This is a genomic window from Pseudoxanthomonas daejeonensis, from assembly GCF_022637495.1.
GTDB lineage: Bacteria > Pseudomonadota > Gammaproteobacteria > Xanthomonadales > Xanthomonadaceae > Pseudoxanthomonas > Pseudoxanthomonas daejeonensis.
The window spans coordinates 2,834,274-2,891,944 of record NZ_CP093331.1; the positions used below are offsets into that span (position 1 = coordinate 2,834,274).

The 57,671-nt window shown below is 68.6% G+C and carries 49 protein-coding genes and 1 tRNA gene (2 of these 50 cut by a window edge); 35 read left to right on the forward strand and 15 right to left on the reverse strand.

Features of this window, described 5'->3' with window-relative positions:
* From nuoF to pnp, 17 genes are all read left to right on the forward strand, one after another.
* A protein-coding gene (gene nuoF / locus MNQ95_RS12735; protein WP_162408632.1) for an NADH-quinone oxidoreductase subunit NuoF crosses the window boundary here: on the forward strand, positions 1-636 show its final stretch. Its footprint begins 735 nt before the window's first position; only the last 636 of its 1,371 coding nucleotides appear in the window; its start codon lies off the left edge, out of view; the stop codon is at positions 634-636.
* Positions 633-2,882 (forward strand): NADH-quinone oxidoreductase subunit NuoG, encoded by a 2,250-nt coding sequence (nuoG, locus tag MNQ95_RS12740; RefSeq protein ID WP_241953100.1) that lies wholly within the window; start codon positions 633-635, stop codon positions 2,880-2,882. The genes nuoF and nuoG overlap by 4 nt, the downstream gene beginning before the upstream one ends.
* Positions 2,879-3,970 (forward strand): NADH-quinone oxidoreductase subunit NuoH, encoded by a 1,092-nt coding sequence (gene nuoH / locus MNQ95_RS12745; protein WP_241953101.1) that lies wholly within the window; start codon positions 2,879-2,881, stop codon positions 3,968-3,970. Before nuoG ends, nuoH begins: the two co-directional genes overlap by 4 nt.
* A 3-nt stretch (positions 3,971-3,973) precedes the next feature.
* The gene (gene nuoI, locus MNQ95_RS12750) at positions 3,974-4,462 is read left to right on the forward strand and encodes an NADH-quinone oxidoreductase subunit NuoI (RefSeq protein WP_162408635.1); all 489 of its coding nucleotides are present in this window, start codon (positions 3,974-3,976) and stop codon (positions 4,460-4,462) included.
* A gap of 7 nt (positions 4,463-4,469) precedes the next feature.
* Entirely contained in the window at positions 4,470-5,114 is a 645-nt protein-coding gene (locus MNQ95_RS12755; protein WP_241953102.1) for an NADH-quinone oxidoreductase subunit J, read from the forward strand.
* A 2-nt stretch (positions 5,115-5,116) separates the two neighbouring features.
* Positions 5,117-5,428 carry an NADH-quinone oxidoreductase subunit NuoK gene (nuoK, locus tag MNQ95_RS12760; RefSeq protein ID WP_162408637.1) on the forward strand — a complete coding sequence of 104 codons (312 nt, stop codon included), beginning with the start codon at positions 5,117-5,119 and terminating at the stop codon, positions 5,426-5,428.
* Positions 5,429-5,676: 248 nt separating this feature from the next.
* Complete coding sequence (gene nuoL / locus MNQ95_RS12765; protein WP_241953103.1) at positions 5,677-7,812, forward strand: NADH-quinone oxidoreductase subunit L; 2,136 nt, start codon at positions 5,677-5,679, stop codon at positions 7,810-7,812.
* Between the two features lie 19 nt (positions 7,813-7,831).
* Positions 7,832-9,343: an NADH-quinone oxidoreductase subunit M gene (locus MNQ95_RS12770; RefSeq protein ID WP_241953104.1), complete on the forward strand. Its 1,512-nt coding sequence runs from the start codon at positions 7,832-7,834 to the stop codon at positions 9,341-9,343.
* 12 nt (positions 9,344-9,355) lie between these two features.
* Entirely contained in the window at positions 9,356-10,804 is a 1,449-nt protein-coding gene (gene nuoN, locus MNQ95_RS12775) for an NADH-quinone oxidoreductase subunit NuoN (RefSeq protein WP_241953105.1), read from the forward strand.
* A 163-nt stretch (positions 10,805-10,967) separates the two neighbouring features.
* Positions 10,968-11,044 (forward strand) — tRNA-Met (locus MNQ95_RS12780).
* A 220-nt stretch (positions 11,045-11,264) separates the two neighbouring features.
* On the forward strand, positions 11,265-11,873 hold the full coding sequence (gene rimP / locus MNQ95_RS12785) for a ribosome maturation factor RimP (protein ID WP_241953106.1): 609 nt from the start codon (positions 11,265-11,267) through the stop codon (positions 11,871-11,873).
* Positions 11,874-11,880: 7 nt separating this feature from the next.
* Positions 11,881-13,392 carry a transcription termination factor NusA gene (nusA, locus tag MNQ95_RS12790; protein WP_162408642.1) on the forward strand — a complete coding sequence of 504 codons (1,512 nt, stop codon included), beginning with the start codon at positions 11,881-11,883 and terminating at the stop codon, positions 13,390-13,392.
* Positions 13,393-13,554: 162 nt separating this feature from the next.
* On the forward strand, positions 13,555-16,188 hold the full coding sequence (gene infB / locus MNQ95_RS12795) for a translation initiation factor IF-2 (protein ID WP_241953107.1): 2,634 nt from the start codon (positions 13,555-13,557) through the stop codon (positions 16,186-16,188).
* A 154-nt stretch (positions 16,189-16,342) separates the two neighbouring features.
* Positions 16,343-16,708: a 30S ribosome-binding factor RbfA gene (rbfA, locus tag MNQ95_RS12800; RefSeq protein WP_162408644.1), complete on the forward strand. Its 366-nt coding sequence runs from the start codon at positions 16,343-16,345 to the stop codon at positions 16,706-16,708.
* Between the two features lie 100 nt (positions 16,709-16,808).
* Complete coding sequence (gene truB, locus MNQ95_RS12805) at positions 16,809-17,735, forward strand: tRNA pseudouridine(55) synthase TruB (protein ID WP_241953108.1); 927 nt, start codon at positions 16,809-16,811, stop codon at positions 17,733-17,735.
* Between the two features lie 174 nt (positions 17,736-17,909).
* Complete coding sequence (gene rpsO, locus MNQ95_RS12810) at positions 17,910-18,170, forward strand: 30S ribosomal protein S15 (protein ID WP_162408646.1); 261 nt, start codon at positions 17,910-17,912, stop codon at positions 18,168-18,170.
* Positions 18,171-18,372: 202 nt separating this feature from the next.
* Positions 18,373-20,478 (forward strand): polyribonucleotide nucleotidyltransferase, encoded by a 2,106-nt coding sequence (gene pnp / locus MNQ95_RS12815; protein WP_162408647.1) that lies wholly within the window; start codon positions 18,373-18,375, stop codon positions 20,476-20,478.
* Positions 20,479-20,744: 266 nt separating this feature from the next.
* On the opposite strand, the gene MNQ95_RS12820 is transcribed toward pnp, so the two are convergent.
* Positions 20,745-21,488, reverse strand: coding sequence for a Crp/Fnr family transcriptional regulator (locus MNQ95_RS12820; RefSeq protein ID WP_241953109.1), 744 nt, complete (start codon positions 21,486-21,488; stop codon positions 20,745-20,747).
* 119 nt (positions 21,489-21,607) lie between these two features.
* On the opposite strand from MNQ95_RS12820, the gene hisS reads away from it, so the two are divergent.
* A complete protein-coding gene (gene hisS / locus MNQ95_RS12825; RefSeq protein ID WP_241953110.1) occupies positions 21,608-23,038 on the forward strand; it encodes a histidine--tRNA ligase in 1,431 nt (476 codons plus the stop codon).
* Between the two features lie 31 nt (positions 23,039-23,069).
* Complete coding sequence (locus MNQ95_RS12830) at positions 23,070-24,965, forward strand: HAL/PAL/TAL family ammonia-lyase (protein WP_241953111.1); 1,896 nt, start codon at positions 23,070-23,072, stop codon at positions 24,963-24,965.
* Here the strand turns inward: MNQ95_RS12830 and MNQ95_RS12835 are convergent, their stop codons facing one another.
* Positions 24,966-26,768: a sensor domain-containing diguanylate cyclase gene (locus tag MNQ95_RS12835; RefSeq protein ID WP_241953112.1), complete on the reverse strand. Its 1,803-nt coding sequence runs from the start codon at positions 26,766-26,768 to the stop codon at positions 24,966-24,968.
* A 159-nt stretch (positions 26,769-26,927) separates the two neighbouring features.
* On the opposite strand from MNQ95_RS12835, the gene MNQ95_RS12840 reads away from it, so the two are divergent.
* From MNQ95_RS12840 to MNQ95_RS12885, 10 genes are all read left to right on the forward strand, one after another.
* The gene (locus MNQ95_RS12840) at positions 26,928-27,257 is read left to right on the forward strand and encodes a YerC/YecD family TrpR-related protein (RefSeq protein ID WP_241953113.1); all 330 of its coding nucleotides are present in this window, start codon (positions 26,928-26,930) and stop codon (positions 27,255-27,257) included.
* Positions 27,254-28,165 (forward strand): ATP phosphoribosyltransferase, encoded by a 912-nt coding sequence (hisG, locus tag MNQ95_RS12845; protein ID WP_241953114.1) that lies wholly within the window; start codon positions 27,254-27,256, stop codon positions 28,163-28,165. Before MNQ95_RS12840 ends, hisG begins: the two co-directional genes overlap by 4 nt.
* Positions 28,162-29,511, forward strand: coding sequence for a histidinol dehydrogenase (gene hisD, locus MNQ95_RS12850; protein ID WP_241953115.1), 1,350 nt, complete (start codon positions 28,162-28,164; stop codon positions 29,509-29,511). Before hisG ends, hisD begins: the two co-directional genes overlap by 4 nt.
* A complete protein-coding gene (gene hisC, locus MNQ95_RS12855) occupies positions 29,508-30,602 on the forward strand; it encodes a histidinol-phosphate transaminase (protein WP_162408655.1) in 1,095 nt (364 codons plus the stop codon). The genes hisD and hisC overlap by 4 nt, the downstream gene beginning before the upstream one ends.
* On the forward strand, positions 30,599-31,672 hold the full coding sequence (hisB, locus tag MNQ95_RS12860; protein WP_241953116.1) for a bifunctional histidinol-phosphatase/imidazoleglycerol-phosphate dehydratase HisB: 1,074 nt from the start codon (positions 30,599-30,601) through the stop codon (positions 31,670-31,672). The genes hisC and hisB overlap by 4 nt, the downstream gene beginning before the upstream one ends.
* Positions 31,669-32,268, forward strand: a complete 600-nt coding sequence (hisH, locus tag MNQ95_RS12865; RefSeq protein WP_162408657.1) for an imidazole glycerol phosphate synthase subunit HisH — start codon at positions 31,669-31,671, stop codon at positions 32,266-32,268. The genes hisB and hisH overlap by 4 nt, the downstream gene beginning before the upstream one ends.
* Positions 32,268-33,023 (forward strand): 1-(5-phosphoribosyl)-5-[(5-phosphoribosylamino)methylideneamino]imidazole-4-carboxamide isomerase, encoded by a 756-nt coding sequence (hisA, locus tag MNQ95_RS12870; protein WP_162408658.1) that lies wholly within the window; start codon positions 32,268-32,270, stop codon positions 33,021-33,023. The genes hisH and hisA overlap by 1 nt, the downstream gene beginning before the upstream one ends.
* Positions 33,017-33,790 (forward strand): imidazole glycerol phosphate synthase subunit HisF, encoded by a 774-nt coding sequence (hisF, locus tag MNQ95_RS12875; RefSeq protein WP_241953117.1) that lies wholly within the window; start codon positions 33,017-33,019, stop codon positions 33,788-33,790. The genes hisA and hisF overlap by 7 nt, the downstream gene beginning before the upstream one ends.
* Positions 33,791-33,845: 55 nt before the next feature.
* The gene (gene hisIE, locus MNQ95_RS12880; RefSeq protein ID WP_241954425.1) at positions 33,846-34,469 is read left to right on the forward strand and encodes a bifunctional phosphoribosyl-AMP cyclohydrolase/phosphoribosyl-ATP diphosphatase HisIE; all 624 of its coding nucleotides are present in this window, start codon (positions 33,846-33,848) and stop codon (positions 34,467-34,469) included.
* Positions 34,470-34,559: 90 nt separating this feature from the next.
* A complete protein-coding gene (locus MNQ95_RS12885; protein WP_425605671.1) occupies positions 34,560-36,158 on the forward strand; it encodes a calcineurin-like phosphoesterase C-terminal domain-containing protein in 1,599 nt (532 codons plus the stop codon).
* Between the two features lie 148 nt (positions 36,159-36,306).
* Here MNQ95_RS12885 and yddG read toward each other — a convergent pair whose 3' ends face one another.
* The 6 genes from yddG to MNQ95_RS12915 all read right to left on the reverse strand — a co-directional run bounded on the left by yddG (position 36,307) and on the right by MNQ95_RS12915 (position 42,155).
* Complete coding sequence (gene yddG, locus MNQ95_RS12890) at positions 36,307-37,176, reverse strand: aromatic amino acid exporter YddG (protein WP_241953118.1); 870 nt, start codon at positions 37,174-37,176, stop codon at positions 36,307-36,309.
* 3 nt (positions 37,177-37,179) lie between these two features.
* On the reverse strand, positions 37,180-37,878 hold the full coding sequence (gene mtnC / locus MNQ95_RS12895) for an acireductone synthase (protein WP_241953119.1): 699 nt from the start codon (positions 37,876-37,878) through the stop codon (positions 37,180-37,182).
* Between the two features lie 67 nt (positions 37,879-37,945).
* Complete coding sequence (locus tag MNQ95_RS12900; protein ID WP_241953120.1) at positions 37,946-38,500, reverse strand: 1,2-dihydroxy-3-keto-5-methylthiopentene dioxygenase; 555 nt, start codon at positions 38,498-38,500, stop codon at positions 37,946-37,948.
* 127 nt (positions 38,501-38,627) lie between these two features.
* Positions 38,628-39,275, reverse strand: a complete 648-nt coding sequence (locus MNQ95_RS12905; protein ID WP_241953121.1) for a methylthioribulose 1-phosphate dehydratase — start codon at positions 39,273-39,275, stop codon at positions 38,628-38,630.
* 9 nt (positions 39,276-39,284) lie between these two features.
* Entirely contained in the window at positions 39,285-40,586 is a 1,302-nt protein-coding gene (locus MNQ95_RS12910; RefSeq protein WP_162408665.1) for an amino acid permease, read from the reverse strand.
* A 99-nt stretch (positions 40,587-40,685) separates the two neighbouring features.
* Entirely contained in the window at positions 40,686-42,155 is a 1,470-nt protein-coding gene (locus MNQ95_RS12915) for an amino acid permease (RefSeq protein WP_162408666.1), read from the reverse strand.
* A 176-nt stretch (positions 42,156-42,331) separates the two neighbouring features.
* On the opposite strand from MNQ95_RS12915, the gene MNQ95_RS12920 reads away from it, so the two are divergent.
* A complete protein-coding gene (locus MNQ95_RS12920) occupies positions 42,332-42,874 on the forward strand; it encodes an NUDIX hydrolase (protein WP_241953122.1) in 543 nt (180 codons plus the stop codon).
* Positions 42,875-42,957: 83 nt separating this feature from the next.
* On the opposite strand, the gene serA is transcribed toward MNQ95_RS12920, so the two are convergent.
* Positions 42,958-44,199 carry a phosphoglycerate dehydrogenase gene (gene serA / locus MNQ95_RS12925; RefSeq protein WP_162408668.1) on the reverse strand — a complete coding sequence of 414 codons (1,242 nt, stop codon included), beginning with the start codon at positions 44,197-44,199 and terminating at the stop codon, positions 42,958-42,960.
* A gap of 257 nt (positions 44,200-44,456) precedes the next feature.
* Here serA and MNQ95_RS12930 point away from each other — a divergent pair, with 257 nt between their 5' ends.
* The 3 genes from MNQ95_RS12930 (at position 44,457) to MNQ95_RS12940 (ending at position 48,118) form a co-directional block, all read left to right on the forward strand.
* Positions 44,457-45,845 (forward strand): FAD-binding oxidoreductase, encoded by a 1,389-nt coding sequence (locus tag MNQ95_RS12930; protein ID WP_241953123.1) that lies wholly within the window; start codon positions 44,457-44,459, stop codon positions 45,843-45,845.
* Positions 45,846-45,930: 85 nt separating this feature from the next.
* Complete coding sequence (locus MNQ95_RS12935) at positions 45,931-46,257, forward strand: DUF2388 domain-containing protein (RefSeq protein ID WP_162408670.1); 327 nt, start codon at positions 45,931-45,933, stop codon at positions 46,255-46,257.
* Positions 46,258-46,297: 40 nt separating this feature from the next.
* Positions 46,298-48,118 carry a DUF7844 domain-containing protein gene (locus MNQ95_RS12940; protein ID WP_162408671.1) on the forward strand — a complete coding sequence of 607 codons (1,821 nt, stop codon included), beginning with the start codon at positions 46,298-46,300 and terminating at the stop codon, positions 48,116-48,118.
* 69 nt (positions 48,119-48,187) lie between these two features.
* Here MNQ95_RS12940 and yeiP read toward each other — a convergent pair whose 3' ends face one another.
* The 6 genes from yeiP to MNQ95_RS12970 form a co-directional block, all read right to left on the reverse strand.
* Positions 48,188-48,754 carry an elongation factor P-like protein YeiP gene (gene yeiP, locus MNQ95_RS12945; protein ID WP_162408672.1) on the reverse strand — a complete coding sequence of 189 codons (567 nt, stop codon included), beginning with the start codon at positions 48,752-48,754 and terminating at the stop codon, positions 48,188-48,190.
* 72 nt (positions 48,755-48,826) lie between these two features.
* Positions 48,827-49,597 carry an SDR family oxidoreductase gene (locus MNQ95_RS12950; protein WP_162408673.1) on the reverse strand — a complete coding sequence of 257 codons (771 nt, stop codon included), beginning with the start codon at positions 49,595-49,597 and terminating at the stop codon, positions 48,827-48,829.
* A gap of 85 nt (positions 49,598-49,682) precedes the next feature.
* Positions 49,683-50,582: an NAD-dependent epimerase/dehydratase family protein gene (locus tag MNQ95_RS12955; RefSeq protein WP_162408674.1), complete on the reverse strand. Its 900-nt coding sequence runs from the start codon at positions 50,580-50,582 to the stop codon at positions 49,683-49,685.
* A 60-nt stretch (positions 50,583-50,642) separates the two neighbouring features.
* Positions 50,643-53,327 (reverse strand): methionine synthase, encoded by a 2,685-nt coding sequence (metH, locus tag MNQ95_RS12960; RefSeq protein ID WP_241953124.1) that lies wholly within the window; start codon positions 53,325-53,327, stop codon positions 50,643-50,645.
* 41 nt (positions 53,328-53,368) lie between these two features.
* Positions 53,369-54,466: a homocysteine S-methyltransferase family protein gene (locus tag MNQ95_RS12965; RefSeq protein ID WP_241953125.1), complete on the reverse strand. Its 1,098-nt coding sequence runs from the start codon at positions 54,464-54,466 to the stop codon at positions 53,369-53,371.
* Positions 54,467-54,473: 7 nt separating this feature from the next.
* Positions 54,474-55,403: an ArsR/SmtB family transcription factor gene (locus MNQ95_RS12970; protein ID WP_162408677.1), complete on the reverse strand. Its 930-nt coding sequence runs from the start codon at positions 55,401-55,403 to the stop codon at positions 54,474-54,476.
* Between the two features lie 134 nt (positions 55,404-55,537).
* Here MNQ95_RS12970 and MNQ95_RS12975 point away from each other — a divergent pair, with 134 nt between their 5' ends.
* Together MNQ95_RS12975 and pbpC are read left to right on the forward strand one after the other, a co-directional pair.
* A complete protein-coding gene (locus MNQ95_RS12975) occupies positions 55,538-56,686 on the forward strand; it encodes an acyl-CoA dehydrogenase family protein (protein ID WP_241953126.1) in 1,149 nt (382 codons plus the stop codon).
* Between the two features lie 696 nt (positions 56,687-57,382).
* Positions 57,383-57,671, forward strand: partial view of a penicillin-binding protein 1C gene (gene pbpC / locus MNQ95_RS12980; RefSeq protein WP_241953127.1) — the start only. It continues 2,102 nt past the right edge of the window; only the first 289 of its 2,391 coding nucleotides appear in the window; the start codon lies at positions 57,383-57,385; its stop codon lies beyond the right edge, outside the window.

Consider the following 57,671-nt stretch of genomic DNA (forward strand, 5'->3'; position numbering starts at 1 on the left):
TTCATGAACCTGGGCAAGCCCAACAACGGCGGCTGCAAGATCTTCTCGGTCTCCGGCCATGTCGCCAAGCCGGGCAACCACGAGATCCGCCTGGGCACGCCGTTCGCCGAACTGCTGGAGCTGTGCGGTGGCATGCGGCCGGGCCGCAAGATCAAGGCGGTGATTCCGGGCGGTTCCTCGATGCCGGTGCTGCCGGGCGAGACCATGATGGCCCTGACCATGGACTACGACGCGATCCAGAAGGCCGGTTCGGGCCTGGGCTCGGGCGCGGTCGTGGTGATGGACGACACCGCCTGCATGGTCCGCGCCTGCCAGCGCATCGCGCGCTTCTACTTCAAGGAAAGCTGCGGCCAGTGCACGCCGTGCCGGGAAGGCACCGGCTGGATGTACCGCATGCTGACCCGCGTGGTCGAGCACAAGGCGACCCTCGAGGACCTGCAGACGCTGCGCGCGGCAGCCGGCCAGATCGAGGGCCACACCATCTGCGCGTTCGGCGAAGCCGCCGCGTGGCCGGTGCAGGGTTTCCTGCGCCATTTCTGGCACGAATTCGAATACGCGATCGTGAACAAGCGTTTCCTCGTCGACGACGAGCGCGACGGCAAGGTGGTCCGTTCCAACCTGGAGGTGGCCGCGTGAGTGCGCAGCCCGTCAACCCGAACCTGCCGCCGGACCACGTCACCGTCTTCATCGACGGCGTCGAGATGGCCGCGCCCAAGGGCTCGATGATCATCCAGGCCGCGGACAAGGCCGGCATTCCGATCCCGCGCTTCTGCTACCACGACAAGCTGGCAGTGGCCGCGAACTGCCGCATGTGCCTGGTCGATACCGAAGTGGGCGGCCGCTCGGCGCCGAAGCCGTCGCCGGCCTGCGCAACCCCGGTAATGGACGGCCTGAAGGTCTTCACGCGCAACGAGAAGGCGCTCAAGGCCCAGCGCAATGTCATGGAATTCCTGCTGATCAACCACCCGCTGGACTGCCCGGTCTGCGACCAGGGCGGCGAGTGCGAGTTGCAGGACGTGTCGCTGGGTTACGGACGCTCGGTCAGCCGTTACGTGGAGCGCAAGCGCGCGGTGCCCGACGAGGACATCGGCCCGCTGGTCGCCACCGAGATGACCCGCTGCATCCATTGCACCCGCTGCGTGCGGTTCACCGGCGAGATCGCCGGCACCTACGAGCTGGGCGGCATGTACCGTGGCGAGAACCTGCAGATCGGCACCTACGACGGCAAGCCGCTGACGACCGAGCTGTCCGGCAATGTCGTCGACGTGTGCCCGGTCGGCGCGCTGACCAACAAGGTGTTCCAGTTCCGCGCGCGTCCATGGGAGCTGGTGGCGAAGGAATCGCTCGGCTACCACGACGCGATGGGTTCGAACCTGTACCTGCACGTGCGCCGGGGCGAAGTGCTGCGCACGGTGCCGCGCGACAACGAAGCGGTCAACGAGTGCTGGCTGTCCGACCGCGACCGCTATTCGCACCAGGGCCTGTACGCGGCCGACCGTGCCACCGTGCCGATGCGCAAGGTGGACGGGCAATGGCGCGAAGTTTCCTGGGCCGAAGGCCTGGCCGCGGCGAGCGACATCCTGCGCGCCCACGCCGGTGATGCATTGGGCGTGCTCGCCCATCCGGCGACGTCGAACGAGGAAGGCGGCCTGCTGGCGCTGCTGGCCGGCGAGCTGGGCAGCGGCAACCTCGACCACCGCATCGGCAACCGTGACTTCTCCGATGGTGCCCTGGCCGAGCCGTTCGCCGTGCCGCTGGCCGAAGTCGGCCAGGCCGACGTGGTCGTGCTGGTCGGCAGCAACCTCCGTCACGAACTGCCGCTGCTGCATGCACGCCTGCGCCAGTCGCAGGTCAAGCGCAACGCCCGCATCCACGCGATCAATCCGGTCGACTTCGATTTCACCTTCGCCCTGGCCGGCAAGCACCTGGTGCCGCCGTCGCGCTTCGCCGACGTGCTGGGCGACACCGCTCTGCGCGACGCCGCCAAGGCCGCGACCCGTGCGGTGGTGATCGTCGGTTCGATCGCCGAGAACCATCCGCAGGCCGCCGCGATCCGCGCTGCCGCGCGCGATTTCGCCGCTGCCACCGGCGCCTCGCTGTGCCGCATCCCGCAGGGCGCCAACGCCGTGGGCCTGGCACGCGCCGGCGTACTGCCGACTGCGCGCGACGTCGACGGCATGTTCGCCGAACCGCGCGGTGCCTACGTTTTGTACGGCATCGAACCGGGCCTGGACTTCGCCGATACCGCTGCTGCCTTGAAGGCCTTGAACGCCGCGCAGGTCGTGGCTTTCAGTCACTTCGCCTGCGAGTCCACCCGCGCGGTCGCGGACGTGATCCTGCCGGTGGGCGCACTGCCCGAAGTGGAGGCGACCCTGACCAACCTCGACGGCATCGAACAGCCGGCGCACGCCGGTGGCAAGCTGCCCGGCCAGGCCCGCGCGGGCTGGCGCGTGTTGCGTGCGCTGGGCGGTGAACTGGGACTTTCGGGCTTCGGATTCACCGACCTGGCGGGCGCACGCGCGCTGCTCGAGGGCGGTCGAAAAGTGGAAGTCCGGGCCGGTCGCGCCGGCGCCGTCGGCAACGCCGGCCTGGAGCTGGCGCTGGTCCCGGCGATCTATCGCACCGATGCGGTCGTGCGTCGTGCGCCGGCACTGCAGGCGCACCCGCTCAGCCTGGAGCCACGCATCGTGCTCAACCCGGACGATGCGGTCGCCGCCGGCCTGGCCGACGGAACCGTCGCCAAGGTCAGGGGCAGCGACGGCACCGCGACCCTTCCGGTGGTTGTGGATCCGGGCGTCGCCGCGGGCGTGGCATGGATCGAAGGCGGCCACGGCGCCACCGCGCCGCTGGGCGCGGGCCGGGTCGAGGTGGTGAAGGCATGAACGAACTGCTGATCAACGCGGTCGGTCCACTGCGCGAATGGTTCTTCGGGCTCGGCGAACTCGGCCCGGCGCTGTGGATCGTGCTCAAGATCCTGGTCATCGCCATGCCGGTGATCATCTCGGTCGCGTTCTACGTGGTGTGGGAGCGCAAGCTGATCGGCTGGATGCATGCGCGCCACGGGCCGATGTACGTGGGCATGGGCATCTTCCAGGCCTTCGCTGACGTGTTCAAGCTGCTGTTCAAGGAAGTCATCCAGCCCAGCAGCGCGCACCGGGTGATGTTCCTGATCGCCCCGCTGATCGTGCTGGGGCCGGCGTTCGCGGCATGGGCGGTGGTGCCTTTCGACTACCAGCTGGTGCTGTCCAACGCCAATGCCGGCCTGCTGTACCTGCTGGCGATGACGTCGTTGGGTGTGTACGGCGTGATCATCGCGGGCTGGGCCTCGAACTCGAAGTACGCGTTCCTCGGCGCGATGCGTTCGGCCGCCCAGGTCGTCAGCTACGAGATCGCGATGGGCTTTGCCCTGGTCGGCGTACTCATCGCCGCCGGCAGCCTCAACCTCACCGACATCGTGATGGCGCAGGCCGGCGACGCGGGCTTCTTCGAGTGGTTCTGGTTGCCGCTGATGCCGCTGTTCGTCGTCTATTGGGTATCGGGCGTGGCCGAGACCAACCGCGCGCCGTTCGACGTGGTCGAGGGCGAGTCGGAGATCGTGGCCGGCCACATGGTGGAGTATTCGGGTTCGGCGTTCGCGCTGTTCTTCCTCGCCGAATACGCCAACATGATCCTGGTCAGCTTCCTGATCGCGTTGTTCTTCCTCGGCGGCTGGCTGAGCCCGCTGCAGGGCTGGGTGACCGGTGACGTGTCGCCCTGGGTCGACTGGATCTGGAAGGGTGGCTGGCCGTGGCTGCTGGCCAAGGCGTTCTTCTTCGCCAGCGCCTACATCTGGTTCCGTGCGAGCTTCCCGCGCTACCGCTACGACCAGATCATGCGCCTGGGCTGGAAGGTATTCATTCCGATCACCATCGCCTGGATCGCGGTCACCGCGCTGCTGGTGTTCTACGGCGTGTTCGAGAAGGGCGCCTGACCGATGAGCAAAGTCGTCCATTATTTCAAGAGCCTGATGCTGCTGGAGCTGCTCCGGGGCCTGGGCCTGACCCTGCGCTACCTGTTCCGTCCCAAGTACACGCTGATGTACCCGATGGAGAAGTTCCCGCAGTCGCCGCGCTTCCGTGGCCTGCACGCGTTGCGCCGTTACCCGAACGGCGAGGAACGCTGCATCGCCTGCAAGCTGTGCGAGGCGGTCTGCCCGGCGCTGGCCATCACAATCGATTCGACCAGGCGCGAGGACGGCACCCGCCGCACCACGCGCTACGACATCGACCTGTTCAAGTGCATCTACTGCGGCTTCTGCGAGGAAAGCTGCCCGGTGGATTCGATCGTGGAGACGCACGTGCTGGAGTACCACTTCGAGAAGCGCGGCGAGAACATCGTCACCAAGCCGCAGCTGCTGGCCATTGGCGACCGCCTTGAGGCGGAGATCGCCGAACGCCGCGCGGCCGACGCCGCCTACCGCTGAGGCCACGATGGACTGGATCAAGATCGCCTTCTACGCCTTCGCCGCCACCGCGGTCGTTTCCGCCGGTGCCGTGATCAGCGTGCGCAACCCGGTCAACGCGGTGCTGTGCCTCATCCTCACCTTCTTCTCCGTCGCCTGCGTCTGGCTGCTGGTCGGTGCCGAGTTCCTCGGCGTGGCGCTGATCCTGGTCTACGTGGGCGCGGTGATGGTCCTGTTCCTGTTCGTGGTGATGATGCTGGACATCGACGTGGCCGCGCTGCGCGAGGGCTGGGTGAAGTTCCTGCCGGTGGGCGTGGTGGTCGCGGTGGTCATGCTGGTGCAGGTGCTCACCCTGATCGGCGTGCGTGCCCGTGCCGCGGCGCCGTTCCCGGAGAACGCAGCGTCGATCGCCGCCGATGCCTCGAACACCAAGTGGCTGGCCGGCTACCTGTTCACCGATTTCATCCTGCCCTTCGAGTTCGCCGCGGTGATCCTGACCGTGGCCGTGGTCGCGGCGGTGATGATCACCCTGCGCAAGCGCACCGGCATCAAGACCCAGAACCCGGCCGAACAGTCGCGGGTCAAGGCGTCCGACCGCCTGCGCATGGTTTCGATGCCGGCCGAGAAGCCGGTGCCGCCCGCCTCGGCGGCCGAAGGGGAGGGGCAGGCATGATCATGGCCGGCATTACCCTCGGACACCTGCTGGCATTGGGCGCGGTGCTGTTCTGCATCAGCATGGCCGGCATCTTCCTCAACCGTAAGAACGTCATCGTCCTGCTGATGTCGATCGAGCTGATGCTGCTGTCGGTCAACATCAACTTCATCGCCTTCTCGCGCGAGCTGGGCGATGCGGCGGGGCAGATCTTCGTCTTCTTCATCCTGACGGTGGCCGCTGCCGAGGCGGCCATCGGCCTGGCCATCCTCGTCGCGCTGTTCCGCACCCGCGGCACGATCAACGTCGGCGAGGTGGATACGCTCAAGGGCTGAGTCCCCGCGGGCCACCGGCTCGCGTGACCCAGCGCCCGGCCATGGATGGGCGGGCAGGGTTCCCCGGAACCCGCGTGGGGCCGCCATGGATGGCGGGGAATCAGTGATTGCGTGGCGCTCCGGCTTCCGGAGCGATGCATCCGGCAAGGCAACGCGCCGGCGAGAATTTGGAAGTTGCGGCATGCGCAGGCGAAGGACCCCGGTCCCGCGTCGCACCGACAGGCACGTACTGGATTAGACGGCACACCATGATGATCTCCAAAACCCACCTGCTGCTGATCGTGCTGGCCCCGTTGCTGGGCAGCATCGTGGCTGGCCTGTTCGGCCGCCAGGTCGGCCGCAAGGGCGCCCAGTACGTCACCATCCTCGGCGTGGCCGCCAGCTGCGCGCTGTCGATCTACGTCCTGTACCAGTTGGTGGCCGGCGGCGCGTCGCCGTTCAACCAGAACGTCTACACGTTCTTCGAAGTCGGCAGCTATTCGGCCCATGTCGGCTTCATGGTCGACCGCCTGACCGCGATGATGATGGTGGTGGTCACCTTCGTCTCGCTGCTGGTCCACATCTACACCATCGGCTACATGGCCGAGGACCCGGGCTACCAGCGCTTCTTCAGCTACATCTCGCTGTTCACCTTCAGCATGCTGATGCTGGTGATGAGCAACAACTTCCTGCAGCTGTTCTTCGGCTGGGAAGCGGTGGGCCTGGTGTCGTACCTGCTGATCGGCTTCTGGTTCAAGCGGCCGAGCGCGGTGTTCGCCAACATGAAGGCGTTCCTGGTCAACCGGGTGGGCGACTTCGGCTTCCTGCTCGGCATCGCTGGGGTGATGCTGTGGTTCGGCACGCTGGACTACGCGACCGTGTTCGCCAACGCGCCGATGATCGCGGGCCAGCACGTCCAGATCTTCAGCGGGCACCCGTGGAGCATCGCGACCATCATCTGCATCTGCCTGTTCATCGGTGCGATGGGCAAGTCGGCGCAGGTGCCGCTGCACGTGTGGCTTCCGGACTCGATGGAAGGCCCGACCCCGATCTCGGCGCTGATCCACGCCGCGACGATGGTGACCGCAGGCATCTTCATGGTGGCGCGCATGTCACCGCTGTTCGAACTGTCCGACACCGCGCTGCTTTTCATCCTGTTCATCGGCGCCACGACCGCGTTCTTCATGGGCCTGATCGGCATCGTCCAGAACGACATCAAGCGCGTGGTCGCGTATTCGACCCTGTCGCAGCTCGGCTACATGACCGTGGCGCTGGGCGTGTCGGCGTACTCGGGTGCGGTGTACCACCTGATGACCCACGCCTTCTTCAAGGCGCTGCTGTTCCTGGCGGCCGGTTCGGTGATCATCGGCATGCACCACGAGCAGGACATGCGCAGGATGGGCGGGCTGCGCAAGTACATGCCGATCACTTACTGGACCAGTGTGATCGGCACCCTGGCCCTCGTCGGCACGCCGTTCTTCTCCGGCTTCTATTCGAAGGACACGATCATCGAGGCGGCCGCGCTGCACGCGCACGAGACCCACCACTGGATCGCGACGTACGCGTACTGGGCGGTACTGGGTGGCGTGATCGTGACCAGCTTCTACAGCTTCCGCCTGCTGTTCATGGCCTTCCATGGCGAGGAACGGTTCCGCGACGCGCATGCCGGCCACGGCCACGACGAGCATGCCCACGCCGAGCATGCGCATGGCGAGCATGCCGATGGCGACGTCGCCCACGCGGATGACGGCCATGGCCACCACGGCGCGCACGAGCCGCACGAGTCGCCCTGGGTGGTCACGGTGCCGTTGATCCTGCTGGCGATCCCGTCGGTGCTGATCGGCTTCTTCACTGCCGGTCCGATGCTGTTCGGCACCACCTGGGGCGGAGACCACCATGCAGCAGCCATTCCCGGCCAGCTGGTGACCTTCTTCACGGGTGCCATCGATTTCACCGACCCCGCGCGCGACACCATAGCCCGCGTCGGCGAAGAGTTCTGGCACGGCCCGGTCAAGTACGCGACCCACGGCATGATGATGCCCGCCTTCTGGCTGACGGTCGCCGGCTTCCTGCTGGCCGCGCTGTTCTACCTGTGGAAGCCGGACCTGGCCGGTCGCGCGCGTCGCACCTTCGCGCCGGTGGTGCGGATCCTCGAAGAGAAGTACGGCTTCGACCACCTCTGGATCAAGGGCTTCGCCGGCGGCGGCGTCAAGCTGGGTCGCGTTTCGCGCTGGATCGACAGCACCCTGATCGACGGGGTCATCGTCAACGGCAGCGCGCGCGTGGTCGACCTCGCCGCGTCGCTGTTGCGCCGCACCCAATCCGGTTACCTCTACCACTACGCCTTCGCGATGATCATCGGCCTGATTGCACTCCTGGCCGTCCTCATGCGGTTCTGGCGCTGACTGTACGGAAGAACGAGACGTGGCGAACACGCACCTGCTTAGTGTCCTGATCTGGCTGCCGGTCCTCGGCGGCGCGCTGATCCTCGCCCTGGGCAACGCCCGGGCGTCGGCTGCGCGCTGGTCGTCGCTGGCGGTGGCCCTGGTCACCTTCCTGCTGAGCCTGGGATTGCTGACCGGCTTCGACTACGCAAATCCGGGCATGCAGTTCGTCGAACAGCACGCCTGGATCCCGTCCTACGGCATCCACTACAACCTGGGCGTGGACGGCATCGCGATCGCGCTGATCCTGCTGACGACCCTGGTCGGCGTGCTGGCGCTGATCGGCGCCTGGGGCGTGGTCAACAAGCGCGTGAACCAGTACGTAGCCTCGTTCCTGGTCCTGCAGGGCGTGACCGTGGGCATCTTCGCGGCGACCGACGCGATCCTGTTCTACGTGTTCTTCGAGGCCATGCTGATCCCGATGTTCCTGATCATCGGCGTCTGGGGCGGGCCGCGGCGCATCTATGCGGCGATGAAGTTCTTCCTCTACACCTTCCTCGGCTCGGTGCTGATGCTGGTGGCGCTGGTCTACCTGTACCTGAAGGGTGGCAGCTTCCAGCTCGCCGACCTGTATGCGCTGCCGCTCACCGCCAAGGAGCAGACCTGGATCTTCTTCGCGTTCATGATCGCCTTCGCGGTCAAGGTGCCGATGTTCCCGGTCCACACCTGGCTGCCGGATGCGCACGTCGAGGCCCCGACCGCCGGTTCGGTGATCCTGGCCGCGATCGCGCTGAAGATCGGCGGCTACGGTTTCCTGCGCTTCAACCTGCCGATCACCCCCGACGCGGGCCACGAATGGGCCTGGCTGGTGATCACGCTGTCGCTGATCGCGGTGGTCTACGTGGGCCTGGTCGCGCTGGTCCAGGACGACATGAAGAAGCTGGTTGCGTACTCGTCCGTGGCGCACATGGGCTTCGTCACCCTGGGCACCTTCATCGCCTTCACCCTGGTCCGCGACTTCGGCTCGCTCGATGCCGCGCGGCTGGGCCTGCAGGGCGCCATGGTCCAGATGGTCTCGCACGGCTTCGTCTCCGGCGCGATGTTCACCTGCATAGGCGTGCTCTACGACCGCATGCACACCCGCCGGATCGCCGACTACGGCGGCGTGGCCAACGTGATGCCCTGGTTCGCCGCGTTCTCGATGCTGTTCTTCATGGCCAATGCCGGCCTGCCGGGCACGAGCGGTTTCGTCGGCGAGTTCATGGTGATCCTGGCCAGCTTCCAGAAGCACCCGATGATCGCGTTCCTGGCCGCCACCACCCTGGTGATCACCGCCGCGTACACGCTGTGGCTCTACAAGCGGGTGTTCTTCGGCGAAGTGGGGAACGCGCACGTGGCCGAAATGAAGGACATCAATGGCCGCGAGATCCTGGTCCTGGGCGTGTTCGCCGCCGGTACTTTGCTGCTGGGCGTGTGGCCCAAGCCGCTCACCGACCTGATGGAACCGTCGATCGCGCAACTGGCGATGCAGATCGCCAACAGCAAGCTGTAAGGATTCCAGAAGATGACCACGACTCCCGCGATGCCGTCCGCCGCCGAGCTCCTGCCACTGCTGCCGGAGCTGGTGATGGTCGGCGGCGCCTTTGCCCTGCTGATCATCGACCTGTTCATCGATGCCAGGCACAAGGTCTGGACGCATTTCCTATCGGTGCTGGTGCTGGTGGTGGTGCTGGCGATGCTGGCCACCGGCACGGGCGGGCAGGGCGTGGCGTTCAACGGCATGTTCGTGCGCGACACCGCCGCCGACGTGATGAAGCTGGCGATCGTGCTGATGAGCGGCCTGACCCTGGTCTACGGCTGGAGCTACCTGCGCGAACGCAAGCTGTACCAGGGCGAGATCCCGGTGCTGGTGCTGTTCGCCACCGCGGGCATGATGATGCTGGTCTCGGCCGGCAGCCTGGTGATGGTCTACCTGGGCCTGGAGCTGCTGGCGCTGTGCTCTTACGCCCTGGTCGCCGCCGACCGCGACAACGGCAAGGCTACCGAGGCGGCGATGAAGTACATCGTGCTCGGTTCGCTGGCCTCGGGCCTGCTGCTGTACGGCATGTCCCTGGTCTACGGCGCGACCGGCAGCCTGCATCTGGATGCGATCAACGCCGCCATCGGCGGTTCCGACGAGCGCACCCTGCTGCTCACCGGCACGGTGTTCATGGTCGCCGGCGTGGCCTTCAAGCTCGGCGCGGCGCCGTTCCACATGTGGCTGCCCGACGTGTACCAGGGCGCCACCGCACCGGTCGCGCTGTTCGTGAGCTCGGCGCCGAAGCTGGCCGCGTTCGGCATGGCCTACCGCCTGCTGGAAGTGGGCGTGGGTCCGCTGGCCGACGAATGGAAGTGGCTGCTGGCCGGCCTGGCCGCCGCTTCGCTGGTGATCGGCAACCTGATGGCCATCGCCCAGACCAACCTCAAGCGCATGCTGGCGTACTCCACCGTCTCGCACATCGGCTTCCTGCTGATGGGCCTGGCCGGCGGCGACGAGCGCGGCTACGCGGCGGCGCTGTTCTACGCGATCGCCTACGCGCTGATGTCCACCGCGGCCTTCGGCGCGATCATCGCGCTGTCGCGGCAGGGTTTCGAAGCCGAGAACATCGACGACTTCAAGGGCCTCAACGCCCGCAGCCCGTGGATGGCGGGGCTGGTGCTCTGCATCATGGCCTCGCTGGCAGGCGTGCCGCCGTTCCTGGGCTTCTGGACCAAGCTGGCCGTGCTCGGCGCGGCGGTGCAGGGCGGGATGCTGTGGCTGGCCCTGCTGGGCGTGCTGTGTGCGGTCATCGGCGCGTTCTACTACCTGCGCGTGATCAAGGTCATGTACTTCGACGAGCCCGTAGGCGCGCCGCTGCCGGCGCACAACGACCGCGTGCTGGGCGTGGTGCTGGGGGTCAACTCGCTCGGCCTGCTGGCGCTGGGCCTGGCCTGGAACCCGATCATGGTGTGGTGCCAGCGGGCGTTCGTGTAAGTCCGCTGCGGATGGCCCTTCGGGGCGGTGGCGCCTGCAAGGGTTTCTGTGCGAAATCCGGCGACTGTGCCGGGGTGTTAGTCCAGGGCAATACGATTATTTGCATCGGGTGAGTGACAGGGCTTGCAATAGTCCGCGTTAATCACCATAATTCCGCTTCTGCTGCGGGGTGGAGCAGTCTGGCAGCTCGTCGGGCTCATAACCCGAAGGTCGCAGGTTCAAATCCTGCCCCCGCTACCATGTTTCGCGGTTCCGTTTTCCGGTTCACTGTATGGATACGGACCCGCAAGCCTGGGCTTGCAACGACGCATGTTCCCGTCGTTGCGCCGATTCCAGCATCATCGGATGGGAAGCCCAGATAGGGCTCCTGTCGGACACGGGGCCCGGTCGGGCCCTTTGTCGTTTCCGGGGCCCGGAAAAGTCGTCGCCGTTCCGTTTCCGCGTTCGAGAAACCGCCGCAATGAGCGAGAAGCACAGCGAAATCACCGAGCTGCTGGGCCCGACCATCGAGTCGCTGGGCCTGGAGCTGCTGGGCATCGAATACCTGCCGGCCCCTGGCGGCGCGACGTTGCGCCTGTACATCGATGTTCCGGCAGGCGAGGGCGGCGAGCCCGAGCGGACGGTGACCATCGAAGACTGCGAGTCGGTCAGTCGCGAGGTTTCGGCGCAGTTGGACGTGGCCGATCCGATCTCCAGCAACTACACGCTGGAAGTGTCCTCGCCGGGCCTGGACCGGCCGCTGTTCACCGCCACGCAGTTCGCCCGCTTCGTTGGCGAAGAAGCCAAGGTCGGCCTGAAGCTGCCGCAGGATGGCCGTCGCCGCCTGCAGGGCCGGATCCTGCGGGTCGAGGCCGGCAACGTGGTGTTCGGCCTTGACGACGTCGAGTTCGTCGTCGCGGCCGACAACATCGACAAGGCGCGCCTGGTGCCCGACTGGGCGGCCATGGGCCTGGCGCCGAACAAGAATTCGCCCTCGAAGGGCAAGCCCGCCAAGGGGCAGGGCAGCAGCACGAACACTGGCAAGCAACCCTCCACCAAGCCGGCGGCCGGCAAGCCGCACGCGGAGTAAAGACAAGATGAGCAAGGAACTTCTTCTGGTAGTGGATGCGGTCGCCAACGAGAAGGGCGTGCCGCGCGACGTGATCTTCGACGCGCTGGAGGCCGCGCTGGCTTCCGCCGCCAAGAAGCGCTACCTGGACCAGGACGTGGTCGCCCGCGTGGCGATCGACCGCAAGGACGGCAGCTACGAGACCTTCCGCCGCTGGGAAGTGGTGGCCGACGACGTGGTCATGGAATCCCCCGACCGGCAGATCCGCCTGATGGACGCGATCGACGAGGCCGACGGCGTCGAGGTCGGCGACTGGATCGAGGAGCCGATCGAGAACCCCGAGTTCGGGCGCATCTCGGCGCAGGCCGCCAAGCAGGTGATCGTGCAGCGCGTGCGCGAGGCCGAGCGCCAGCAGGTCGTCGATGCATGGAAGGATCGCGTCGGCGAACTGGTCACCGGCGTGGTCAAGCGCGCCGAGCGCGGCAACATCTTCGTGGACCTGGGCGGCAACGCCGAAGCCTTCATCCCGAAGGACAAGGGCATCCCGCGTGACGTCCTGCGCACCGGCGACCGCGTGCGCGGCTACCTGTTCGAGGTCCGCAGCGAACCCCGCGGTCCGCAGCTGTTCATCAGCCGCGGCGCGCCGGAATTCATGATCGAGCTGTTCAAGCTCGAAGTGCCGGAAGTGGGCCAGGGCCTGGTCGAGATCAAGGCCTGCGCCCGCGACCCGGGCGATCGCGCCAAGATCGCCGTCGTCGCCCACGACAACCGCACCGATCCGATCGGCGCGTGCATCGGCATGCGCGGTTCGCGCGTCCAGGCCGTATCCAACGAGCTCAACGGCGAGCGCGTGGACATCGTGCTGTGGAACGAGAACCCGGCCAACTTCGTCATCAATGCGATGGCGCCGGCCGAGGTCCAGTCGATCATCGTCGACGAAGAGAAGCATTCGATGGACCTGGCCGTCGCCGAGGACCGCCTGGCCCAGGCGATCGGCAAGGGCGGCCAGAACGTGCGCCTGGCCAGCCGCCTGACCGGCTGGCAGCTCAACGTCATGACCCAGGACCAGGTGGCGGCCAAGTCGGAGGCCGAACAGGCCATCGCCCGCCAGCTGTTCATGGACAAGCTGGAAGTGGACGAGGAGATCGCCGGCATCCTGGTGTCGGAAGGCTTCGGTACGGTCGAGGAGATCGCCTACGTCCCGGTCGGCGAGCTGCTGGCGGTGGAGGGCTTCGACGAGGACATCGTCGAGGAACTGCGCTCCCGCGCCCGCGACGCCCTGCTCAACGAGGCGCTGGCGGTGGAGGAGGAGCTGGACGAGCACCAGCCCGCCGACGACCTGCTGGCCCTGGAAGGCATGGACGAGGAAACCGCCTTCGCCCTGGCCGCCCACGGCGTGCGCACCAGCGAGGACCTGTCCGACCTGGCCGCCGACGAAGTGGTCGAGTTCGGCATCGAGGGCCTGGACGAAGTCCGCGCCGCGGCGCTGATCCTGGCCGCCCGCGCCGAGGAAATCGCCCGCCTGGAGCGGGGCGCGTGAGCGCCCAGGCCCGCCTGGAGCGTGGCGCGTGAGCGCCACAGGGGTCCGTACGGGGTACCGGCGATGAGCCGGCGATGAACACCGCCCTGCACCCGCCAGGGCTTAGAATCCGCGCTTCCCTTGCTCTTGGCGAGGGGGCGCCAAACAGAGCATAGGATCCGAATGTCGCAGCAAACCACCATTCGCAAGCTCGCCGAGCTGGTCAGCACCCCGGTCGAGAAGCTGCTCGAGCAGCTGGCCGAGGCTGGCATGCCCTTCAGCGACCCCGACCAGGTCGTGACCAGCGCCGAGAAACTCAAGCTGCTCGGCTTCCTCAAGCGCGCGCACGGCAAGAACGATGCGCCGGCCGAAGAAGTCGCCGCGCCGAAGAAGATCACCCTGGCACGACGCAAGGTGCAGGAGCTGACCGTCGGCGGTGGCCGCAGCAAGACCACCGTCAATGTCGAGGTCCGGCAGAAGCGCACTTACGTCAAGGGCGCCGAGAATCCGACCGATGGCGAACGCGCGCCGATCGTTCCGTTGAACGACGAGCATGCCGAGGTCCTGCGCAAGCTCGAGGAATCGCGCCAGCGCAACCTCGCCGAGCAGCAGCACCTGGCCGAAGTGGACCGGGTGCGCGCCGAGGAGCTTGATCGCAAGCGGCAGGTCGAGGATGCGCAGCGGCTCGCAGAGGAAACGCAGCGCAAGGCCGACGAGGAGCGGGAGAAGCCCGCCGCGACGCGTACCCCGATCGACGAGAGCGCGCCGCGCCCTCCGCGCGCCGCCACCCCGGCGCACCGCCCGGCGACGCCCGATCGCGGCGCCGACGACGGTCGCGGCCACAAGCACAAGACCCGCGGCTCGCACGTCATGGTCGCCGGCATCGAGGACGATTCGGCCGCCAGCCGCTTCGCCGGCCAGTTGCACCTGTCGGCCGCCGACCGCGCGCGCCGGACCAGCACGCGCCCGGGCAGCAAGCCCAAGCCGCGTCGCCAGGAAATGCGGGGCGGTTCGTCCTCCGGCGGTGCCGGTGGCTTCGAGCGCCCGACCGCACCGGTCGTGCGCGAAGTGGCGATCGGTGACGCGATCACCGTGGCCGACCTGGCGCAGAAGCTCGCGCTCAAGGGCGGCGACGTGGTCAAGGCGATGTTCAAGATGGGCGTGATGGCCACCATCACCCAGACCATCGACCACGACACCGCGGCGCTGATCGTCGAAGAGCTCGGCCACAAGGTGGTCCGTGCCGACAGCGACGATGCCGAGAGCGAACTGCTGGCCCACGTCGAGGAGACCCAGGGCGACCGGGCCTCGCGTCCGCCGGTGGTCACCATCATGGGCCACGTCGACCACGGCAAGACCTCGCTGCTGGACTACATCCGTCGCACCAAGGTCGCCACTGGCGAAGCGGGCGGCATCACCCAGCACATCGGCGCGTACCACGTCGAAACGCCCAAGGGTGTCATCAGCTTCCTCGATACCCCCGGCCATGCGGCCTTCACCTCGATGCGCGCGCGTGGCGCCAAGCTGACCGACATCGTGGTGCTGGTGGTAGCGGCCGACGACGGCGTCATGCCGCAGACCAAGGAAGCGATCCAGCACGCGAAGGCGGCCGGCGTGCCGCTGATCGTGGCGATCAACAAGATCGACAAGTCCGACGCCGACCCGATGCGGGTCAAGAACGAACTGCTCGCCGAGGAGATCGTGGCCGAGGACTTCGGTGGCGACACCCAGATGGTCGAGCTGTCGGCCAAGACTGGCGACGGCGTGGACGACCTGCTCGACGCGATTTCCCTGCAGGCCGAAGTGCTCGAACTGAAGGCCGTCCCCGATGGCCGCGCCAGCGGCGTGGTAATCGAGTCGGCGCTGGACAAGGGCCGCGGCCCGATCGCCACCGTGCTGGTCCAGCAGGGCCAGTTGCGCAAGGGCGACTACCTGGTCTGCGGCGTGCAGTACGGCCGCGTGCGCGCGCTGTTCGACGAGACCGGCGGCCAGCCGGAGTCGGCCGGCCCGTCGATCCCGGTGCAGGTGCTGGGGCTGTCGGGTGTGCCCGACGCGGGCGACGACTTCGTCGTGGTCAAGGACGAGCGCCTGGCCAAGGACGTGGCGCAGCAGCGCGACGCCAAGCGCCGCGAGTCGCGCCTGGTCCAGGCCGCGGGCAACCGCATGGAAGACATCCTGGCCCAGATGGGCAAGGGCGAGGGCCAGCAGGTCCTCAACCTGGTGGTGAAGGCCGACGTGCAGGGTTCGGTGGAAGCGCTGAAGCAGGCGCTGACCGCGCTGTCCAACGACCAGATCCGGATTAACGTGATCAGCTCGGGCGTGGGCGGCATCACCGAGTCCGATGCCAGCGTCGCCATGACCGCCAAGGCCACGATGATCGGCTTCAACGTCCGCGCCGATGCGTCGGCGCGCCGGGTCATCGAGTCCAACGGTGTCGACCTGCGCTACTTCTCGATCATCTACGACGTGATCGACCAGGTGAAGCAGGTCGCTTCGGGCCTGCTGGGCGTGGAGATCCGCGAGGAGATCATCGGTATCGCCCAGGTCCGCGACGTGTTCCGCAGTTCCAAGTTCGGCGCCGTCGCCGGCTGCATGGTCATCGAGGGCGTGGTCCGGCGGAACAAGCCGATCCGCGTGCTTCGCGACAGCGTGGTCGTCTTCGAGGGCGAGCTGGAATCGCTGCGCCGCTTCAAGGAAAACGTGGACGAAGTGCGCAACGGCACCGAGTGCGGCATCGGCGTGAAGGAGTACAACGACGTCAAGCCGGGCGACCAGATCGAGTGCTTCGAGCGCATCGAGGTCCAGCGCACGCTGTAACCGCGCACGCGCCGGGCGATGCGTCCGGCACAGGCGCGACGACGGGACGGCCCATGCGGCCGTCCCGCTGTTTCCGGCCCGCGTTCCGCCGGTCCGCATCGCGCGGCGGCGCGCTGCCGTTCCATCGGGCCCGGGGCCCGGCAAGGAGTCGAACATGCCCACCAAATCCTTCCACCGCACCGACCGCGTTTCCGCGCAGCTCCGCCGCGAGGTGGGGACCCTGGTCCACGAGGCCGTGCGCGAGTACGGCCTGCCGTCGGTCAGCGTTTCCGACGTCGAAGTCAGCCGCGACCTGGCCCACGCCAAGGTGTTCGTCACCGCGCTGCAGGCCGAACGCTCGGTCGAAGCGGTCAAGGCGCTGAAGGAGCTGTCGCGCGAGCTGCGGACCGAACTGGCGCGGCGGGTCAAGATGCGCCACGTCCCCGAACTGCATTTCCACTACGACGATTCGGTCGACAAGGGCGAGCGGATCGAGATCCTGCTCAGGGACAATCCGCCCGCCGGTTCGGATCCCGAATAAGCCGGCCGGCTGCTATCGGGGCCCTGCCGCGCATGCCGGCGCCGCTTTTCGCCGGCCTTGCGCGCGGCTCCTGCCCGACACACGCCCTCCGCATCCCTTGATGACCTCTCCACGACGTTTCCGTCCGCTCGACGGCATCCTCCTGCTCGACAAGCCGGCGGGCATGAGCTCCAACGCCGCGCTGCAGGGGGGCCGCCGCCTGTTCCGCGCCGAGAAGGGCGGGCATACCGGCAGCCTGGATCCGCTCGCCACCGGCCTGCTGCCGCTGTGCTTCGGCGAGGCGACCAAGCTGGCCGGGCTGCTGCTGGGCTCGGACAAGGCCTACGAGGCCGGCATCGTGCTGGGCGCCACCACCGATACCGATGACGCCGACGGCCAGGTGCTGCTCCAGCGTCCGGTTCCGCCGCTGGACCGCGCGAAGCTGGAAGCGGCCCTGGCGCCACTGACCGGCATCCTCCAGCAGCGCGCTCCGGTCTACTCGGCGCTCAAGCAGGGTGGCGAACCGCTGTACGCACGCGCCCGCCGCGGCGAGTCGATCGAGGCGCCGGTGCGCCAGGTGACCGTGCACGCCATCGAGTTGCTGGAGGCCGGCAGCGACCATCTGCGCCTTCACGTGACCTGCGGCAGCGGCACCTACATCCGCAGCCTGGCCCGCGACCTGGGCGAGGCGCTGGGCTGCGGCGCGCATATCGCCAGCCTGCGCCGGCTGTGGGTCGATCCGTTCAGGCAGCCGCACATGTACACCCTGGATGAACTGGCAGCGCTGGCTGGGACGGGAGGCGAGGCCGCGCTGGAGGCCTGCCTGCTGCCGCTGGCGGCCGGCCTGGCCGGCTTCCCGCGGGTCGAACTGGCGTCGGCCGAGGCCGCGCGCTTCGGCCAGGGCCAGAGGCTGCGCGGTCCTTGGGGCCCGGCCGATCCGGCGGGTGTCTTCACGCAGGACGGGGTTCCGCTCGGGCTGGCGCGGGTCGAGCCCGACGGTCGCCTGTCGCCCCAGCGCCTGTTCCGCAATCCGCCCGTGCCGGGCTGATCCAGGGGCCGCCTTGTCCGCAAAGGCTGCCGCAGGTACAATTTGCGCGCCTTTTTACGGCAAATATTTCCGTCCCGTTCCTGCCCACCTGGCGGGAGGGCGGCCATCCGCAAGCGGCGGGTCAGGCGGTGCGCTCACGCGTTCCTGCAGGCCTCGCATCTCAAGAGAAAACACATGTCCATCGACACCCAGAAAGTCATCGCCGACAACGCGCGCGGCACCAACGACACCGGTTCGCCGGAAGTCCAGGTCGCCCTGCTGACCGCCCGCATCGAGCAGCTGACCGAGCACTTCAAGACCCACAAGAAGGACCACCACAGCCGCCGTGGCCTGCTGCAGCTGGTCAACCGCCGCCGCAGCCTGCTGGACTACCTGAAGCGCAAGGACAACGCGCGCTACAAGGGCCTGATCGAGAAGCTCGGCCTGCGTCGCTAAGCAAGACCCCGCCGCGGCGCAGAGATGCGCCGCGGTTTGCGTTTGGGGCCTCGCCGTCGGACGCGACTGATCCACTCCGAAATCCACGCCCGGGCCCGCAGCCCGGAGCAGCACCATCGCCAGAGGCCGGGATCTCCGGCCACCCGCATGCGGCAGGGGTCGCATACGGTCTATCCGAAGCAGCATCCTCCAAGGAATCAACGTGGCAAAAATCACCAAAACCTTCCAGTACGGCAAGCACCAGGTCACCCTGGAAACCGGCGAGATCGCCCGCCAGGCCGGCGGTGCCGTCATCGTCAAGTTCGATGACACCGTGCTGCTGGTTTCCGCCGTTGCAGCGAAGTCGGCCCGCGAAGGGCAGGACTTCTTCCCGCTGACGGTCGACTACCAGGAGAAGTTCTACGCCGGCGGCCGCATCCCGGGTGGCTTCTTCAAGCGCGAAGGTCGCGCGACCGAGAAGGAGACGCTGATCTCGCGCCTGATCGATCGCCCGCTGCGTCCGCTGTTCCCGGAAGAGTTCCGCAATGAAGTGCAGGTCATCGCCACGGTGATGTCGCTGAACCCGGAAATCGACGGTGACATCCCGGCGCTGATCGGTGCTTCCGCCGCCGTCGCCCTGACCGGCGCGCCGTTCAACGGCCCGATCGGTGCCGCCAAGGTCGGTTACATCAACGGCGAGTACGTGCTGAACCCGACCGTCAGCGAGCTGAAGACCTCCAAGCTCGAGCTCGTCGTCGCCGGCACCTCCAATGCCGTGCTGATGGTCGAGTCCGAAGCGGCCGAGCTGTCGGAAGAAGTGATGCTGGGCGCGGTCATGTTCGGCCATCGCGAGATGCAGAAGGTCATCGCCGTCATCAACGAGCTGGTTGCCGAAGCCGGCAAGCCGAAGTGGGACTGGCAGCCGCCGGCCAAGAACGAAGGCCTGATCGCCGCGCTTCGCCATGCCGTGGGCGACAGCCTGGCCGGCGCGTTCCAGGTGCGCGACAAGCTCGAGCGCCGCGACACGATCTCCAGCCTGAAGAAGGCCATCCTGGGCACGCTGGCGCCGCAGGCCGAGACCCATTCGTGGTCCGCCGGCGACCTGTCCAAGGAGTTCAGCGAGCAGGAATACCAGACCATGCGCAACTCGGTCCTCAAGACCAAGGTCCGCATCGACGGTCGCGCGCTGGACCAGGTCCGTCCGATCAATTCGCAGGTCAGCGTCCTGCCGCGCGTGCACGGCTCCTCGCTGTTCACCCGTGGCGAGACCCAGGCCATCGTCGCGGTCACCCTGGGCACCGCGCGTGATGGCCAGGTCATCGACGCAGTGTCGGGCGAGTACAAGGACCACTTCCTGTTCCATTACAACTTCCCCCCGTACTCGGTGGGCGAAGCCGGCCGCATGATGGGCCCGAAGCGTCGCGAAATCGGCCACGGCCGCCTCGCCAAGCGCGGCGTGCTCGCCGTGATGCCGACCATGGAAGCGTTCCCCTACACCATCCGCGTGGTCTCGGAGATAACCGAGTCCAACGGCTCCTCCTCGATGGCATCGGTCTGCGGCAGCTCGCTGGCGCTGATGGATGCCGGCGTGCCGATCAAGGCGCCGGTGGCGGGCATCGCGATGGGTCTGGTCAAGGAAGGCGACGACTTCGTCGTGCTGTCGGACATCCTCGGTGACGAAGACCACCTGGGCGACATGGACTTCAAGGTGGCCGGTACCGAGAACGGCGTGTCCGCGCTGCAGATGGACATCAAGATCGAAGGCATCACCGAAGAGATCATGAAGCAGGCGCTGTCGCAGGCGAAGGCCGGCCGCTTGCACATCCTGGGTGAAATGGCCCGCGCGATGACCTCGCCGCGCCAGGAGCTCAGCGAGTTCGCGCCGCGCCTGATCACCATCAAGATCCACCCCGACAAGATCCGCGAAGTGATCGGCAAGGGCGGTTCGGTGATCCAGGCGATCACCAAGGAAACCGGCACGCAGATCGACATCCAGGACGACGGCACGATCACCATCGCTTCGGTGAATGGCGCTGCCGGCCAGGCCGCCAAGGCCCGCATCGAGCAGATCACCTCGGACGTCGAGCCGGGCCGGATCTACGAGGGCAAGGTCGCCAAGATCATGGACTTCGGCGCGTTCGTCACCATCCTGCCGGGCAAGGACGGCCTGGTCCACGTGTCGCAGATCTCCAACGATCGCGTGGAGAAGGTCGGCGATGCGTTGAAGGAAGGCGACCTGGTCAAGGTCAAGGTGCTGGAAGTCGACAAGCAGGGCCGCATCCGCCTGTCGATCAAGGCCGTCGAGGAAGGCGAGGGCGTGACGGAGTAATTCCGCCAGCCTTGCGAAACGAAAAGAGCGGGCTTCGGCCCGCTCTTTTTTTGTCCAGCCGAAGCGTCAGCGGCCGTCGATTCCGTGGGCGACACCCTGTCGCCAGACCGACAGGTTCACCGGCGCCCGTGATGGCCGCCGGGCTGCGACGTGACGGATCGCGGGAGCGCGCGGCAACGGATGCGCGCCGCGGGCCATTGCGGCCACCCGGTCTTTTCAGGACGTACCGTATGTGTCCCACCATGCGGTGGACGCTTGCGCCAGGCTCAGGCGGCCTTGAGCGTTTCCAGCCCGCGCCGATCGAGGATGTCGACCCGGTAGGTGCCCGGCAGTGCGATCAGCCCGCGCGTGCGCAGTGCGGTCAGGCAGCGGCTGACCGTTTCCACGGTAAGGCCGAGATGGTCGGCGATGTCGGCGCGCGGCATCGGCAGTACCAGGGACGGCCCGGGCATGCCGGCGCGCGCCTGGCGGGCGGCAAGGGTCAGCAGGAAGTCGGCCATGCGCTCGGTAGGGTTCATCCGGGCCAGCGACATCATCCGTTCGTGCGCCGAATCCAGCTCGTCGCAGGCGCGCTCCAGCAGCTTCCCCCGCAGGTGCGGGAACTGCTCGCCCAGTCGCTGCATGGCGTCCAGGCCGAAACGGCACAATTCGGTCTCGCCCAGCGCCTCGATATCGTTCTGGTGCGCCGTCGCCCCGCTGAGGCCGACGAAGTCGCCCGGGAGGGCGAAGCCGGCGACCTGGCGCCGGCCATCCGCGGACAGCCGCACCAGCCGCAGCGCGCCACGGGTGACGGTGAAGACATGCCGGCGCGGTTCGCCCTGGCGCGCGAGCACCGCCCCGGGAGCCAGGACCTGCAGGCTCGCCGCCGTATCCAGGGCATTTATCTCTTCGTGCGACAGCACGGCGCATACCGACAGGTGGCGGACCTGGCAGTGCAGGCACGGGCCGAGCGGGGCCGTGGCTTCCGGCGGGGGGGTCAGGCAGAGATTGTCGAACGGAGGCCAGGACATGCGTCACGCCGCGGGGTCGTTGCGACAATGATACCGGTGTGACGGTCCATGCGCCGTCCAGTGCGATACCCCGCCAAGGTAGAATTGCGCTCCCAGCGCGTTCCGCAGGAGTTTTCAGCTTGATCAGGCCTCGCACACCGCCCGGCGTCATGGAACTGCTGCCGCGCGAGCAGATCGCGTTCCAGCGCATGCTCGACGTGATCCGCCGCAACTACGAGCGGTTCGGCTTCCTGCCGGTGGAAACACCGGTGTTCGAACTGTCCGACGTGCTGCTGACCAAGTCGGGCGGCGAGACCGAGCGCCAGGTGTATTTCGTCCAGTCCACCGGCGCGCTGGCCAATGCGGCGGCGGACGGTGAGAAGGGCGACGGCGGGTCGACCGCCACGCTGCCCGAACTGGCCCTGCGCTTCGACCTGACCGTGCCGCTGGCCCGTTACGTGGCAGAGCACGAACACGAACTGAGCTTTCCGTTCCGGCGCTACCAGATGCAGCGCGTGTACCGCGGCGAGCGCGCCCAGCGTGGCCGCTTCCGCGAGTTCTACCAGTGCGACATCGACGTGATCGGCAAGGATGCGCTGAATATCCGCTACGACGCCGAGGTGATGGCGGTGATCCACGCGGTGTTCTCCGAACTGGGGATCGGCGCGTTCAAGGTGCAGTTGAACAACCGCAAGCTGATGCGCGGTTTCTTCGAGGCGCAGGGCGTCACCGATCCGCAGCAGCAGGCGCTGGTCCTGCGCGAGGTCGACAAGATCGACAAGCGCGGCGCCGACTACGTGCGCGAGACGCTGGCGGGCCCGGACTTCGGCCTGCCCGTCGCTGCGGTCGAGCGGATCCTGGCGTTCGTCGAGGTACGCTCGGCTTCGCACGAGGACGCGCTGGACCAGATCGGACAGGTGCTGGCGCAGGCCGGCGACCAGGCCAGCGAAACGCTGCGCGCCGGTGCCGGCGAGCTGCGCGAGGTACTGGAACTGGTGAAGGCGCTGGGCGTCCCCGAGTCGGCCTATTGCCTGAACTTCTCGATCGCGCGCGGCCTGGACTATTACACCGGCACGGTCTACGAGACCCAACTGGTCGACCATCCGGGCATCGGCTCGATCTGCTCGGGCGGTCGCTACGAAGACCTGGCCAGCCACTACACCAAGTCGAAGCTGCCGGGCGTGGGCATCTCCATCGGCCTGACCCGGCTGTTCTGGCAGCTGCGCGAGGCCGGACTGGTCGAGGGCATCGCCGAGAGCAGCGTGCAGGCGATGGTCGCCCTGATGGACGAGGCGCAGCTGCCCGAAGCGCTGGACATCGCCCGCCACCTGCGCGCCGGCGGCATCAATACCGAAGTGCAGATGGAAGCACGCAAGGTCGGCAAGCAGTTCCAGTACGCCTCGCGCGCGGGCATCCGCTTCGTCGTGCTGGCCGGCGACGACGAGCTGGCCCGCGGCGTGGTCGCGGTCAAGGACCTGGTCCGCGAGCAGCAGTTCGAAGTGGCGCGCTCCGAGCTGGCCGGCACGCTGCGGGTGGAACTCGAACAGACCCGCGCACTCGCCGGCCGCTGAGCCGCACGCAACGCATTACGGAACACGCACGATGCAGACGATCCGCCTCGACGGACAATCCCTGACCCGCGACCGTCTGGTCGCGGTGGCCCATGGCGCGCCAGTCGAACTGGCGTCTGGCGCGCTGGTCGCGGTGCAGCGCGCCGCCGATTTCCTCGCCGAACAGGTCCGGCGCGAGGAACCGATCTACGGCGTCTCCACCGGCTTCGGCAGCAACGCCGACAAGCTGCTCGGCGCGCATCCGCTGCGCGACGCGCTGCCAGGCGCCGCGCCGTCCGGTCGTTCGCTGCACGAGGAACTGCAACGCAACCTGATCGTGACCCATGCGGTGTGCGTGGGTGAACCCATGTCCGCCGACGTGGTGCGGGCGATGCTGTGCATCCGCATCAACACCCTGCTCAAGGGGCACTCCGGTATCCGCGTGCAGACGCTGCAGGCGCTCGCCGCGCTGCTCAACGCCGGGATCGTGCCGGTGGTGCCGCAGCTGGGTTCGGTCGGCGCCTCCGGCGACCTGGCGCCGCTGTCGCACCTGGCGATCGTGCTGCTGGGCGGTGGCGAAGCCTTCTTCGAAGGGCAGCGGATGCCGGGTGGCGAAGCATTGCAGCGGGCAGGCCTGGAGCCGGTGTCGCTTTCCTACAAGGAAGGCCTGGCGCTGAACAACGGCACTGCGCAGATGCTCGCGATGGGTGTGCTCGCACTGCACCGGCTGGAAATGATGCTGGACACGGCCGACCTCGCCGCGGCGATGACCCTGGACGCGTTTGCCGGCCGCCTGGGTGCGTTCGCGCCGGAAGTGCACGCGCTGCGCCCGCACCCGGGCCAGGTGCAGGTGGCTGGAAACCTGCGCCGGTTGCTGTCCGGTTCGACCCTGGCCGACATCGCCTACCACTTGGTGCCGAAGTTCCGCCCGTGGCTGCCGGCCAGCTGGGATACGCCCGAATCGCAGGCTTTACGCTTCGACATCGGCTGGGACTGGGTGCCGGCCGACCAGCGTCATGGACGCGAGAAGTTCTACCTGCGCTTCCTGCCGTTCCGTGGTGGCAAGAAGCACCAACCGCAGGACAGCTATTCGCTGCGCTGCATCCCGCAGGTGCACGGCGCGGTGCGCGACGCCGCCGCGCAGGCCGCGCGCGTGCTCGACATCGAGCTCAACGCGGTCACCGACAATCCGCTGGTGTTCCCGGAAAAGACGGACTCGACCCACGTCGAGGAACAGGTGATCTCCGCCGGCCACTTCCACGGCATGCCGCTGGCACTGGTGCTGAGCTACCTGAAGGCCGCGATCCCGACCCTGGCCTCGATCTCCGAGCGCCGCCTCAACAAGCTGGTCGATCCCGCCACCAATGATGGACTGCCCGCGTTCCTGATCGGCAACGAGGACGGCACCGAGTCGGGCCACATGATCGTGCAGTACACCGCCGCGGCGATCGTCAACGACCTGGCCAGCCGCGCGCATCCGGCCAGCGTGTTCTCGGTGCCGACCAGCGCCAATGCCGAGGATCACGTGTCGATGGGCGCCAACGAGGCGCGCCACGTGCTGTCGATGGTCGAGGACCTGGGCAAGGTGCTCGCGCTGGAGCTGTACACGGCCGCACAGGCGCTGGACCTGCGCCGCGACATGATCAACGCGGCACGCGAGCTGGCCCGTCGTGCCGATGCGGTCGCGCTGGCAGGCAAGGTGCAGGGCGGACCGGCGTCGGACGCGCCGGGGCGCGAAGGCTTCCTCGCCGAAGTCGAATCGCTGCGCGCGCAGCTGGCGCAGGCCGATGCGTTCCATCCGGGCACGGCCGTCGCCGCGGCGCATGCGCGCATCCGCGCGACGGTGCCGTTCCTCGCGCGTGATCGCGCGCTGGACGGTGAAGTCGCCGCGATGGTGGGCCTGGTCGCTTCCGGCGCTCTGCTTCCGGCCGCGGTCGCCGCCGGCTAGCTAGGATCCGGCGACCCGGACCTGGTCGCGACCGCCGGACTTGGCCGCATACAGGGCGTTGTCGACCACCTGCAGCGCCATGTCGGTCGCCGCGTCTTCGTGTTCGACGCCGGTATCGACCGCGTGCACGCCGATGCTGGCGGTCACCGTCACAGTCGGGCCGCGGGTGCGGATCGGTTCCTCGCGCAGGCGCGTGCACACTTCCTCGGCCAGCTCGCGCGCATGGAAGATGTCGATGCCGGGCAGGGCGGCGATGAATTCCTCGCCGCCGTAGCGCGCCACCAGCGCGCCGTGCGGCCGCAGGATGCTCTCGACGACGCGGGCGCAACGGCGCAGGCAATCGTCACCGACCAGGTGGCCGTGGCGGTCGTTGATCGCCTTGAAGTGGTCCAGGTCGACCATCAGCAGCGACAGCGGCTGGCCCTGGGTGCGCGCGGCCTCGAGCAGCGACTCGAAGCGTTCGCGGAACCAGCCGCGGTTGTACAGGCCGGTCAGCGCGTCGTGGCGGCTGGCCTCGCGCAGGCGAGAGTGCGCCGTCTCCAGTTGTTCCAGTGCGGTGCGCAGTTCGCTGGTGCGCTCCAGCACCTGCGATTCCAGCTGCAGCTTGGCCCGGCGAACGATCCGTTCGTTCTCGTTGCGCAGCGCTGCGTAGCGGTAGCTCAGCGCGATGGAAAGCAGCAGCATTTCCAGCGCCGAGCCGATCTGCACGCCGTACACGGTCAGGAACGACTTGGGCAGCAGGCCGAAAGCCAGCGCGGTGAACATGCCGGTACCGAGCAGGAACATGCTCCAGGCCGCCAGGAACAGCCGCGCCGAACGGTCGCCCCGACGCACCGACACGAAGGTCACGGTCAGGATCCAGGCGATGCTGAGGAATACCGATGCGGCGGCCACGGGCGTGGCGATGCGGTATGGCAGCCAGAACGAGGCCACGCCCAGCACGACGTAGAAGGCGATGCACGCCAGCGAGACGATGTTGCCCACCGGCCACATCGTGGGCAGGCGCAGGAATACGCGGGCGAACTGCTGCATGCCGATCTGCGCCAGGCAGATCGACAACGGCACCGACAGGTCGGCCAGCCACGGTGAATCGGGCCACAGGTATTCGAAGCCCAGGCCGTTGAGCGTCATCAGCACCAGGCCGAACGCGCTCAGGTGGAACAGGTACCAGAAGTAGCTCGAATCACGCAGTGCCAGCCACAGCACCAGGTTGTAGAAGAACAGCGCGATCAGGATGCCGTAATACAGGCCGATGCCGAACTGCGCGTCGCGGGAGATCTCGATGAAAGCCGCGGGGGTATGCAGGGTCAGCGGCACCTGCATCGAGCTCTGGCTCTGCACCCGCAGCAGCACGTCCACGCGATCGCCGGGCGGCAGGTCGAGCATGAAGTTCGGGTAGCGGTAGCTGACGCTGCGCACATCGAACGGCAGGTGGTCGCCGCCGGCGTGATGGACCACCCGCCCATCCGCGTAGCGCAGGTAGAGGTCCAGGCGGTCGCTGAGCGGATAGTCCTGCACCAGCAGCCACTGTGGCTGCGTCGCGTCGCGGTTCTCCAGCCCCACATGGAACCAGTAGGCGCCCTGCTGGAAGCCGAAGGCAGCGCCGCTGCCGGGGAGGGCGGCGAAGCCCCCGTTTTCCACGCTTGCCCATGCCTGGGCGGAGTCCATCTCGCCCGATTCGTCGTGCAGGTAGCGGGTGTGCGCTCCGAGGTCCAACTGCGGCTGGCTGGCGTCCAGGCGCAACGGCGCCTGCGCGTATGCCGGCAGGCCCTGGGCAAAGCATAGGGCGAGGCCCAGGAGCACCCGACCCCAGCATCTGGCGAATGTCCGCAACTCCATGCGTCCCCCGGGAAGGCCCGCCCCAGCCGCCGGTCTGGCGGTGAGGCAGTGTAACGGCGGCGGGCTTGACCGGGCACGGGGCAGGCTGGTCTAATGTATTAACGCATTAATACATTGATTCCCATGAAGCGGCGAACACAGGAGCACGGCGACGACACCGAGGGAAGGCTCGGGACCTTGGCGCGGGCGCTGGCCGGGCTGGACGACGCGGAGGCGGTCAGTGCTTTCCTGCAGGACCTGTGCACGCCGGCCGAGCTCGAAGCGATGACCGATCGCTGGCGGGTGGTGCCCCTCCTGCAGCAGGGCATGCCGTACCGCGAAATCCACGACCTGACCCAGGTCAGCGTCACCACCATCGGCCGGGTCGCGCGCACGCTGGAGCGCGGCGCCGGCGGCTATTCCCTGGCTTCGATGCCCCAAGCCCGCGCCGCCAGCGCGAAGGACACGCCATGACTCCCCCCCTGGCCACCGCTTCACGCGACCGGCTGCGCATCGCGATCCAGAAGAGCGGCCGCCTGGCCGAGCCGGCGCGTTCGCTGTTGGCAGCCTGCGGTCTTAGCTGGCGCGAGAGCCGCGACAAGCTGTTCTGCTACGGCGAGTCGCTGCCGGTGGACCTGCTCTTGGTGCGCGACGACGATATCCCCGGCCTGATCGCCGACGGCGTCTGCGACCTGGGCGTGGTCGGGCGCAACGAACTGGAGGAGCAGGCGGGCGAACGTGCCCGCAACGGCCTCGCGCCGGCCTACCGCGCATTGCGCGGGCTGGGTTTCGGCCAGTGCCGGTTGATGCTGGCGGTGCCGGAGGAATGGGAATGGACCGGTCCGGCCCAGCTGCAGGGCCTGCGCATCGCCACCAGCTATCCGGCGATCCTTGCCGGCTGGCTGGAACGGCAGGGGATCGACGCCCAGGTGGTGGAGCTGTCCGGTTCGGTCGAGATCGCGCCGCGGCTGGGAACGGCCGACCTGATCTGCGACCTGGTGTCCAGCGGCGGCACGCTCGCCGCCAACCACCTGAAGCCGGTCGAGAACCTGCTCGACAGCGAGGCGGTGCTGGCCAGTCCGGCCTCGGGTTTCGACGATGCCCGCGTCGGCCTGGCGCAGATGCTGCTGCGCCGTGTCGACGGGGTGCTCCAGCTCAAGGACCGCAAGCTGCTGATGTTCAGCGCCGAACGCGATTCGCTGCCGGCGCTGGAGCGCCTGCTGCAGGACGCGGGGCCCCTGGTACAGCTGCCCGGCGGCAACGGCGTGCTGTCGTTGCAGACGATGTGCGAAGGCGCGGTCAGCTGGCAGCAGATGGAAGAACTCGAGCGCGCAGGCGCGCGTGGCTTGATGGTGCTGGCGGTGGAGAGGTCGCTGGCATGAGCGCCACCGCTTCCCCGGATTCCATCGGCACGGGCAGCGCTCCCGCCTGGAATCGGCTGCAGTGGTCGACGCTGGACGCGGCGCAGCGCGATCGCGCGCTGACCCGCCCGGCGCAAGTCGTGGCCGAGGCCACGCGCGGCGCCGTATCCGAAGTGCTCGACGCCGTGCGCCAGCGTGGCGACGAGGCGCTGCGCGAACTCACCGCGCGCTTCGACAGGGTCGAACTGGATCGCTTCGAGGTTTCGGCCGGGGAGTTCGCTGCCGCCGAAGCGGTGGTGCCGGTGGAGCTGCGCCAGGCCATGCTCGACGCCAAGTCGCGGATCGAGGCTTTCCACCGCGCCGGCATGGCCTCGGCTTATGCGATCGAAACCGCGCCCGGCGTGCTCTGCGAACGCATGATCAGGCCGGTGCCACGGGTCGGCCTGTACGTGCCCGCCGGCAGCGCACCCTTGCCCTCGACGGCGCTGATGCTGTGCGTACCGGCCGCATTGGCGGGTTGCCGGCAGGTGGTGCTGTGCACGCCGCCGCGGACGGACGGGACGGCCGATCCGGCGGTGCTGGTGGCGGCGAAACTGTGCGGCGTCGGTTCCGTGTTCAAGCTCGGCGGCGCCCAGGCGATCGCCGCGCTGGCCTTCGGTACCGAAAGCGTGCCAAGGGTCGACAAGATCTTCGGACCTGGCAACAGTTACGTGGACGAAGCCAAGCGCCAGGTCGCGCAGTCCGGCGCGGCGGCGATCGACATGCCGGCCGGTCCATCGGAAGTGCTGGTGATCGCCGATGCGGGCGCCGATGCGGGTTTCGTTGCCGCGGACCTGCTGTCGCAGGCCGAGCACGGGCCCGATTCGCAGGTGCTGCTGCTGTCCGACAGTGCCGCTTTCATCGACCAGGTGGAGGCCAGGCTGGTGGAGCAGCTGGCGGCGTTGCCGCGTGCGGCGATCGCGGCCAGGGCGTTGTCGGCTTCGCGCCTGGTGCTGGTGGATTCGCTGGAGGAAGCTTTCTCGATCAGCAACACCTACGCGCCCGAGCACCTGATCCTGGCCCTGCGCGAACCGCGCGCGTGGCTGGAGCGGGTCGAGGCCGCCGGTTCGGTGTTCCTGGGCGACTGGACCCCCGAGGCGCTGGGCGACTACTGCAGCGGTACCAACCACGTGCTGCCGACGAGCGGCGCGGCGCGTGCATGGAGCGGGGTCAGCGTGGCCAGCTTCCAGAATTTCGTCAGCGTGCAGGCGGCCACGCCCGAAGGAATCGCCGGGATCGGCAATTGCGCGGTCACGATGGCGCGCGCCGAGCAGCTCGATGCGCACGCCAATGCGGTCGTCCTGCGCCTGAAAGCGGTGGCCGCATGAGCGCCGATGACAACAGCTTGTTGCAGCTGGTCCGCGAGGACCTGCGTGGCTTCGGCGGCTACGCTTCGGCGCGCACGCACGACCTGCGCGGCGAGGTCTGGCTCAACGCCAACGAAAGCCCTTGGGCCAATCCCGCCGACGCGGGCGGCGGCAGCCGGCGCTATCCCGATCCGCAACCGCCGGCGCTGCGTGATGCGCTGGCTCGCCTTTACGCCTGCGATCCGTCACGGCTGCTGATCGGCCGTGGCAGCGACGAAGCGATCGACCTGCTCGTGCGCGTGCTGTGCGTGCCGGGTCGTGATGCGGTCGTGGTGACGCCGCCGGTGTTCGGCATGTATGCGGTGAGCGCACGCCTGCAGGGCGCGCCGCTGCTGGAAGTGCCGCTGGTCGAGGGCGAATCCGGCTTCGGCGTGGATCTGGAGGCGGTCGCGCGCGCGGCGGAGCAGGGCGCGGCAAAGCTGGTGTTCCTGTGCTCGCCTTCCAACCCGACCGGCGCCAGCGTGCCGCTCGACGGCATCGCCGCACTGGCTCGGCGCCTGCATGGCCGTGCGCTGGTGGTGGTGGACGAGGCCTACGGCGAGTTCTCCGACCAGCCTTCTGCGACGACGCTGATGGCCACGCATCCGAACGTGGCGGTGCTGCGCACCCTGTCCAAGGCGCACGCGCTGGCGGCCGCACGGATCGGCGTGCTGATCGCCCACCCAGCACTGGTCCGCGTCCTGCGCGCCTGCCAGGCGCCGTATCCGGTGCCGGCGCCGTGCGCCGAGCTCGCCGCAGCCGCCCTGTCGGAAGAAGCGCTGGCGCGCACCGCCGCGCGCGTGGATCAGGTCCGCAGCGAGCGCGTGCGCCTGCAACGCGCGCTGGCCACCCTGGCCGGCGTGGTCCGCGTGCATCCCTCTGACGGCAACTACCTGCTGGTCCGCTTCGCCGATGCCGATGCGGCCTTCGCCCGCCTGCTGGCGGCCGGCGTGGTCGTGCGCGACCAGCGCGCCGCGCCGCAACTGCCCGATGCGCTGCGCATCACCATCGGTACCCCCGAACAGAACGACCGCGTGCTGGCCGCGCTGGATGCCAAGGAAGCCGCTGCATGACCCCGATCCTGTTCATCGACCGTGACGGCACCCTGATCGAGGAACCGGCGGATTTCCAGATCGATGCCTACGAGAAGCTGCGCTTCGTCCGGGGAGTGATCCCCGCGCTGCTGAAGCTGCGCGACGCCGGCTGGCAGTTCGTGATGGTGTCCAACCAGGACGGCCTGGGCAGCGAGGGCTATCCGCAGTCCAGCTTCGACGGTCCGCACAACCTGATGATGCAGGTGTTCGAAAGCCAGGGCATCGTGTTCCGCGACGTGCTGATCGACGCCAGCTGGCCGCACGAGAACAAGCCCACCCGCAAGCCGGGCATCGGCCTGGTCCTGCCATACATCCAGGATCGCGGCATCGACTGGAAGCGCTCGGCCATGGTCGGCGACCGCCCCACCGACAACCAGTTCGCGGAAAACCTCGGCATCCGTGCCTTCCAGCTGCGGACCACGCAGTTCGGCGGCGAGTGGGCCTGGGCCGGGATCGCGCACGAGCTGGCCGACGCGCCGCGCCGCGCGGTCGTGCAGCGGAACACGAAGGAGACCCGGATCCGGGTCGAGGTCGACCTGGACCGCGTCGCCGAACCGGAAGTCCACACCGGGCTGCCGTTCTACGACCACATGCTCGAACAGATCGGCAAGCACGGCGGCTTCGAGCTGAAGATCCGGGCCGAAGGCGACCTGCACATCGACGAGCACCACACCATCGAGGACACCGCCCTGGCCCTGGGCCAGGCGCTGCGCGAGGCGCTGGGCGACAAGCGCGGCATCGGCCGCTATGGCTTCACCCTGCCGATGGACGAGACCCACGCCAGTGCGGCACTGGATTTCAGCGGGCGGCCGTACCTGGTTTACGAAGGCCGGTTCAAGCGCGAGCGTGTCGGCGACATGCCGACCGAGCTGGTGCCGCATTTCTTCCGCTCGCTGTGCGATGCCTCGGGCATGAACCTGCACATCGCCGTGACCGGCGACAACGACCACCACAAGGTCGAAGCCAGCTTCAAGGCGCTGGCGCGCGCGCTGCGACAGGCCATCCGCCGCGAAGGCGCCGAGCTGCCCTCGACCAAGGGAGCGCTGTGATGCGCGTGGCCCTGGTCGATGCCGGCGGTGCGAACCTGGGCTCGGTCCGTTATGCGTTGAACCGGCTGGGAATCGAACCCGAGGTCACCGTCGATGCCGAGGCGATCCGCGCTGCCGACCGGGTGGTGCTGCCCGGCGTGAGCACCGCGGCGCAGGTGATGGGGCGGTTGCATGCGCTGGACCTGGTGCAGGTGCTGCGTGGCCTGGAGGCACCGCTGCTGGGCGTATGCGTGGGCATGCAGCTGCTGTACGAGCGTTCGGAGGAAGGCGGGGTCGAGTGCCTGGGCCTGCTGCCGGGCGTGGTCCGCAAGCTGCCGCTGGCGCCGGGTATCCGGGTGCCGCACATGGGCTGGAACGGGCTGCGCACGATGCGCGGGTCGGCGCTGCTGGACGGCGTCGCCGAAGGCGCCAGCGCCTATTTCGTCCACAGTTATGCGGCACCGATCACAGCCGACACCGTGGCGGCCACCGATCATGGGAGCCTGTTCTCGTCAGTGGTCCAGCGCGGCCGCCTGTGCGGCGCGCAGTTCCACCCTGAACGCTCGGCCGCGACCGGCGCGCGCATCCTCCGCAACTTCGTCGAGATGGATTTCTGATGGGCGGATTCACGGTTTACCCCGCGCTGGACCTGCGCGGCGGCCGCGTGGTGCGGCTGGCGCAGGGCGACTACGCGCGCGAAACCACCTACGGCGACGACCCGCTGCCGCGCGCATCGGCATTCGTGTCCGCCGGCGCGCGCTGGATGCACCTGGTGGACCTGGATGCCGCCAAGGCCGGCGGCTACACGCTGCTGCCGCTGCTCGACGCGATCGCCCGCGAGACCGGCCTGCAGGTGCAGACCGGAGGCGGCGTGCGTTCGCGCGAAGACGTGGCGAAGATCCTCGACGCCGGCGCTGCGCGCGTCGTCGTGGGCTCACTGGCCGTGCGCGAGCCCGATACGGTCGCCGCGTGGCTGGCCGAGTTCGGAGGCGAGCGCATCACCGTCGCCCTGGATACCCGGCAGGATGCCGACGGAACCTGGACGTTGCCGGTGCATGGCTGGACCGAGACCGCCGGCGCCACGCTCGATGGACTGCTGCCGCATTACCTGCGTGCCGGCCTGCGCCACCTGCTGTGCACCGACATCGCCCGCGACGGCATGCTGTCCGGACCCAACCTGGACCTGTACCTGCACCTGCGCGCGCTGGCGCCCGGCGTGGCGGTGCAGGCCTCTGGGGGCGTGCGCGACGCGGCCGACGTGCGCAATGCGCGCCTGGCCGGCTGCGCGGGCGCCGTGCTCGGCCGGGCCCTGCTCGAGGGGCGGCTGGAACTGGGTGATGCCCTGGCCGAGGAGGCGGCGCCGTCATGCTGAGCCGTCGGATCATTCCCTGCCTGGACGTGCGCGACGGCCGCGTGGTCAAGGGCGTGCGCTTCCGCGACCACGTCGACATGGGCGACATCGTGGAACTGGCCCTGCGCTACCGCGACGAGGGCGCCGATGAACTGGTGTTCTACGACATCGGCGCCAGCCCGGAAGGGCGCTCGGTCGACCATGCCTGGGTCGAGCGGGTGGCACGGCTGATCGACATTCCGTTCTGTGTCGCCGGCGGCATCCGTGATGTCGAGACCGCACGGCGGGTGTTGCACGCGGGTGCCGACAAGGTCTCGATCAACTCGCCGGCATTGGAGCGCCCGGCGCTGATTGCCGAACTGGCCGATGCCTTCGGCGTGCAGTGCGTGGTGGTGGGCATCGATTCGATCCGCGAGGCGGACGGCCAGTGGCGCGTGCGCACCAATACCGGCGATCCGGACCGCACTCGTGCGCTGTCGGTGCGCACCCTGGACTGGATTGTCGAGGCGCAGCACCTGGGCGCCGGCGAGATCGTGCTCAACTGCATGGACAGCGACGGCGTGCGCCGCGGCTACGACCTCGCCCAGTTGCGCCAGGCGCGCGACCTGTGCCACGTGCCGCTGGTGGCCTCGGGCGGGGCGGGCGAACCGGTCCATTTCGCCGAAGTGTTCGAACAGGCCGACGTCGATGGCGCGCTGGCGGCCAGCGTGTTCCACAGCGGCGCCATTCCCATCCCCGGACTCAAGCGATTCCTGCGCGAGCGGGACATCGAGGTGCGCAATGCCTGATCCCTCCATCGAACCTTCGCGCGTGCCGCGCAGTCCGAACCTGTTGCCCGAGGCGATGGACTGGGACAAGGGCGATGGCCTGCTGCCCGCCGTCGTCCAGGACGCCGACAGCCTGCGCGTGCTCATGCTCGGCTACATGGACCGCAACGCGCTGCGCGCCACCCTGGTCAACCGGCTGGTCACCTTCTACAGCCGCAGCAGGCAGCGCCTGTGGACCAAGGGCGAAACGTCGGGCCATGTACTGGAGCTCGTCGACGTGAGCGCCGATTGCGATTCGGACACGCTGCTGGTGTTGGCCCGGCCACGTGGCCCGACCTGCCACCTGCAACGGCAGAGCTGCTTCGAGAACGCGCCGGCGCTTGCCGCGCCCGTGGCGGATGCGATGGCGGCGCCTGATGTCGGCTTCCTCGGCGAACTCGACGCGCTGGTCGCCACGCGCGCGCGCGAACGGCCTGAAGGCAGCTACACCACGCGCCTGTTCGAGGCCGGCGTGCGCCGGATCGCGCAGAAGGTCGGCGAGGAAGGCGTGGAGACCGCGCTGGCCGGCGTGTCCCAGAACGACGAGCACCTGCTCGGCGAATCGGCGGACCTGATATATCACCTGACCGTGCTCCTGCATTCGCGCGGCCTCTCGCTGGCCGATGCGGTCGAGGTGCTGGAGCAGCGCCACAAGACCTGAGGCATCCGGCGCGGACGTGCACGGGTGCGGTGGTCGCCAGCGGGGGCGGCTCCTACAATCCCGGGGTCTTCCCCGAGTGCGACCTTGCCGATGCATTCCGTCTCCACCCTGTTGCTGGCCTGTGCGTTTGCCGCGCCGGTTGCCGCCGTGCCCGCCGCGATGGCGTCGACCGTATCGGGCCACGTCTATCTCGAGCGCGACGGGCGGGCCGGGCGTGGTCCCGGTGATCCGGGCGTGGCGGCCGTGGCGGTCTCCAATGGCAGCGACATCGTGCGCACCGATGCGCAGGGCCGCTACACGATCCCGCTGGTGGCCGGGCAGGCGGTGTTCGTGGTCAAGCCGGCCGCGCATCGCTTCATCGCCGGTGCCGATGGATTGCCGGCGTTCTGGCGGCGCATCCCGGCGACGGCGCACGCGAGCGAGCGGGCAGGCGTCGATTTCGGTTTGCTCGAAGGAGCACTGCCCGCCGCGCCGGCGAAGTCCATGGATGGGTTCCAGGTGCTGCTGTTCACCGATACCCAGGTCAAGGGCACGCGCGACATCGACTATTACCGGCGCGACATCGTCGAGCCGATCATCGGCCGCCATGACGCAGCGCTGGGCATGACCCTGGGCGACCTGGTCGACGACGAGATCCAGCTCTATCCCGCGCTCAACGCGGTGACCACGCGGCTGGGCGTTCCGTGGTTCCACGTGCCGGGCAACCATGACGTCGATCCGGGCGCGACCGGCGACGCCGCGTCGCTCGCCAGCTGGAAAGCGGTCTACGGGCCGGACACCTACGCGGTGGAGGAGGGCAATGCGGCGTTTGTTTTCCTGGACGACGTGGTCGTGCAGCCGGGCACGGGCCCCGGCTACATCGGTGGCCTGAGGGAGGACCAGTTCCGCTTCATCGAGAACTACCTGGCGCAGCTGCCGCCCGGGCGCCTGCTGGTGCTCGGCATGCATATCCCGGTGTTCGATACCGGTGGCCGCGAAACCTTCCGTGCCGCCGACCGCGCCCGCCTGTTCGCTCTGCTCAAGGACCACCCGCGCCTGCTGCTGCTGAGCGGGCACAGCCACCACCAGCAGCACTACTGGCACACGGCCCGGGACGGCTGGCAGGGCGCCGCGCCACTGCACGAGTACAACGTCGGCGCTGCGTGCGGTGCCTTCTGGTCCGGCGCGCCGGACGCGGCGGGGATTCCGGACGCGACCATGGCCGACGGCACGCCGAACGGGTATGGGCTGCTGTCGGTGCACGACGATGGCGGTTACGCGCTCGCCTTCCATCCGGCACGGGTGCCTGCGGCTGCGCCGGCGTTCAACCAGGCGATGGCGCTGCATGCGCCGCGCGTGTTGCGACGGGGCGCCTACCCGGCCTGGGGCGTGTTCGCGAACGTGTTCATGGGCGACGCCGATACGCGGGTCGAGTACCGGATCGATGGTGGTCAATGGAAGCCGATGCGCCGGGTGGAACGCGCCGACCCGCGCCTGCTGGTCGAGAACGTGGCCGACGACCTGGCCACCCCCTTGCGCGGGTTCGATCGCTCGCCCGAGGCGGTGGATTCCACCCATCTGTGGCGGGGTGCGCTGGCGACCGACCTGGCGACGGGCGAGCATCGGGTCGAGGTACGTGCGTTCGACCGGTGGCAGGGCGAAGCGACGGCCACCACCAGCTACACCTTGCAGGACGCTGGCGCGGACTAGAACGCGGGCAATGCCGGATCGCATGAAGCCAGCCCCCCGGTGGCTGGCTGGCGTGGATTGCGCGAAGTGGCGCGCGATCGGATACGGGTTGTTGCGTGGGGTGCGGTCCAGCCAGGCTCGCCGGCCCGGGTGAAAGCGCGGCGCGTTCTCAGCCTGCGCCGCGCGAGCGGGTGCTCAACCACGCGCCGGCCAGCAGCAGGACCAGAGCGAGCGCCTGCACCGGCTGTGCCTGCGCCTGTCCGGACAGCACCAGCAGCACGGTCGACAGCAGCGGTGCCAGGTACGACAGGCTGCCGAGCAGGGCGATGTCGCCGCGCTTGGTCCCGGTATCCCACAGCCAGAAAGCCGCGCCGGTGGGTCCTGCACCCATCGCCAGCAATGCCAGCCACTGCCCCGGCGTGGGCGCCACGCTGCGCTCCAACAGCAGGTGCACGCCTGCGCCCAGCAGGGCGACCAGCAGGCAGGCCACGGTGATCGCGGCACTGGGCACCTGCGCATGGCGGCGGTTGAGCACCGAATAGCCGGCCCAGATCACCGCGGCCGTCAGTGCGGCCAGGTAGCCGGGCAGGTGGCTGGCGCTGACGTCCAGGCCGTTTCCACCGGTGACCAGCAGCACCGCGGCGGCCAGCCCCATGAGAGTGCCGACCCATTGCAGCGGGCGGATGCGCACGCCCGGCAGAAAACCGGCGAAGACCACGATCAGCAATGGCCACATGTAGTTGAGCAGGTTCGCTTCCACTGCCGGCGCACGCTTGAGCGCGATGAAATACAGCGCGTGGTAGCCGAACAGCGCGGTTGTCGACAGCGCCAGCGCCGAGGCCGGCTGGCGCAGCTCGGCCCAGCCTGCGCGACCGCGCGCACCAGCGCGCAGCAGGCCGAGCACGCCGGCGACGGCGAACGCGGTTGCCAGCACCTGGAACGGCGGCAGGCCGGCCGTGGCGACGGTGAGCAGTGCCAGCGAGGACCACAGAAGGATCGCCAGCAGGCCGGCCAGCGTGGCGTTGCGGGGAGCCTGCATCGTCTAGAGCGGCAGCTCGATGTCGAGGAAGCTGGCCACGCGTGCGTGCCCGTGCGCGGTGTCGCCATGGCGCGGCTGCGGATAGTCCTCGATACGGTCGACCAGCACCGTGTGCAGGCCGGCGCTGCGCGCCGCATCCAGTTCTTCGACCACGTCCGACAGGAACAGGATCTCGTGCGCGGGCTCGCCGATGGCGGCGGCGATGCGCGCATAGCTTTCCGGTTCGCGCTTGCCGCCGATCTCGGTGTCGTACCAGCCCGAGAACAACCCGGTGAGGTCGCCGGCGTCGCTGTGGCCGAAGAACAGCTTCTGCGCGGGGACCGAGCCGGACGAGTAGACGTAAAGCGGCAGGCCCAGCGCATGCCAGCGTCGCAACGTCGGGGCGGCGTCGGCATAGACCGGTGCGGTGAAGTCGGCATTGCGGTAACCGGCTTCCCATACCAGCCCCTGCAGGGCCTTGAGCGCGGTGTGCTTGCGGTCCTGGTCGATCCAGCCCTGCAGCGTCTCCACGATCATGTCGTCCTGGCACAGGCCGCCGGCCTCGGTGGCCACGGCGTCCAGCCAGCGTCGCACCTCCGGCTCGCGGCCATGTTCGGCGACGAAGCCGGGCAGGGCGCGGCGCGCGTAGGGGAACAGCACCTCGCGCACGAACGAGATGCTGCTGGTGGTGCCTTCGATGTCGGTGAGGATGGCGCGGGTCATGGTGGCCTGCCGGGACTGCAAAGAGAGCGCCCCTCCGGGGAGGGGCGGCGGACGAGGGCGTTGCGGCTCAGTTCGTCGCGGGAGCGTAGCGCGGGAACTTCTGCGCGATGTCGGTGCCGGTGAAGTGGCCGACCCAGCCGTCCGGCTCGGTGAAGAAACGGATCGCCACGAAGCTCGGCGACTCGCCCATGTCGAACCAGTGCCTGGTGCCGTCCGGCACGGCGATCAGGTCGTCCTTCACGCACTCGATCTCGTAGACCTTGCCGTCCACGTGCAGGGTGAACAGGCCGGAGCCGGCGACGAAGAAGCGGACCTCGTCTTCCTTGTGGAAATGCTCGTCGAGGAACTTCTTGCGCATCTCGCCGCGGTTGGGGTTGTCCGGCGCGATGCTGACCACGTCCACGGTCTTGAAGCCGCGCTCGGCCACCAGCCGGTCGATGTCGGCGCGATACGCGTCGATGACCTGCTCGGGCGTGGCGCCCGGGGCGATCGCCTGGCTGGCCTGCCAGCGCTCGAAGGCCACGCCGATCTTCTCCAGCTCGGCGGTGATCGCCGCCGCGTCATGGCTGTCGAACAGGGGCTGGCCGGGGTCGTTCTCGTCGAAGATGCGAAGTCGGCTCATGGGGGTTTTCACCTGGTGTTCTCACCTGCGTGGGCGCGAGGGCGCCGCGTAGGCCGCCAAGGTTACCAGTCGCCAGTTGCGGGACTGATAACGGCGGTGGAACGCAGCGCCGCCGAGGGGCATGAGTTCAGCCGCGCGCGCCCAGCTTGCGCAGCTCCAGCTCGCATCCGAGCAGGAACTCGAAGGCCTCCAGGTGGCGTCGCGCCTCGGCCATCGAGCGGCCCCAGGCGTACAGGCCATGGCCATCGATCAGGTAGCCCCACAGCGGCTGCCGGTCGAGCAGGGCGTCGACCTGCGCGGCCAGCACGTCCATGTCCTGGGTGTTGGCGAACACCGGCACGTCGATCGCCATCTCGTGGGTGCTGTTGCCTTCGAACGCCTTCAGCAGCTCGTAGCCCTCCAGCCGCACGTGGCCCTGGCCGGCATACAGGCGCGAGGCGACGGTCTGCACCGGCGAATGGGTGTGCAGGACGCAGCCGATCTCCGGGAACCTCCGGTACAGCTGGGTGTGCAGCAGGGTTTCGGCCGACGGGCGCAGCGGGCGTCCGACGGCGCGGCCGTCGAAATCCACGACCATGATGTCGTCCTCGACCAGCCGTCCCTTGTCGCGGCCGGACACGGTGATCGCGGCATGCGCGCCGTCGAGCCGCTGCGAGAAGTTGCTGCTGGTGGCCGGCGTCCAGCCCAGCTGCGCCAGCTCGCGCACGTTGCTGATGATCGATTCGGCGCGCTTGCGCAGAAGCGCGGGATCGTAGGGCAGCTTCGGCTTGTTCATGCCGGCATTTTAGCGTGCGGGCGATGGCAGCCGGCGCGAAAAGCCGCGATAGGCGGCCCAGGCCAGCAGCGCGATCACCAGTCCGCCGATCAGGGTCTTGCCCGGCGTGGAATAGACCAGCAAACCGCAGGCCACCAGCGCGCCCATGCCGAGCACGCGTTCGCGGCGGGTCGCCGGCCGCTCGGGCGTGCCCAGCAGCAGGCTCAGGCCGGCGGCGGCATAGGCCATCACCACCAGAATCACCACCATCTCGATCAGCGTCTCGAACTGGCCGGACACGGTCGGCGAGAGGGTCAGCACGGCCAGCAGGGTCATCATCGTGGCGATGATGAACAGGCCGGTCGCGGCCGAACCGTTGGCGCGCAGCCGGCCGAATATCGAAGGGAGGAAGCCGCGCTGCGCTGCGCGGGCGCCGGATTCACCGGTCACCAGCATCCAGCCGCCGAGCGTGCCGCTGGCCTTGAGCGCGGCCGCGGCGGCGATCACCGGCACCGCCCAGGGGCCGAACATCTGCCCGGCGACCAGGGCGAACGGCGCACTGGAGTCGGCCAGCGCGCTGACCGGCACGATGCCCATCATCAGTACCGAGGACACCAGGTACACGACGCCGGCGATGGCAATTCCGCCCAGCGTCGCGCGCGGCACGTTTTTGTCCGGGTCGTCGACCACGCCGGCCACCATCGCACCGGTTTCCAGACCGACGAAGGCCCAGAAGATCGGAGCCAGCGAATGCATGACCACGTTCAGGTCGGACTGGCCGGAGACGTTCCAGGCGGCGCGATAAAGGGTCGGGTCGAAATGCGCCCAGCCGGCGGTGAGGATCACCGCGACCGGCAGCAGGCCCAGCACCACGCACATCGACTGGAAGCGTGCGATCGGCCGCGGGCCGAGCAGGTTGAGCGCGAACATCAGCCAGATCAGCGCGATCTGCCCGCCCAGGCGCACGCCCGGGCTGTCCTCGATCGGCAGCAGGATCACCAGGTAGCCGAACGCGGCCACGGCGATGGCGTTGTTGCCGATCCACGACGAGACCCAGTACATGGTCGTGGCCAGGAAGCTGGCATCGCGACCCAGTGAGGGACGCACGTAGTCGTCCGGCGACTGCAGGTTCGGATGATGCTTGGCCAGGCGCGCGAAGGCGCTGCCGAGCATCATCGCCAGCACCGTGCACAGCAGCCAGGCCAGCGCGGTCACGCCGCCGGACTTGGCCAGGGTCGCGGGCAGCAGGAAGAAGCCCGAACCGATCATGTTGTTGGCGACCACGAAGGTCGCCAGGACCGGGCCGATCTTGCGTGCGGAGGTTGCGCTCATCTGCGCCTGCCCTTGGAAGTGGTGGACCTTGGCCTGGCAGCCCGGGTGTGGAAACGAAGCGGCCGGCGCTGGGGCCGGCCGCGTGGCGTGGAGTCGGCCTCAGCCGCCGTTGCGCAGTTTGCTGTGGCGGTAGCCGTAGGCGAAGTAGATGACCATGCCGATGGCGGTCCAACCCACCATCAGGTGCCAGTGGGCGCGGAACGGCTGCCAGAACAGGTACAGGCAGGCCGCCGCGCCGAGCGGGGCGATCAGCCAGTACAGCGGTACGCGGAACGGGCGCGGCAGGTCGGGACGGGTACGGCGAAGGATCACGATCCCGATGCACACGGTCGCGAAGGCCAGCAGGGTGCCCATCGATACCAGCTCGCCGAGCAGGCCGATCGGCAGGAAGCCGGCCAGCAGCGCGGCGAAGATGCCGACCAGGATCGTGCCCACGTACGGGGTCTGGAACTTCGGGTGGACCTTGGCCAGGAACTTCGGCAGCAGCCCGTCCTTGGACATCGAGTAGAAGATGCGTGGCTGAGCCATCAGCATCACCAGGATCACCGAAGACAGGCCGGCGATCGCGCCGATCTCGACGATGTGCTTGAGCCAGGCCAGCGACGGATAGGTTTCCAGCGCGGTGGCCACCGGCTTGGGCGTGCCCAGCTGCGTGTACGGCAGCAGCCCGGTCAGGACCAGGGCCATGATGATGTAGATGATCGTGCACACCACCAGCGAGCCGAGGATGCCGATCGGCATGTCGCGCTGCGGGTTCCTGGCCTCGCCGGCGGCGGTGGAGACCGCGTCGAAACCGATGTAGGCGAAGAACACCACCGAGGCGCCGCGGATGATGCCGTCGATGCCGTACTTGCCCGGGCCCTCGTTCTCCGGGATGAACGGCACCCAGTTGTCCGGGTTCACGTACTGCGCGGCGAAGGCCACGAACAGCACGATCACCGTGACCTTGATCGCCACGATGATCGAGTTGACGAAGGCCGACTGGGTGATGCCGACGTAGCACAGGCCGCTGACCGCGGCGATGATCGCCACCGCCGGCAGGTTGATCAGGCCGCCGGTGTAGACCAGCGCGCCGTCGACCACGTTCAGCGGCGCGGCCGCCAGCGAGGCCGGCAATCCTATGCCCAGCGTGGTCAGCAGGCTGTTCAGGTAGCCCGACCAGCCCACCGCCACGGTCGAGGCGGCGAACATGTATTCCAGCACGAGGTTCCAGCCGATGAACCAGGCGACGAATTCGCCCAGGGTCGCGTACGAGTAGGAATAGGCACTGCCGGAGACCGGCAGCATCGCCGCGAACTCGGCGTAGCACAGGCCGGCCAGCGCGCAGGCGATGCCGGCGATGATGAAGCTCAGCACCACCGCGGGACCGGCATGCTCGGCCGCGGCATGGCCGCTGAGCACGAAGATGCCGGCGCCGATGACCGCGCCGACGCCCAGCAGCACCAGCTGGCGGGCGGTCAGGGTGCGCTTGAGCGAGGCTTCGCCCTGCAGGCTGCCTTCGACCGGCTCGCCCGCATCGACGTGCCCGGCCGGTTCGACCGGCTTGACGATGAATAGACCCTTGGACATTGCGTGGTTTTCCCCGGAAAGCGGCCGTCCGATGTGCCTGTGGTGTGGTCGCCGCTGTCGCCCCCGGCGGACGGCCCAAGCGCCGTACCTTGCCAAACGCCCGGGGCGATCACAAGCTGTGCTGCGGCGGAAACGGCCGGGAATGGACTGCGGCAGCCCCGCGCAAGGAAGGTTTGATGCAGCACCGGGACATCCGCGGCGATCTGCGCGACTACGGGCATCGCTGGCCGGACGAGGCCGCGGTCGTGGATGGCTTCCTCGCGCTGCTGGAAGACCCGCAGGACCCCTTCGTCCGCGAGCGCCTGGCCGGCCACTTCACCGGATCGGCCTGGGTCGTCAGCCTGGACGGGCGCAGGACCCTGCTCACCCACCACCGCAAGCTGGACCGCTGGCTGCAGCCGGGCGGGCATGCCGATGGCGACGTGGACCTGGCCCGGGTGGCCCTGCGCGAGGCGGAGGAGGAGACCGGCGTGCCGGGCCTGCATCTGGACGACGGTGCCATCTTCGACCTGGACCGGCACTGGATCCCGGAACGCGGCGCGATCCCCGGTCACTGGCACTACGACGTGCGCTATGTCGTCCGGGCCGGGCCCGATGAGCGCTTCGTGGTCAGCGAGGAGTCGCACGCGCTGGCGTGGCGCGACGTGACGGCCGTGGCCGACGATCCCGCCAGCGACGAGTCGATGCGGCGCATGGCCGCCAAGTGGCTGGCCGGGTAGGGGCCGCGTGGAGTGGTGCCGGCGGGGGCAAGCCCCGCTCTACGTAGCGCCCGGCCTGCCGGGCTGCTGCGGCGCCCTTCCGTTCAATACAGCACGCGCGTGCGCAGCGTCCCGGGGATGGCGGACAGCTCTTCCCGCAGCGCGGCGCCCTGGGCCTCGTCGGCGGCCACGTCGATCACCACGTAGCCGACCTTCGGGTTGGTGCGCAGGAACTGGCCGTCGATGTTGAGCGCGTGGCGACTGAAGATCTCGTTGATCTTCGACAGCACGCCCGGCACGTTGCGGTGGATGTGCAGGATGCGCAGGCTGTCCTCGTGCTCGGGCAGGGTGACTTCGGGGAAGTTCACCGCCGACAGGGTGCTGCCGTTGTCGCTGTAGCGGACCAGCTTGGCGGCGACTTCCACGCCGATGTTCTCCTGGGCCTCCAGTGTGCTGCCGCCGATGTGCGGGGTCAGGATCACGTTGTCCAGCCCGATCAGCGGCGAGACGAAGGCATCGGCATTGCCCTTGGGTTCGACCGGGAACACGTCGACCGCCGCGCCGCCGACATGCCCGGACGCCAGCGCCGCGGCCAGCGCGTCGATGTCGACCACGGTACCGCGCGAGGCATTGATGAGGTGTGCACCGCGCTTCATGGCCGCGATCTGGGCGGCGGCGAACATGTTCTTGGTCGCCGCGGTCTCCGGCACGTGCAGGGTGACCACGTCCGAACGCGACAGCAGGTCGTCCAGGCCGATCGCCGCGCGCGCATTGCCGAGCGAAAGCTTGGCCTCGATGTCGTGGAAGATCACCTGCATGCCCAGCGCCTCGGCCAGCACGCCGACCTGGGTGCCGATGTGGCCGTAACCGATGATCCCCAGGGTCTTGCCGCGCACTTCGTGGCTGCCGGCGGCCGACTTGGACCAGCCACCGCGGTGGCACTCGGCATTCTTCTGCGGGATGCCGCGCATCAGCAGGACCGCCTGCGCGACCACCAGCTCGGCCACGCTGCGGGTGTTGGAGTAGGGCGCGTTGAACACCGGGATGCCGGCCAGCTCGGCCGCGTCCAGGTCGACCTGGTTGGTGCCGATGCAGAAGCAGCCCACCGCGATCAGGCGCTTGGCTTCGGCCAGTACGTCGGCACTGAGGTGGCTGCGCGAACGGATGCCGACGATGTGGGCTTCGGCGATCCGTGCCTTGAGCTCGTCCTCCGGCAGCGACTTTTCGTGGAACTCGATCTGGCTGTAACCGGCGGCGCGGAAGGTCTCCACTGCGCTCTGGCTGACGCCCTCCAGCAGCAATACGCGGATGTCCTGCTTGGGATAGGAGGTCTTCTTGGGCGACATGCGCGTCGGCTTCCGGCGATCGTGGCGGGAGCCGGGAACTATGCCAGATGCGGTGCCATTTTTCCGCAGTGCGTCATCGCGTTTTCGCTGGCCCTGCGGAACACCGTGTGCGGTGATCGACGTCAATCGCACGCCCGCGAAGGTTGCCCCTGAAACCGGGCCCGGAGCGGGCTCCCGGTTGGGCGTCCGTGCTGGACGCACTGCGCCGTCGCTGGCACGCTTGCGCGCTCCCGCACGCACGATCCAAGCCGCTTCCCATGACCGATTCCCGCCTGGCCGAACTGCAGCAGTCGCTGCCCGACCTGCGCCTGAAGACCGACGCCGCCGACCTCGAGCACTACGGCCGCGACTGGACCCGGCGCTGGACCCCGGCGCCGCTGGCGATCGCATTGCCGGCCACGGTCGAGGAAGTGCAGGCGGTGGTGCGCTGGGCCAACCGTCACCGGGTGGCGGTGGTGCCGTCGGGAGGCCGCACCGGCCTGTCCGGCGGCGCGGTCGCCGCGAACGGCGAACTGGTGCTCAGCCTCGAACGGATGAACAAGGTGCTCGGCTTCGACGTCGTCGACCGCACGTTGACCGTGCAGGCCGGCATGGTGCTCGAAGCGGTGCACAACGCCGCGCGCGAACACGGGCTGGTCTATCCGGTGGATTTCGGCGCGCGCGGCTCGTGCTCGATCGGCGGCAACATCGCCACCAATGCGGGCGGCATACGGGTGATCCGCTATGGCAACACGCGCGAGTGGATCGCCGGACTGACCGTGGTCACCGGCGAGGGCGAGGTGCTCGAACTCAACCGCGCCCTGGTCAAGAATTCCAGCGGCTACGATTTCCGGCAGCTGCTGATCGGATCGGAAGGCACGCTGGGTATTGTCGTTGAGGCGATCCTGCGCCTGACCGACCCGCCGCCGCCGACCAACGTGATGCTGCTGGCGCTGCCCTCGTTCGAGGTGCTGATGCAGGTGTTCGCCGAGTTCCGCAGCCGCCTGCGCCTTGAAGCCTTTGAGTTCTTCACCGACCGTGCATTGCGCCACGTGCTCACGCATGGCGCGCAGAAGCCGCTGGAGGACGAGTATCCGTTCTACGTCGTGACCGAGTTCGCCAGCGACGACGAGGCGACCGAGGCCGCGGCGATGGCGGCGTTCGAGCACTGCATGGAGCGCGCCTGGGTCGCCGACGGCGTGATCAGCCAGAGCGATGCCCAGGCCCAGCAGCTGTGGCGGCTGCGCGAGGGCATCACCGAGGCGGTCGCGCGCTACAAGCCCTACAAGAACGATGTCTCGGTGCGGATTTCGGCGATGCCGGCGTTCCTCGCACAGACCCAGGCCCTGCTCGGCGAGGCCTACCCGCATTTCGACGTGGTCTGGTTCGGTCACATCGGCGATGGCAACCTGCACATCAACGTGCTCAAGCCCGAGGGGACCTCCGATGCCGATTTCCTGGAGCAGTGCGAGCAGGTGACCAAGCTGCTGGCGCAGGCGCTCAAGGCGCATGGCGGCAGCATCTCGGCCGAGCACGGGATCGGCCTGGTCAAGAAGCCCTACCTGGAAAGTACCCGCGGCACGGCCGAAATCGCGCTGATGCGCGGGGTCCGGCGCGTGTTCGATCCGAACGGGATCCTGAATCCCGGCAAGCTGTTCGACGCCTGATCCGCGATGGAGTGCCGGCGCGGAAGGCGCCGTCCGGGTTAATCTTCGGGCTTCGCCGCAGAGCGGCCTCCACGACCGATTCCCGATGAAATCCTTCGCCATTCCCGCTTCGCTGGTCCTGCTGTGCGCGCTCGCCCCGGTTGCCCTGGCGGGCAGCTTCGCCGGCACGTCGGCCGGCAGCTCGGCCGGTGCGTCTTCCGCCGGCAGCTCGGCATCCTCCAACAGCAGCTCCGGCGGCGACGACAAGCTGGTGCGCGAAGCGCGCGAGGACGCGGCCGGTTTCGTGGCCAGCGAAGGCCAGGTGCGCAGCGCACGCCTGGAAGCGGCGCTGCGGGTCATGCGCGAGCGCGATGCTTCCGCCCGCCAGGCCAGCGACCTGGAGCTGGCGCGCGCGATCCTCGCCCGCGAGTAATCCGCGGGGCGCACGGATCCGCGCGGCTGCTGCTGCCCCCATGAACCGCATCTTCCTCGCGTTCGCCGCCGCCCTCCTGTGGCTGGGGGGCGGCCATGCAACGGCGAACGCGCAGGCATTCACGATCGCCGACGAGATACCGCCGGCCGAGCGCGCGGCCACGCTGCAACTGCTCGGGCAGGGGCTGCGGATGTTGCCGCCTTCGTGGTCGATGGCGCTGGATCGGCCGATCGCCTTCACCTGGCGCGACGACCTGCCCGATGGCGTGCATGGTCGCGCCAGGCACTGGTCGATCGCGCTGGATCGTCGCCTCCTGGCCGCGTGGATGGCGCACAGGCCCGATACGGGCAACGACGATCCGGCCACGCGTGCCGCCCTGGCCGCACTGCTGCACGAACTGGCCCACCTGTACGACCGGACGCCCGCGGGTGGTCTTTCGCGCGATCCGCGCCTGCTCGACCTGGCCGGCTGGCAGGTCGCGGCGGTGATGCCGGGAAGGCGGGCGCGCAACGACTTCCGCGACCGAACACCTGATCCGTACGAAGCCACGTCGCCGAAGGAGTACGTGGCGGTCAATCTCGAGCACTACCTGCTCGATCCGGATTACGCATGCCGGCGGCCTGCGCTGGCCGCGCATTTCGACGCGCACTTCGGCACGCAACCGTCGTCGACGGCGTCGTGCGCCGATGGGCTGCTGTTCGTCGGCGACGACCTGCGCTCGGCTGATCCGCAACGCCTGCTCGATCCGGGGCGGATCTTCGAGGTCGACTACCTGCTGGCAGACGCCAACGAACGGCCGATGAGCCGCTGGGGCCACAGCATGCTGCGGCTGGTGGTCTGCGCGCCCGGCCGCCCCCGCGGACCGGACTGCCGCCTGGACCTGCAGCACCACCTGGTGCTCTCGTTCCGCGCGTTCGTCGGCGACGTGCAGATATCCAGCTGGCGCGGATTGACCGGTTCCTATCCCTCGCGGCTGTTCGCATTGCCGCTGGGCCAGGTCATCGACGAATACACGCGGGTGGAGCTGCGCGGATTGCGTTCGGTGCCGCTGGCGCTGTCGCGGCAGGAGATCGGTGCGCTCGCCGGGCGCGCCGCGCAGCTGCACTGGAATTACGACGGCCACTACTACTTCGTCAGCAACAACTGCGCGGTGGAAACCTGGAAGCTGCTGCACGACGCGCTGCCGCGCCTGGCGGCGCTGCCTCTGTCGAGCATCCGCCCAAACGGCCTGCTGGCGCGCCTGCGCGAAGCGGGCGTCACCGCCGAGGCAGGCATCCCGACCGACGCCGCCGGCCAGGTCCGCCTGGGTTACTACTTCGAACCCGCCAGTGCGCACTACCAGGCGATGTATGCGGTCGCGCGCGACGAGCTCGGCTTGCAGGCGGTCGACGCGGGCGACTGGTTGGCACTGCCGCCGCAGGCGCGCGCGCCGGCATTGCGCCGGGCGGGGCTGAAGAGCGCCGCGGCGCTGCTGGTGCTGGAATCGGCGGCCCTGCGCCAGCAGGAAGCGCTGGCGCGCGACGAGCTCAAGCGCCGCTGGCTGGGCGATGCGCGATCGGTGGATGCCGCAGGCGATATCGCCGCGCCATTGCGGGAGTTTCTGCGCCTGGGGAGTGCCTTCAGCAGGCCTGCGTCGTGGCTGCAGGGCGTGCCGGGCTACGGGTTGCCGCAGGCCGATGAGCGGGAAGTCCTGGGCGGACGCATCCGCGCCGATGCGGCCTCGCGCGTGGAGCAGGTCGAGGCGCTCGAGGCGGCCGTCCGGCAGCTGTTGCCGCCGGCGCAGCGTGAAGTGCTGGAGGACACGGGCGACAACGTGGTGCTGATCGGCGAGCGGTTGCGCGCGCTCGCCGCCGGATCGTAGGGCCGTCCCCACGCACTGCTTATCCGTTCCGGCCCGGGAGCGTGGCGGGCCCGCTCCCGGTAGCTCGCGTCAGTCCGCGCGGCCGCCGAATTCGCCGGTCGTGGTGTTGACCAGGATCCGCTCGCCGTTGGTGATGTACTCCGGGACCATGATCTCGATGCCGGTGCTGAGCTTGGCCGGCTTCGGGCGCTTGGTCGCGGTGCCGCCCTTGAGTTCCGGCGGGGTCTCGACCACTTCCAGGGTCACGTGCTGCGGCATCTGGATCGCCACCGGCTGCTCGTCGATGACCTGCACGTAGATCCCGGCCAGGCCGTCGGTGATGTAACCGGCAGCCTCGCCGATCACGTCCGGATCCAGGGTGTACGGGGTGTAGTCCTCGTCGTCCATGAACACGAACGCGTCGCCGTCCTTGTACGAGAACGTTGCCTGCCGGCGCAGCAGCTCGACTTCGACCAGGTTGTCGTCGGAATCGAAGCTGGCGTCGAGCTTGGCGCCGCCGGGCACGCTGTACATGATGAAGCGGAAGCGGACGTTGCCGCCGCGGCCCTGCGGCGAGCTGCGCTCGATGTCGCGGACCTGGTAGACGCCGTTGTTGTACTCGACGACGTTGCCCTTCTTGATCTCGTTGGCTTTCATGGATGGTTCTTCATTGGGATGCGGAGCCGCGCGTGCGCGGAGCGGGATGTTGCCGGCGGGCGGAACGCGCGCCTATTTCGGCGCGAGCCGGGTGGCGCCGTCCAGGCGGATGGTTTCGCCGTTGAGGTAGCGCGTGCGCAGGATGAAGGCGACGGTGTCGGCGAACTCCTCCGGCCGGCCCAGCCGCGAGGGGAACGGGATGGTCGCGGCCAGCGAGTCCTGCACGGCCTGGGGCATGCCGTCGACCATCGGCGTCCAGAACACGCCCGGGGCCACGGTCATCACCCGGATGCCGAAGCGCGCCAACTCGCGCGCCATCGGCAGGGTCATGCCGACCACGCCGCCCTTGGACGCCGAATAGGCGGCCTGGCCGATCTGGCCCTCATAGGCGGCCACCGACGCGGTGTTGACGATCACGCCGCGCTCGCCGTCCTCGCCTGGTTCGTTGTGCTGGATCAGCGCCGCGGCGGCCTTGGCCACGTTGAAGCTGCCGACCAGGTTGACCATGACCGTGCGCGCGAAGCCATCCAGCGGCAGAGGACCTTCCTTGCCGAGCACGCGGCCCGAGCCGAGGATGCCGGCGCAGTTCACCGCGGCGTTGAGGCCACCGAGGAAATCGCGCGCGGCATCGAGCGTGGCGGCCACGCCGGACTCGTCGGTGACGTCGGTGCGGAAATAGCGGGCGTTGCCGGGGCCAAGCGTGGCGACCGCATCGGCGCCCTTGTCGTCGTTGACATCGAGCAGGGCGACCTTGCCGCCATCGGCGACCAGGCGCTGGGCCACGGCGAAACCGAGGCCGGATACGCCCCCGGTGATGACGGCACGGACGGTATCGGGCTGCATGCGCAGGTTCCGGGAAAAGGAGAGGCGCCTATTGTAGGGGAGCCGGCGGCCGCGTCCGCAGCGCACCGGACTGGCAGGTCAAGGGTCAGTCGCGCGCGACCGGGTCCGCGTCCCGCCAGGGAAGGACCTCGGCCACGCCGGCATCGTGCTGGGCCAGGACTTCCTCGAAGCCGAACCGGGGCCGCCAGCCAAGGGTCGAGATCGCATGGCCCGGATCGTAGACCCGGTCGATCGTGGCCGGCGGCGACCAGCCACGCCGTGCCAGCGCCGCGAGCAGGTCCGGCGCGCGCCGGGCGAGTACCGCCGGCGCATCGGCGAGCAGCGCGCCGGCGTCGCCGCGTCCGAACGGGGGCGCGCCGGAGACCACGAAGCAGGCGCTGGCCGGGCCCTGGTGGGCCAGCGCGGCCAGGTGCGCGGCGGCCACGTCGCGTGCGTCGATGCCGCGGTGCAGGCGGAACGCGGCCATGACCTGGACCGGCTCGGGGAAGCAGCGCGACATGCGCAGGACGCGCAGGACCGGGCCACCTTGCGCCGCTGCCTGAGCCAGCAGCCGTTCCGCTTCCAGCTTGGTGTGGTGGTAGACGGTCTGCGGCTGCGGTTCCAGCGTCTCGTCGACCCAGCCTGCGCGCCCCGGCGGCGTGGCGGCGCTGCCGTACAGCGCGGTGGTGCTGGTGAACACGATGCGACGCACTCCCGCGGCGGTCGCGGCATCGAGCAGGCGGCGCGTGCCCTCCACGTTGATGCGCCGGAAGGTCGCTTCGGATGCGTGCGGCACGTGCGGCGCGTGCAGCGCGGCGGTATGCACGATCGCGTCGGTGCCGGCGAGCGCACGGCCGAGCAGCGCCGGATCGGCGAAGTCGCCCACCAATCCGCTGGTCGACGACGGCGTGATGTCGATGCCGGCCACCTCGTGCCCGGCCGCGGCGAGCGCCACGTAGATCGCTCGGCCGACGCGTCCGGCGCTACCGGTGACCAGGACCTTCATCGCGCGGCGTCCTCGCCTGGAACCGCATGGCTGCGGGCGCAACGCACCACGGGCATGGCGCTACTCGGGGTCATAGTCCAGGTTCGAAGCCAGCCAACGCTCGGCCTGGGCCAGCTCCACGCCCTTGCGCCGTGCGTAGTCGGCCACCTGCTCCTTGCCCAGCCGGCCGACCACGAAGTACTGGCTCTGCGGATGGCTGAAGTAGTAGCCCGAGACGGCCGCGGTCGGCAGCATCGCGAAGCTTTCGGTCAGGGTCATGCCTGTCTTGGCCGTGGCACCGAGCAATCCGAAGAGGGTCGCCTTCTCGCTGTGTTCCGGGCACGCCGGGTAGCCGGGCGCCGGGCGGATGCCGCGGTACTTCTCGGAGATCAGCGCTTCGTTGTCGAGCGCCTCGTCCGTCGCGTAGCCCCAGAATTCCTGGCGCACGCGCTGGTGCAGGCGCTCGGCGAGCGCCTCGGCCAACCGGTCCGCCAGGGCCTTGAGCAGGATCGCGTTGTAGTCGTCGTGGTCGGCTTCGAAGCGGGCCACGTGCGGCTCGATGCCGATGCCGGCGGTGACCGCGAAGGCGCCGATCCAGTCCTGCACGCCGCTGTCCCGCGGCGCGATGAAGTCCGCCAGGCAGAAGTCCGGCCGCTCGACCGGCTTGTCGACCTGCTGGCGCAGGAAGTGCAGGGTGGTCTCGCCGCCGTCGTGGCGCACGACGACATCGTCGCCCACGCCCTGCGCCGGCCACAGGCCGAACACGGCCCGGGCGGTCAGCCACTTTTCGGTGACGATCCTGTCCAGCATCGCCAGGGCGTCGCGGTACAGCTCGCTGGCCTGCTTGCCGACCACTTCGTCCTCGAGGATCGCCGGGTACTTGCCGGCCAGTTCCCAGGCCTGGAAGAACGGCGTCCAGTCGATGACCGGCAACAGGTCCTGCAAAGGCCAGTCTTCGAAGGCATGCACGCCGGTCCGGTTGGGTGCCGGCGGCACGTAGGCGTCCCAGCCGCCGTCGAAACGCTGGCCGCGCGCCTTCTGCAGCGATACCAGACGCTTGGCGTCGCCGCGATTGCGGTGGCGGGTACGGATCTCGGCGTAGTCGGCATCGTTGGCGGCGACAAATTTCGTGCGCAGCTCGGTGCTGATCAGCGACTGGGCCACGCCGACCGCGCGCGAGGCATCCTTCACCCAGACCGTGGGGGCCTTGTAGTGCGGGTCGATCTTCAGCGCGGTGTGCGCGCGCGACGTCGTTGCGCCGCCGATCAGCAAAGGGGTGGTGAAGCCCTGCCGCTGCAGCTCGCGGGCGACGTGGCTCATCTCCTCCAGCGACGGCGTGATCAGCCCGGAAAGGCCGATGATGTCGGCGTTCTCGGCCTGCGCGACCTCCAGGATCTTCTGCGCGGGCACCATCACGCCCAGGTCGACGACCTCGAAATTGTTGCAGGCCAGGACCACGCCGACGATGTTCTTGCCGATGTCGTGCACGTCGCCCTTGACCGTGGCCATCACGATCTTGCCGTTGGACTTGCCGGCGTCGCCGGTGCGCAGCTTCTCCGCCTCGATCCAGGGCAGCAGGTAGGCCACCGCCTTCTTCATCACGCGCGCCGACTTGACCACCTGCGGCAGGAACATCTTGCCGGCGCCGAACAGGTCGCCGACCACGTTCATGCCATCCATCAGCGGGCCTTCGATCACGTCCAGCGGCCGGCTCGACTGCTGCCGCGCCTCCTCGGTGTCTTCCTCGACGAAGGCATCGATGCCGTTGACCAGCGCATGCGCCAGCCGTTCGCGGACCGGCTTCTGCCGCCAGACCAGGTCCTCGACCTTCTTCTCGCCCTTCTTGCCCTTGTACTGCTCGGCGATTTCCAGCAGCCGTTCGGTGCCATCGCTGCGGCGGTTGAGGACGACGTCCTCGACCCGCTCGCGCAGCTCCGGATCCAGGTCGTCGTACACCGGCAGCGCGCCGGCGTTGACGATGCCCATGTCCATGCCGGCGGCGATCGCGTGGTACAGGAACACCGAATGGATCGCCGCGCGCACCGGTTCGTTGCCGCGGAACGAGAAGCTCACGTTCGACACGCCGCCGGACACGTGGCAGTGCGGCAGGGTCTGCCGGATGATCCGGGTGGCCTCGATGAAGTCCACCGCGTAGTTGTCGTGCTCCTCGATGCCGGTGGCGATCGCGAAGATGTTCGGGTCGAAGATGATGTCTTCCGGCGGGAATCCGACCTCGTCGACCAGGATCCGGTAGGCGCGCGTGCAGATCTCGACCTTGCGCGCGCAGGTGTCGGCCTGGCCCTGCTCGTCGAAGGCCATGACCACGGCGGCCGCGCCGTAGCGCAGCACCTTGCGCGCATGTTCGACGAACTGTTCCTCGCCTTCCTTGAGCGAGATCGAGTTGACCACGCCCTTGCCCTGCAGGCACTTGAGCCCCGCCTCGATCACCTCCCACTTGGAGGAGTCGACCATCACCGGGATGCGGGCGATGTCCGGCTCGGAGGCGATCAGGTTGAGGAAGCGGACCATCGCCTTCTCGGAGTCGATCAGCCCCTCGTCCATGTTCACGTCGAGGATCTGCGCACCGCTGTCGACCTGCTGGCGGGCCACCTCCACCGCTTCGGCGTAGCGATCTTCCTTGACCAGTTTGCGGAACTGCGCGCTGCCGGTGACGTTGGTCCGCTCGCCGACGTTGACGAACAGCAACTCCGGGGTGATGACCAGCGGTTCCAGGCCGGAAAGGCGGGTATGTCGGGGCGAGGGCATGGACATCGGTGGGCTTCGGGTTTCGGTTCGGGCGTGTGGGATCAGGCCGCCAGCGCGCTGGCGCCGGCCGGGCGGCGCGGCGCCAGGCCGCGCACGGCCTCGGCGATGGCGCGGATGTGCTCGGGCGAGGTGCCGCAGCAGCCGCCGACCAGGTTGAGCAGGCCGGCCTGGGCGAACTCGCGCAGGACTTCGGCCATCTCTTCGGGCGTTTCGTCGTAGCCGCCGAAGGCGTTCGGCAGGCCGGCGTTGGGGTGGGCGCTGACGTAGTACGGCGACACATCCGACAGCGATTCCACGTGCGGGCGCAGGTCCTTGGCGCCGAGCGCGCAGTTCAGGCCGATCGACAGCGGCCGCGCATGCGCGAGCGATGCATGGAAGGCTTCGGCGGTCTGCCCGGACAGGGTGCGCCCGGACGCGTCGGTGATGGTGCCGGAAATCATCACCGGCAGCCGTGCGCCGCGCGCGTCGAACACTTCCTCGATCGCGTACAGCGCGGCCTTGGCGTTGAGCGTGTCGAAGATGGTCTCGACCATGATCGTGTCGCTGCCACCGTCGATCAGGCCCTCGACCGCCTCGCGGTAGGTCGCGCGCAGCTCGTCGAAACTGGTGTTGCGGAAGCCCGGATCGTTGACGTCCGGGCTGATCGAGGCCGTGCGGCTGGTCGGGCCGAGTACGCCGATGACGAACCGGGGTTGCTGCGGGGTGATCGCTTCGACCGCATCGCACTGCTCGCGCGCGACCTGCGCACCGGCCTTGTTGAGTTCGTAGACCAGGTGCTCGAGGTGGTAGTCGGCCTGGCTGACCGACGTCGCGTTGAAGGTATTGGTCTCGACCAGGTCGGCACCGGCGTCCAGGTAGGCGCGATGGATGCCGGCGATGATTTCCGGCCGGCTCAGCAGGAGCAGGTCATTGTTGCCCTTGAGATCGTGGCCGCAATGCGGGCCATGGCCCTCGTGGTCGGGATGCTGCGCGTGGTCGTAGCCCTCGGCGAAACGCTCGCCGCGGTAGTCGACCTCCTGCAGGTCGTGGCGCTGGATCATCGTGCCCATCGCGCCATCGATGACCAGGATCCGCTCGCGCAGGGCCTGCTCGAGCAGGGCAACGCGGTGGGGGTGCAGCCAGGGCAGGGGTCGGCTCATGTCGTACTCAGGGCTTCTGCGCGATCAGCGAGATCACTTCGAAATGGGGGGGGCGGCGCTCGCGGGTCACCGTCTCCAGGCTGGTCACTTCCAGCCCGGCCTTCTCGGCGAACTTGCGCAGTTCCTTGGCGGCGAAGCCGAGATTGACGTGGCCGTAGGTGTCCACGACGGCCTTGTGTTCGTGGCGTGCCAGGCTGCTCAGCAGCAGGCGCCCACCCTTGCGCAGCACGCGTGCGCCCTCGGCCACGGCTTGGGCCGGTTTGGCCGAGTAGGTGAGCGCGTGCATCAGCACCACCAGGTCGAAGCTGCCTTCCTTGAACGGAAGCGCGTGCATGTCGGCCTCGCGCACCTCCACGTTCTCCAGCCGGCGCAGGCGTTCGCTGGCCGCGGCGACCACCCGCGCGCTGGTGTCGATGCACACGTAGCGGTTCGAGTGCGGCGCCAGCAGTTCGGCGAGCACACCATCGCCGGAGGCGATGTCGAGCACGTCGCCGGTTTCAAGCAAGGGCAGGGCGCTGCGCGCCAGGGCCTCCCAGGTGCGTCCGGGCGAGTAGTGGCGTTCCATGTCGCCGGCCACGCTGTCGGCCCAGTTCTGGTCGGCGGCGCGGGCGGCAAGCACGGAGGGCAGGCGCTCGGCATCCTGGCGCAGCAAGGGATCGTCGCTGCCGGTGCTCAGGGCCTGCCACAGGGCGCGCTGCGCCGGGTCCAGCGCGGCTTCGTCATAGCGGTAATAGGCCGAGACACCGGAGCGGCGGTCGCGGACCAGGCCGGCTTCCTTGAGCTTGGCCAGGTGGGTGGAGACACGCGGTTGCGCCAGCCGCGTGATCGAGGACAATTCGGCCACGGTCAGCTCTTCAAGCTCCAGCAGCGCCAGCAGGCGCACGCGGGTGGCGTCGGCGAAGACCTTCAACCGGGTCGACCAGTCCTCCAGATCCATAAATATCTTCCTATCGCGATATAGAGATATTGTGGCGGCGCGGGGCTGGACCGGTCAAGCTGCATACGCCTGCGAATGGCAATGTGGTTGCAACAGTTACAATTGGCCATTGCCCATGACCGGAGGGGTCAGCCGTGGATTTCAGCTTCACCGAAGAACAACTGATGCTGCAGGACGTCGCGCGCCGCATCGCGCAGGACGTGATCGCGCCGAGCGCCGAACACTTCGACCGCAATGGCGAGTTCCCGCTGGACAACATCCGCCTGCTTGGCGAGAACGGGCTGATGGGCATCGAGACGCCGGCCGAGTACGGCGGCGCGGGCATGGACCCGGTCAGCTACGTGCTGGCGATGATCGAGATCGCCGCCGGTGACGCCGCCCACTCCACGATCATGTCGGTCAACAATTCGCTGTTCAGCGCGGGCATCCTCAAGCACGGTAGCGAGGAGCAGAAGCAGGCGTACGTGCGCGCGATTGCCGAGGGCCGCGAGATCGGCGCCTTCGCCCTGACCGAGCCGCAGTCCGGTTCCGACGCGACCGCCATGCGCTGCCGCGCGGTGAAGCAGGCCGACGGCACCTTCGTCGTCAATGGCAAGAAGAGCTGGATCACCTCCGGCCCCGTTGCCCGGTACATCGTGCTGTTCGCGGTGACCGAACCGGACAAGGGCGCGCGTGGCATCAGCGCCTTCGTCGTCGACACCACGCGTCCGGGTTTCCACCGCGGCAAGACCGAGCCGAAGCTGGGCATCCGCGCCTCGGCCACCTGCGAGATCGAGTTCCAGGATTACGTGGCGCAGGCCGAAGACCTGCTGGGCAAGGAAGGCGAAGGCTTCAAGATCGCGATGGGCGTGCTGGATTCCGGGCGCATCGGCATCGCTTCGCAGGCCATCGGCATCGCGCGTGCGGCGTACGAGAAGACCCTGGAGTACGTGAAGGAGCGCAAGGCGTTCGGCGCGGCGATCGGCACCTTCCAGATGACCCAGGCCAAGATCGCCGACATGAAGTGCAAGCTCGATGCTTCGCTGCTGCTCACCCTGCGCGCGGCGTGGCTGAAGGGCCAGGGCAAGCCGTTCTCGGCCGAGGCGGCCATCGCCAAGCTCACCGCGTCGGAAGCGGCGATGTGGATCACCCACCAGGCCGTGCAGATCCACGGCGGCATGGGCTACTCCAAGGAGATGCCGCTGGAGCGTTACTTCCGCGACGCCAAGATCACCGAGATCTACGAAGGCACCTCGGAAATCCAGCGCCTGGTCATCGCCCGCAGCGAGACCGGCCTGCGCTGAGGCGCGGCGAATGGATGGGATTGGAAACGGGGCCGAAGGGCCCCGTTTCTTTTTATGCGCTTGCTGCTGGTTGGCGAGGGCGCAAGCGGAGCCGCAACCGCAACCGCAACCGCAAAATGCCCTGCAGGTGGAGTGATCGGCTCCGGTCTGAGCCGTGGCAGGCCAGGGGTATCGCGGTCGGCACGACGGCACGTCCTTGTGCCGACGTGCCGACGCGGACATCCATGTCCGCTGCCGCGATACCCCTGGCCCGCCACGGCTTCGGGATGCTTTGACGACATGGCTTCGTTCGGCGACCGGGACCCGTCTGGTTTGCGGTAGAGGTTTCCCGTGCAGCCGTGCGATCGAAGCCACGACCCCACCGTCGCCGGAGGACGTCGGGCCATGCGGGTATGGCGCAAGTGGCACATGGATGTGCCACGGCCGCGAGTGCGGACAGGGATGTCCGCCCGAGCGGTAAGCCATACCCGCATGGCCCGGCGGCCCCTGCCGAAGCCGATGCTCCTGCTCCTGGATGTCGCCAGGAGTCTCGCGCAACAGCTGGGCTCTTTCGGCACCGGATGACCGTCCACTGACCCGGCGCTTTTTCTCGGACGCACAATCGCTTCAAATGGTCCGGTCGCAGTGCAGGAACGAAAACCTCTAGTGCCCGGAAAGACGTCAAGGATCCAACACCTGCGCAGGGCGCTGGGTCGCATGCGGCCCTGGCTGCGCTGGGGCACGATCGCCTTGTTGCTGGCCGTGCTCGCGCTGGACCTGTCCTTTCCGCCGCATCTGCCGGAGGCGGGCCATGGCGTGGCCAGCGTGGTGACCGCCGCCGACGGTACCCCGCTGCGCGCATTCGCCGATGGCGAGGGCGTATGGCGCTATCCCGCCACGCCCGGGACCGTTTCGCCGCTCTACGTGCAGGCACTGCTGGGCTACGAGGACCGCTGGTTCGAATACCACCCTGGAATCAATCCACCCGCGCTGGTGCGTGCGGCCG

Bases quoted from the DNA above. Each gene is read 5' to 3' on its own strand.
- rbfA (WP_162408644.1), top strand. From the start codon at position 16,343: ATGCCCACCAAATCCTTCCACCGCACCGACCGCGTTTCCGCGCAGCTC.
- nuoH (WP_241953101.1), top strand. From the start codon at position 2,879: ATGAACGAACTGCTGATCAACGCGGTCGGTCCACTGCGCGAATGGTTC.
- MNQ95_RS12905 (WP_241953121.1), bottom strand. From the start codon at position 39,275: ATGAACAAGCCGAAGCTGCCCTACGATCCCGCGCTTCTGCGCAAGCGC.
- metH (WP_241953124.1), bottom strand. From the start codon at position 53,327: ATGCCCTCGCCCCGACATACCCGCCTTTCCGGCCTGGAACCGCTGGTC.
- MNQ95_RS12955 (WP_162408674.1), bottom strand. From the start codon at position 50,582: ATGAAGGTCCTGGTCACCGGTAGCGCCGGACGCGTCGGCCGAGCGATC.
- yeiP (WP_162408672.1), bottom strand. From the start codon at position 48,754: ATGAAAGCCAACGAGATCAAGAAGGGCAACGTCGTCGAGTACAACAAC.
- nuoN (WP_241953105.1), top strand. From the start codon at position 9,356: ATGACCACGACTCCCGCGATGCCGTCCGCCGCCGAGCTCCTGCCACTG.
- hisA (WP_162408658.1), top strand. From the start codon at position 32,268: ATGGGCGGATTCACGGTTTACCCCGCGCTGGACCTGCGCGGCGGCCGC.
- nusA (WP_162408642.1), top strand. From the start codon at position 11,881: ATGAGCAAGGAACTTCTTCTGGTAGTGGATGCGGTCGCCAACGAGAAG.
- MNQ95_RS12820 (WP_241953109.1), bottom strand. From the start codon at position 21,488: ATGTCCTGGCCTCCGTTCGACAATCTCTGCCTGACCCCCCCGCCGGAA.
- rimP (WP_241953106.1), top strand. From the start codon at position 11,265: ATGAGCGAGAAGCACAGCGAAATCACCGAGCTGCTGGGCCCGACCATC.
- hisC (WP_162408655.1), top strand. From the start codon at position 29,508: ATGAGCGCCGATGACAACAGCTTGTTGCAGCTGGTCCGCGAGGACCTG.
- hisD (WP_241953115.1), top strand. From the start codon at position 28,162: ATGAGCGCCACCGCTTCCCCGGATTCCATCGGCACGGGCAGCGCTCCC.
- MNQ95_RS12935 (WP_162408670.1), top strand. From the start codon at position 45,931: ATGAAATCCTTCGCCATTCCCGCTTCGCTGGTCCTGCTGTGCGCGCTC.
- rpsO (WP_162408646.1), top strand. From the start codon at position 17,910: ATGTCCATCGACACCCAGAAAGTCATCGCCGACAACGCGCGCGGCACC.
- hisIE (WP_241954425.1), top strand. From the start codon at position 33,846: ATGGACTGGGACAAGGGCGATGGCCTGCTGCCCGCCGTCGTCCAGGAC.
- MNQ95_RS12920 (WP_241953122.1), top strand. From the start codon at position 42,332: ATGCAGCACCGGGACATCCGCGGCGATCTGCGCGACTACGGGCATCGC.
- nuoK (WP_162408637.1), top strand. From the start codon at position 5,117: ATGGCCGGCATTACCCTCGGACACCTGCTGGCATTGGGCGCGGTGCTG.
- MNQ95_RS12755 (WP_241953102.1), top strand. From the start codon at position 4,470: ATGGACTGGATCAAGATCGCCTTCTACGCCTTCGCCGCCACCGCGGTC.
- MNQ95_RS12910 (WP_162408665.1), bottom strand. From the start codon at position 40,586: ATGAGCGCAACCTCCGCACGCAAGATCGGCCCGGTCCTGGCGACCTTC.
- MNQ95_RS12940 (WP_162408671.1), top strand. From the start codon at position 46,298: ATGAACCGCATCTTCCTCGCGTTCGCCGCCGCCCTCCTGTGGCTGGGG.
- mtnC (WP_241953119.1), bottom strand. From the start codon at position 37,878: ATGACCCGCGCCATCCTCACCGACATCGAAGGCACCACCAGCAGCATC.
- MNQ95_RS12885 (WP_425605671.1), top strand. From the start codon at position 34,560: ATGCATTCCGTCTCCACCCTGTTGCTGGCCTGTGCGTTTGCCGCGCCG.
- MNQ95_RS12830 (WP_241953111.1), top strand. From the start codon at position 23,070: ATGCAGACGATCCGCCTCGACGGACAATCCCTGACCCGCGACCGTCTG.
- serA (WP_162408668.1), bottom strand. From the start codon at position 44,199: ATGTCGCCCAAGAAGACCTCCTATCCCAAGCAGGACATCCGCGTATTG.
- MNQ95_RS12970 (WP_162408677.1), bottom strand. From the start codon at position 55,403: ATGGATCTGGAGGACTGGTCGACCCGGTTGAAGGTCTTCGCCGACGCC.
- hisG (WP_241953114.1), top strand. From the start codon at position 27,254: ATGACTCCCCCCCTGGCCACCGCTTCACGCGACCGGCTGCGCATCGCG.
- MNQ95_RS12965 (WP_241953125.1), bottom strand. From the start codon at position 54,466: ATGAGCCGACCCCTGCCCTGGCTGCACCCCCACCGCGTTGCCCTGCTC.
- nuoL (WP_241953103.1), top strand. From the start codon at position 5,677: ATGATGATCTCCAAAACCCACCTGCTGCTGATCGTGCTGGCCCCGTTG.
- infB (WP_241953107.1), top strand. From the start codon at position 13,555: ATGTCGCAGCAAACCACCATTCGCAAGCTCGCCGAGCTGGTCAGCACC.
- MNQ95_RS12900 (WP_241953120.1), bottom strand. From the start codon at position 38,500: ATGAGCCGACTTCGCATCTTCGACGAGAACGACCCCGGCCAGCCCCTG.
- nuoI (WP_162408635.1), top strand. From the start codon at position 3,974: ATGAGCAAAGTCGTCCATTATTTCAAGAGCCTGATGCTGCTGGAGCTG.
- truB (WP_241953108.1), top strand. From the start codon at position 16,809: ATGACCTCTCCACGACGTTTCCGTCCGCTCGACGGCATCCTCCTGCTC.
- yddG (WP_241953118.1), bottom strand. From the start codon at position 37,176: ATGCAGGCTCCCCGCAACGCCACGCTGGCCGGCCTGCTGGCGATCCTT.
- hisB (WP_241953116.1), top strand. From the start codon at position 30,599: ATGACCCCGATCCTGTTCATCGACCGTGACGGCACCCTGATCGAGGAA.
- MNQ95_RS12840 (WP_241953113.1), top strand. From the start codon at position 26,928: ATGAAGCGGCGAACACAGGAGCACGGCGACGACACCGAGGGAAGGCTC.
- MNQ95_RS12915 (WP_162408666.1), bottom strand. From the start codon at position 42,155: ATGTCCAAGGGTCTATTCATCGTCAAGCCGGTCGAACCGGCCGGGCAC.
- MNQ95_RS12950 (WP_162408673.1), bottom strand. From the start codon at position 49,597: ATGCAGCCCGATACCGTCCGTGCCGTCATCACCGGGGGCGTATCCGGC.
- hisF (WP_241953117.1), top strand. From the start codon at position 33,017: ATGCTGAGCCGTCGGATCATTCCCTGCCTGGACGTGCGCGACGGCCGC.
- MNQ95_RS12930 (WP_241953123.1), top strand. From the start codon at position 44,457: ATGACCGATTCCCGCCTGGCCGAACTGCAGCAGTCGCTGCCCGACCTG.